The 57671-nt window shown below is 54.7% G+C and carries 46 protein-coding genes (2 of these 46 cut by a window edge); 28 read left to right on the top strand and 18 right to left on the bottom strand.

All coding sequences use genetic code 11. The features are described from left to right. From ABEA92_RS18490 to ABEA92_RS18505, 4 genes are all read left to right on the top strand, one after another. Positions 1-518, top strand: partial view of a Gfo/Idh/MocA family protein gene (locus ABEA92_RS18490; RefSeq protein ID WP_345685333.1) — the 3' end only. Its footprint begins 598 nt before the window's first position; only the last 518 of its 1116 coding nucleotides appear in the window; its start codon lies off the left edge, out of view; its stop codon occupies positions 516-518. Continuing rightward, entirely contained in the window at positions 515-1540 is a 1026-nt protein-coding gene (gene tdh, locus ABEA92_RS18495; RefSeq protein ID WP_345685334.1) for an L-threonine 3-dehydrogenase, read from the top strand. Before ABEA92_RS18490 ends, tdh begins: the two co-directional genes overlap by 4 nt. Before the next feature lie 231 nt (positions 1541-1771). Then, positions 1772-3148 carry a Gfo/Idh/MocA family protein gene (locus ABEA92_RS18500; RefSeq protein ID WP_345685335.1) on the top strand — a complete coding sequence of 459 codons (1377 nt, stop codon included), beginning with the start codon at positions 1772-1774 and terminating at the stop codon, positions 3146-3148. A gap of 54 nt (positions 3149-3202) precedes the next feature. Continuing rightward, on the top strand, positions 3203-4387 hold the full coding sequence (locus tag ABEA92_RS18505) for a glycine C-acetyltransferase (RefSeq protein WP_345685336.1): 1185 nt from the start codon (positions 3203-3205) through the stop codon (positions 4385-4387). Between the two features lie 244 nt (positions 4388-4631). On the opposite strand, the gene ABEA92_RS18510 is transcribed toward ABEA92_RS18505, so the two are convergent. Both ABEA92_RS18510 and ABEA92_RS18515 read right to left on the bottom strand, forming a co-directional pair. Then, the gene (locus tag ABEA92_RS18510) at positions 4632-6884 is read right to left on the bottom strand and encodes an ATP-binding protein (RefSeq protein WP_345685337.1); all 2253 of its coding nucleotides are present in this window, start codon (positions 6882-6884) and stop codon (positions 4632-4634) included. An 8-nt stretch (positions 6885-6892) separates the two neighbouring features. Next, positions 6893-8056, bottom strand: coding sequence for an FIST signal transduction protein (locus tag ABEA92_RS18515; RefSeq protein WP_345685338.1), 1164 nt, complete (start codon positions 8054-8056; stop codon positions 6893-6895). Between the two features lie 564 nt (positions 8057-8620). Here ABEA92_RS18515 and ABEA92_RS18520 point away from each other — a divergent pair. The 4 genes from ABEA92_RS18520 (at position 8621) to ABEA92_RS18535 (ending at position 17011) form a co-directional block, all read left to right on the top strand. Beyond that, the gene (locus tag ABEA92_RS18520) at positions 8621-11761 is read left to right on the top strand and encodes a DUF2309 domain-containing protein (protein ID WP_345685339.1); all 3141 of its coding nucleotides are present in this window, start codon (positions 8621-8623) and stop codon (positions 11759-11761) included. A 195-nt stretch (positions 11762-11956) separates the two neighbouring features. Then, a complete protein-coding gene (locus ABEA92_RS18525; RefSeq protein ID WP_345685340.1) occupies positions 11957-13357 on the top strand; it encodes a proton-conducting transporter transmembrane domain-containing protein in 1401 nt (466 codons plus the stop codon). Beyond that, a complete protein-coding gene (locus tag ABEA92_RS18530; RefSeq protein ID WP_345685341.1) occupies positions 13357-14889 on the top strand; it encodes a proton-conducting transporter transmembrane domain-containing protein in 1533 nt (510 codons plus the stop codon). The genes ABEA92_RS18525 and ABEA92_RS18530 overlap by 1 nt, the downstream gene beginning before the upstream one ends. A gap of 79 nt (positions 14890-14968) precedes the next feature. Next, complete coding sequence (locus tag ABEA92_RS18535; protein ID WP_345685342.1) at positions 14969-17011, top strand: SulP family inorganic anion transporter; 2043 nt, start codon at positions 14969-14971, stop codon at positions 17009-17011. A gap of 5 nt (positions 17012-17016) precedes the next feature. On the opposite strand, the gene ABEA92_RS18540 is transcribed toward ABEA92_RS18535, so the two are convergent. Beyond that, positions 17017-17166 (bottom strand): hypothetical protein, encoded by a 150-nt coding sequence (locus ABEA92_RS18540; RefSeq protein ID WP_345685343.1) that lies wholly within the window; start codon positions 17164-17166, stop codon positions 17017-17019. 487 nt (positions 17167-17653) lie between these two features. Between ABEA92_RS18540 and ABEA92_RS18545 the strand changes: the two genes are divergently transcribed. From ABEA92_RS18545 to ABEA92_RS18560, 4 genes are all read left to right on the top strand, one after another. Next, the gene (locus ABEA92_RS18545) at positions 17654-18574 is read left to right on the top strand and encodes a universal stress protein (protein WP_345685344.1); all 921 of its coding nucleotides are present in this window, start codon (positions 17654-17656) and stop codon (positions 18572-18574) included. A gap of 1 nt (position 18575) precedes the next feature. Next, positions 18576-18794, top strand: coding sequence for a hypothetical protein (locus ABEA92_RS18550; RefSeq protein WP_345685345.1), 219 nt, complete (start codon positions 18576-18578; stop codon positions 18792-18794). An 85-nt stretch (positions 18795-18879) separates the two neighbouring features. Continuing rightward, a complete protein-coding gene (locus ABEA92_RS18555) occupies positions 18880-19401 on the top strand; it encodes a DUF1269 domain-containing protein (RefSeq protein WP_345685346.1) in 522 nt (173 codons plus the stop codon). 207 nt (positions 19402-19608) lie between these two features. Next, entirely contained in the window at positions 19609-19842 is a 234-nt protein-coding gene (locus ABEA92_RS18560) for a hypothetical protein (RefSeq protein WP_345685347.1), read from the top strand. 73 nt (positions 19843-19915) lie between these two features. On the opposite strand, the gene ABEA92_RS18565 is transcribed toward ABEA92_RS18560, so the two are convergent. The 4 genes from ABEA92_RS18565 to kaiC all read right to left on the bottom strand — a co-directional run bounded on the left by ABEA92_RS18565 (position 19916) and on the right by kaiC (position 24963). Beyond that, a complete protein-coding gene (locus tag ABEA92_RS18565) occupies positions 19916-22369 on the bottom strand; it encodes a hybrid sensor histidine kinase/response regulator (protein ID WP_345685348.1) in 2454 nt (817 codons plus the stop codon). A gap of 6 nt (positions 22370-22375) precedes the next feature. Continuing rightward, positions 22376-22720, bottom strand: a complete 345-nt coding sequence (locus ABEA92_RS18570; protein ID WP_345685349.1) for a circadian clock KaiB family protein — start codon at positions 22718-22720, stop codon at positions 22376-22378. Between the two features lie 307 nt (positions 22721-23027). Then, the gene (locus tag ABEA92_RS18575; protein WP_345685350.1) at positions 23028-23375 is read right to left on the bottom strand and encodes a circadian clock KaiB family protein; all 348 of its coding nucleotides are present in this window, start codon (positions 23373-23375) and stop codon (positions 23028-23030) included. A 127-nt stretch (positions 23376-23502) separates the two neighbouring features. Further along, complete coding sequence (kaiC, locus tag ABEA92_RS18580) at positions 23503-24963, bottom strand: circadian clock protein KaiC (RefSeq protein WP_345685351.1); 1461 nt, start codon at positions 24961-24963, stop codon at positions 23503-23505. Positions 24964-25560: 597 nt separating this feature from the next. Between kaiC and ABEA92_RS18585 the strand changes: the two genes are divergently transcribed. The 4 genes from ABEA92_RS18585 (at position 25561) to ABEA92_RS18600 (ending at position 28983) form a co-directional block, all read left to right on the top strand. Beyond that, entirely contained in the window at positions 25561-26661 is a 1101-nt protein-coding gene (locus ABEA92_RS18585; RefSeq protein ID WP_345685352.1) for an endonuclease/exonuclease/phosphatase family protein, read from the top strand. A 181-nt stretch (positions 26662-26842) separates the two neighbouring features. Beyond that, the gene (locus ABEA92_RS18590) at positions 26843-27718 is read left to right on the top strand and encodes a DUF1206 domain-containing protein (protein ID WP_345685353.1); all 876 of its coding nucleotides are present in this window, start codon (positions 26843-26845) and stop codon (positions 27716-27718) included. A gap of 112 nt (positions 27719-27830) precedes the next feature. Continuing rightward, entirely contained in the window at positions 27831-28010 is a 180-nt protein-coding gene (locus tag ABEA92_RS18595; protein ID WP_345685354.1) for a YqaE/Pmp3 family membrane protein, read from the top strand. A 250-nt stretch (positions 28011-28260) separates the two neighbouring features. Next, complete coding sequence (locus ABEA92_RS18600) at positions 28261-28983, top strand: CDP-alcohol phosphatidyltransferase family protein (RefSeq protein ID WP_345685355.1); 723 nt, start codon at positions 28261-28263, stop codon at positions 28981-28983. Between the two features lie 80 nt (positions 28984-29063). Here the strand turns inward: ABEA92_RS18600 and ABEA92_RS18605 are convergent, their stop codons facing one another. The 3 genes from ABEA92_RS18605 to ABEA92_RS18615 all read right to left on the bottom strand — a co-directional run bounded on the left by ABEA92_RS18605 (position 29064) and on the right by ABEA92_RS18615 (position 32713). Next, positions 29064-31142, bottom strand: a complete 2079-nt coding sequence (locus ABEA92_RS18605; RefSeq protein WP_345685356.1) for a catalase — start codon at positions 31140-31142, stop codon at positions 29064-29066. A gap of 195 nt (positions 31143-31337) precedes the next feature. Further along, on the bottom strand, positions 31338-32360 hold the full coding sequence (locus ABEA92_RS18610; protein WP_345685357.1) for a YheT family hydrolase: 1023 nt from the start codon (positions 32358-32360) through the stop codon (positions 31338-31340). A gap of 5 nt (positions 32361-32365) precedes the next feature. Next, positions 32366-32713 (bottom strand): DUF4235 domain-containing protein, encoded by a 348-nt coding sequence (locus tag ABEA92_RS18615; RefSeq protein ID WP_345685358.1) that lies wholly within the window; start codon positions 32711-32713, stop codon positions 32366-32368. Positions 32714-33210: 497 nt separating this feature from the next. On the opposite strand from ABEA92_RS18615, the gene ABEA92_RS18620 reads away from it, so the two are divergent. Both ABEA92_RS18620 and ABEA92_RS18625 read left to right on the top strand, forming a co-directional pair. Continuing rightward, a complete protein-coding gene (locus tag ABEA92_RS18620) occupies positions 33211-35364 on the top strand; it encodes an ATP-binding protein (RefSeq protein ID WP_345685359.1) in 2154 nt (717 codons plus the stop codon). A 233-nt stretch (positions 35365-35597) separates the two neighbouring features. Beyond that, a complete protein-coding gene (locus tag ABEA92_RS18625) occupies positions 35598-36812 on the top strand; it encodes an App1 family protein phosphatidate phosphatase (protein WP_345685360.1) in 1215 nt (404 codons plus the stop codon). A gap of 230 nt (positions 36813-37042) precedes the next feature. On the opposite strand, the gene ABEA92_RS18630 is transcribed toward ABEA92_RS18625, so the two are convergent. Further along, a complete protein-coding gene (locus ABEA92_RS18630) occupies positions 37043-37969 on the bottom strand; it encodes a YihY/virulence factor BrkB family protein (RefSeq protein ID WP_345685361.1) in 927 nt (308 codons plus the stop codon). A gap of 220 nt (positions 37970-38189) precedes the next feature. Between ABEA92_RS18630 and ABEA92_RS18635 the strand changes: the two genes are divergently transcribed. Beyond that, entirely contained in the window at positions 38190-39467 is a 1278-nt protein-coding gene (locus tag ABEA92_RS18635; protein WP_345685362.1) for an AI-2E family transporter, read from the top strand. A 25-nt stretch (positions 39468-39492) separates the two neighbouring features. On the opposite strand, the gene ABEA92_RS18640 is transcribed toward ABEA92_RS18635, so the two are convergent. Both ABEA92_RS18640 and ABEA92_RS18645 read right to left on the bottom strand, forming a co-directional pair. Next, positions 39493-39966, bottom strand: a complete 474-nt coding sequence (locus ABEA92_RS18640; protein ID WP_345685363.1) for a nucleoside deaminase — start codon at positions 39964-39966, stop codon at positions 39493-39495. Positions 39967-40069: 103 nt separating this feature from the next. After that, on the bottom strand, positions 40070-41254 hold the full coding sequence (locus ABEA92_RS18645) for an AraC family transcriptional regulator (RefSeq protein ID WP_345685364.1): 1185 nt from the start codon (positions 41252-41254) through the stop codon (positions 40070-40072). 256 nt (positions 41255-41510) lie between these two features. Between ABEA92_RS18645 and ABEA92_RS18650 the strand changes: the two genes are divergently transcribed. After that, complete coding sequence (locus tag ABEA92_RS18650) at positions 41511-42722, top strand: DUF1559 family PulG-like putative transporter (RefSeq protein WP_345685365.1); 1212 nt, start codon at positions 41511-41513, stop codon at positions 42720-42722. A gap of 127 nt (positions 42723-42849) precedes the next feature. Next, on the top strand, positions 42850-43020 hold the full coding sequence (locus ABEA92_RS18655) for a hypothetical protein (RefSeq protein ID WP_345685366.1): 171 nt from the start codon (positions 42850-42852) through the stop codon (positions 43018-43020). Positions 43021-43156: 136 nt separating this feature from the next. On the opposite strand, the gene ABEA92_RS18660 is transcribed toward ABEA92_RS18655, so the two are convergent. After that, positions 43157-43345 (bottom strand): hypothetical protein, encoded by a 189-nt coding sequence (locus ABEA92_RS18660; protein WP_345685367.1) that lies wholly within the window; start codon positions 43343-43345, stop codon positions 43157-43159. Positions 43346-43518: 173 nt separating this feature from the next. Between ABEA92_RS18660 and ABEA92_RS18665 the strand changes: the two genes are divergently transcribed. Then, positions 43519-43965 (top strand): hypothetical protein, encoded by a 447-nt coding sequence (locus ABEA92_RS18665; RefSeq protein WP_345685368.1) that lies wholly within the window; start codon positions 43519-43521, stop codon positions 43963-43965. A 540-nt stretch (positions 43966-44505) separates the two neighbouring features. After that, complete coding sequence (locus ABEA92_RS18670; RefSeq protein ID WP_345685369.1) at positions 44506-44892, top strand: hypothetical protein; 387 nt, start codon at positions 44506-44508, stop codon at positions 44890-44892. Positions 44893-45527: 635 nt separating this feature from the next. On the opposite strand, the gene ABEA92_RS18675 is transcribed toward ABEA92_RS18670, so the two are convergent. Then, positions 45528-46256 (bottom strand): hypothetical protein, encoded by a 729-nt coding sequence (locus ABEA92_RS18675; RefSeq protein WP_345685370.1) that lies wholly within the window; start codon positions 46254-46256, stop codon positions 45528-45530. 250 nt (positions 46257-46506) lie between these two features. Here ABEA92_RS18675 and ABEA92_RS18680 point away from each other — a divergent pair, with 250 nt between their 5' ends. Continuing rightward, positions 46507-48021, top strand: coding sequence for a sulfatase family protein (locus tag ABEA92_RS18680; RefSeq protein ID WP_425572459.1), 1515 nt, complete (start codon positions 46507-46509; stop codon positions 48019-48021). Between the two features lie 474 nt (positions 48022-48495). Then, entirely contained in the window at positions 48496-49401 is a 906-nt protein-coding gene (gene asd / locus ABEA92_RS18685) for an archaetidylserine decarboxylase (RefSeq protein WP_345685371.1), read from the top strand. Positions 49402-49720: 319 nt separating this feature from the next. On the opposite strand, the gene ABEA92_RS18690 is transcribed toward asd, so the two are convergent. From ABEA92_RS18690 to ABEA92_RS18700, 3 genes are all read right to left on the bottom strand, one after another. Next, positions 49721-51229, bottom strand: coding sequence for a BNR-4 repeat-containing protein (locus ABEA92_RS18690; RefSeq protein WP_345685372.1), 1509 nt, complete (start codon positions 51227-51229; stop codon positions 49721-49723). Between the two features lie 369 nt (positions 51230-51598). Beyond that, on the bottom strand, positions 51599-53371 hold the full coding sequence (locus ABEA92_RS18695) for a LamG-like jellyroll fold domain-containing protein (protein ID WP_345685373.1): 1773 nt from the start codon (positions 53369-53371) through the stop codon (positions 51599-51601). Continuing rightward, positions 53368-53916, bottom strand: a complete 549-nt coding sequence (locus ABEA92_RS18700) for a sigma-70 family RNA polymerase sigma factor (protein WP_345685374.1) — start codon at positions 53914-53916, stop codon at positions 53368-53370. Before ABEA92_RS18700 ends, ABEA92_RS18695 begins: the two co-directional genes overlap by 4 nt. 208 nt (positions 53917-54124) lie before the next feature. On the opposite strand from ABEA92_RS18700, the gene ABEA92_RS18705 reads away from it, so the two are divergent. The 3 genes from ABEA92_RS18705 to ABEA92_RS18715 all read left to right on the top strand — a co-directional run. Beyond that, positions 54125-54295 carry a hypothetical protein gene (locus tag ABEA92_RS18705; RefSeq protein WP_345685375.1) on the top strand — a complete coding sequence of 57 codons (171 nt, stop codon included), beginning with the start codon at positions 54125-54127 and terminating at the stop codon, positions 54293-54295. A gap of 73 nt (positions 54296-54368) precedes the next feature. After that, positions 54369-55625 carry a DUF1559 family PulG-like putative transporter gene (locus ABEA92_RS18710; protein WP_345685376.1) on the top strand — a complete coding sequence of 419 codons (1257 nt, stop codon included), beginning with the start codon at positions 54369-54371 and terminating at the stop codon, positions 55623-55625. A gap of 580 nt (positions 55626-56205) precedes the next feature. After that, positions 56206-57671, top strand: partial view of a PSD1 and planctomycete cytochrome C domain-containing protein gene (locus ABEA92_RS18715; RefSeq protein ID WP_345685377.1) — the 5' portion only. 1372 nt of this gene lie beyond the right edge of the window; only the first 1466 of its 2838 coding nucleotides appear in the window; it begins with the start codon at positions 56206-56208; its stop codon lies off the right edge, out of view.

Below are 57671 nucleotides of genomic sequence, written 5' to 3' on the forward strand. Positions count from 1 at the left end.
TTGGGGCCAGATTGACCGACGAACTTCCTGAGGGCATGGTCAATTACGGGCAATTGCAGGTGACCTTCGCCGACGGTTCGGTGGGCTGGTACGAGGCCGGTTGGGGGCCGATGATGAGTGAGACCGCGTTTTTCGTCAAAGACGTGGTCGGTCCCAAAGGCTCGGTTTCGATCGTCGCGGACTCTGCAGCAGCGGCGGGCCAAAGTGCCAACGTCGATGCGCACACCCAGACCGAATCGCTGCGTTTGCACCACAGCCAATTGGACGCCGAAGGCAACTTTGCCAAACAAGACGAACTGCTTCGGCTAGAGGACGAACTTGATCACGATGCCTTGTGCCAACGTGAACAAGAATACTTTCTTGAAGCGATTCGCAGCGATATCGATTTGACCGATCATTTAAACGACGCACTCAATTCGATGCGAATCGTCGCGGCCGCGGATGAATCGTTCCGCACCGGTCGGACGATCGAACTGGTGCATGAAGACAGCTCGAACACGGTGGGAGCCGGATCATGAAGGCGTTGGTAAAACGAGAAAAGCAGCCGGGACTGTGGCTCGAGGAGGTTCCGATGCCAACGATCGGCATCAACGATGTGCTGATCAAAGTCGACCGCACCGGGATCTGTGGGACGGACGTGCACATCTACAAATGGGATGCGTGGGCCCAGAAAACGATCCCCGTTCCGATGGTCGTAGGGCACGAATTCGTCGGCGAGATCGTGGAAACCGGTTCGAACGTGACCGATTTCTATCCAGGCGAAATCGTCAGCGGCGAAGGACACGTCGTGTGCGGTCGGTGCCGGAATTGTTTAGCGGGACGACGGCACTTGTGCGCCGACACCAAAGGGATCGGCGTCAATCGCCCCGGTGCGTTTGCGGAATACATCTCGCTACCGATGACCAATGTGTGGCACCACGACGAATCGATCGACCGTGACGTGGCGGCGATCTTCGATCCGTTTGGGAATGCGGTGCATACGGCACTGTCCTTTCCGGTGCTTGGCGAGGATGTGTTGGTCACCGGCGCAGGGCCGATCGGTTGCATGGCCGCGGCGGTCGCAAAGCATGCCGGGGCTCGCCATGTCGTGGTGACCGATGTGAACCCGTATCGACTGCAGTTGGCTGAGAAAATGGGAGCGACTCGCACGGTCGATGTTCGCACTGAACAGCTCAGCGATGTACAAAAAGAAATCGGCATGAAAGAAGGCTTTGATGTCGGATTGGAAATGTCCGGCAACCCAGCCGCATTTCAAGAGATGATCGCTCAGATGAGCCATGGTGGAAAAATTGCGATGCTTGGCATCCCATCAGCCGACATGGCAATCGATTGGAACACGGTCGTCTTCAACATGTTGACGATCAAAGGAATCTATGGACGCGAAATGTACGAAACGTGGTACAAGATGAAGGTGATGGTCCAAAGCGGCTTGGATCTTTCGCCCGTCATCACCCATCGCTTTTCCTACGAAGAATTTGAGCAAGGATTTGACGTCATGATGTCAGGCCAATCCGGTAAAGTGATTCTGAATTGGAGCTGAACGACGCCTCGCATTTCGCTTTTGAAGTTGCGCTGTCGTCATTTTCCCCGGCAAATCCTAACCCGACGCGTGAGCGACGGAGCGAGAAAATATCGAGAATCCCTCGCTGACGCTTCGGGTTGCGAAAAAAATGCGACTTGAAAACTTTTCCCTTACCCTCCTTTTGCAACGAACAACGAACCCCGTTGATCCATTGCAAAGCCATTTTGTCCCTACCCTTCGGAGAAACTGATGACGAACCCTAAATCCAGCAATGACCGTGGCACGATTGCCGGCAGCGGCAAACCCAATGCAAGCGTGCCGAATCGCCGCGAAGCGATTCGCAGTGGCACCGCATTGTCGGCCGCATTGGGCACCGCCGCCCTGGGAAGTGGAGCGATCACGCCCGGCATGCTACACGCGGCGTCGTCATCGGACGATCCCAATCGAGTGATCCGCATCGGTATCGTCGGAGTGGGCGGACGAGGCACCGGAGCATTGAATGACTCGCTGTCGATCAACGACAATGTGCGTTTGGTTGCCATGGCGGATTTGCAACAAGAGAACTGCGAGCGAGCACGCACGATTCTGAGCAAGCGTCATGGAGAAAAGATTGACGTCAAAGATGATCGCATCCACATCGGGTTGGACGCCTACAAAAAAGTGCTCGAGGATCCCGAGGTCGACTTGGTCATCCTGGCGACGTCACCCGGTTTCCGTCCGTACCATATCGCCGAGGCCGTGGCCGCGGGCAAACACGTTTTTGCGGAAAAGCCGTCGTGCGTGGACCCTGCTGGTTATCGGATTTGCACCAAGGCGCATGACGAAGCGGTCAAACAGGGGACATCGATTGTCACCGGAACTCAGTATCGTCGCCAAGTCAACTACGTCGAAGCAATCAAGCGAATTCACGATGGTGAGATCGGCGACATCGTCAGCGCCACAACGCGTTATTGCTCGGGCGGCATTTGGTACAAGAATCGCAAAGAAGGCGTCAGCGATACTCAGTACCAATTGAACAATTGGATGCACTTTATCTGGTTGTCTGGGGACCAAATTACCGAACAAGCGGTGCACAACATCGACGCCATCAACTGGGTCATGGGGTCGGCGCCGGAAACCGCCTACGGGTCCGGCGGCCGGTTCACCCGCCCGGCCGACAGCGAGATGTGGGATAACGTTGCAATCGACTACACCTATCCCGGGAATCGAGTTTGCTCGTTCATGTGTCGCCAGATTCCAGGCACCAAAGGTGACAATGGAAACATCATTTACGGTACCAAAGGCATCGCCTATATCGATGCGATGAGTGGCGGTTCGCGGTTCACCGATCGCAACGGCAAAGAGACCTGGAGCATGAAGGGCAGCATCGCCGACGCGTACCGTCAAGAACACAAGGATCTGGTGGATTCGATTCGAAGCGGCAAGCCGATCGTCGAACTTCGCACCACCGCTGAAAGTTCGCTGACGGCGGTGATGGGACGAATGGCGGCCTACACCGGCCAACTGGTCGATTGGGATTTTGTTACCGAGAAGTCTTCGCTGGATCTGTTCCCCAAAGATTTGGATTGGAACGGTGATCGACCGGAACCCTCGTTTGCAATCCCCGGCGTCACGAAACTGACCTAAGTTCGATCGTCTATAGCGTAGACGACCCAGTTCACTCACACGAAAGCAAGCTTTATGTACGGCGCGTTCCAAACCCATCTGTCAACGCAACTCGGCGAGATCCGTGATCAAGGGCTTTATAAGTCCGAACGCGTGATCACGTCGCCGCAGGATGTTCGTATTCAAGTGGGAAGCGGTAAATCGGTGCTAAACCTGTGTGCCAACAACTATCTAGGGTTGGCCGACGACCCTGAGATCGTCAAGGCGGCACACGAGGGGCTTGATCGGTGGGGGTACGGGCTTTCGTCGGTTCGTTTCATCTGCGGTACTCAGGATGTTCACAAACAGCTCGAGCAATCGCTCAGCGAATTCCTGGGTACCGAGGACACGATTCTGTACACGTCGTGTTTTGACGCTAACGGCGGTTTGTTCGAAACGCTGCTTAGCAATGAGGATGCCATCATTTCGGACGAACTAAACCATGCATCGATCATCGATGGCGTTCGATTGTGTAAAGCACAGCGGTTCCGTTATCGCAACAATGACCTTGCTGATCTAGAAGCGAAATTGGCTGAAGCTTCAGCGGCTCGGTTTCGCATGATCGCCACCGACGGTGTGTTTTCGATGGACGGCTACATCGCCAATCTGCCGGGAATCTGCGATCTGGCCGACAAGTACAACGCGTTGGTGATGGTTGACGATTCGCACAGCGTCGGATTCATGGGCAAACATGGTCGCGGAACGCACGAGCATCATGATGTGATGGATCGAGTCGATATCATCACTGGAACGCTGGGCAAGGCGCTCGGTGGTGCCAGCGGCGGTTACACAAGCGGAAGACGCGAGATTATTGAATACTTGCGTCAACGCAGTCGACCTTATCTGTTTTCCAACTCGGTCGCCCCGCCGATCGTTGCTGCCTCGCTGCGTGCGATTGGATTGCTAAACGAGTCGACGGAGCTGCGGGATCGTTTGGAATCGAATACTCGTTTCTTTCGCGAAGGGATGCAGAAAGCTGGTTTTGACATCCTGCCAGGCGAGCATCCGATTGTCCCGATCATGTTCGGCGACGCGGTCGTGGCCTCGAAAATGGCCGATCTGATGCTTAGCAAAGGGGTCTACGTGATCGGATTCTCGTTCCCGGTGGTTCCTAAGGGGAAAGCACGAATTCGAACTCAGATCTCTGCTGCCCATAGCCAAGAAGATCTGCAGTTCGCGATCGATATGTTTTGCGAAGCCAAGGCCGAAATGCAGCTGTAGGGTGGTGGCATGCGGCGATCGCGATCTTGGCACCTGCGGAGCGGCTGGCGTGGAAAGGTCTACCAGTGCACGACCGTGTGCGGCCGCACCGCTAGAGCTTTACTGGAAATGAGCGTAGCTCGATCATAAGCATTGGCGGTAACGAACGAGGCAACGAGTCCAAGCGACCTAGTGGCACGACGGGACTCGTTGCCTCGTCCACTACCTAGGAAACACTTCACCGCCACGGGCATCGTTACTGGATCTATGTCGCGTCGTTGCCAAGCCAGTGAGAGAGCTTGGCCAGCAATTCACGCCGGTCGATCGGCTTGGTCAGAAAATCGCTGTAGCCGGCGTCAAGGCATCGCTGTTGGTCTCGGCTTAACGCGTTTGCGGTCAACGCGATGATGGGCCCCTGAAATCCCTGGTCTCGTAATTGTTTGGTCGCCGTGATTCCGTCCATGACCGGCATCTGCATGTCCATTAGGATCGCGTCGATGGGAATCCCTTTGTCACGATAGCTGCGCCATTTCTGGATGCCTTCGGATCCGTTGGTCGCGGACAAGATTTCGCCTCCCGCCGCACGTACGAACGCTTGAACAAGAAAGCGAATGTCGCGGCTGTCATCGACCGCTAAAATGCGTCCCGAAATCCCCGGCATCTCGTCGGCAGTTTGGTCGTCTTGCGAGACGTGATTGGGGTTGGCGTCTTCGCTGGTGGCCGAATTGATTGATGCCGCGGATGTTGCGGGTGTCGCTGTCGCAGGGGTTGGCGAGCTTTGATCGTGCGGAAGCGTTTCGGTGGGCACCGTAAACCGAAACGTGGACCCTTTGTTCACTTCGCTTTCTACGTCAATCGTTCCGCCTAACAAGTCAACCAAGCGGCGAGTGATCGCCAAACCTAATCCGGTACCGCCGTGTTGCCGGGTCGCGCTGTTATCGAGCTGTTCAAAAGGCGTGAAGACCGTTGCGAAGTCGTCAGGCGGGATTCCGATTCCGGTGTCCATCACGGCGATCTCGAGTCGCGTTGGTTGCGTGTGACAACGGACGACAATTCGGACTTCCCCTTGATCGGTGAACTTGATCGCGTTGCCGACCAGGTTGATCAAGATTTGCCGCAGCATTTTGACATCGGTCCAGATCAGATCGGGAATCGGCCCGTCGTATTGGACATGAAATTCCAGTCCTTTCTCGGCCGCACGGCCGCTCAACAGCGTGTGCACATGATTGATCAATGCGGCGACGCGATGAGGTTGGCGACGAACGTCGACCTTTCCCGCTTCGATTTTTGCCAAGTCAAGGATGTCGTTCAGGATTTCGCACAGATGGTCTCCGTTGGCTTTGATCGTTTCCAAGCAAGCTTTGTCCTCGCGACTTTGCAGTCGTGAATTCAATAGTTCCGTAAAACCGAGGATTGCCGTCATGGGAGTGCGAATCTCGTGACTCATATTGGCCAGGAACTGGCTTTTCGCTTCATTGGCTGCTTCGGCAGCGTGACGCGCCGTTTTGAGTTGTTCTTCGTACCGATGTCGCTCGGTAATATCCATCGCAACGCCAGCGATGTGTGACGGATGACGCGCCGGGGGATCGCCTGCAAAGACGGTGCTGCCACGCATCATCACCCATCGCACCGAGCCATCGGGGCGCACGATCCGGTGCTCATCCTGGAACTCGCCGTTCCCGCTGGGGTCCAGGCTTTGATCCATTTTTCGGGCGACGCGGTCACGATCGTCACGGTGGACCGCGCTCAGCAATCGCTTCAGACGAATGGTATCGTTGTGGTCGGCGGGCAACCCAAGCAATTGCATGAATTCGCGAGACAAACTCACTTGATTCGCCTGCACGTCGCCATAGTACGTCCCAAAGCCCGCGGCCCGAGCGGCCAATCGCAGTCGTGCTTCGTTTTCGGCCAACAATCGCGAGAACTGTTTCTCGGCCAACAGCAATCGTGACACTTCCGCTTCGGCAATGCGACGACGCTCAATCTCTTGATCGGCCGCGACGACCGCATCTTGCAGTTCACGTCGCGCCGAATCCAAACTCAATAGCAAGCGGCGGGATTGCTCGGCTGCATCGCGTGCATCCAACGCGTGCCGAGCCGCTTTCGCCGACGCGAGTTCGCCGGCCACACCATAGGCAAACAATTCCCAACCACGATGCGTCCGCTGGATTAAATCGCACGCCTTGGCTGCGGCCTGCGGATCGCCTAACAAAACGATCACAAGCGATCCAATCGAGATACCGCTGGCGTTCCAACTTTGGTCTCGCACGGGGTAGCAAAGGGTTGCGGTATGACGAGCCGATTTACGACATGCACGCAAGAATGTTTGCCATGTTTGGCCATCGGGCAATGTTTGAGGGAAACCCGCGATGGGCAGGAGTTGATCGACGTCGGTGTCTTCGGCGAAAACGATCAAATGATCGATCCCGAGCACGCGAGCGAATTGTTCCGCTTTTTCGTGTCGCGTCTCCAGGGTCGCTAACGAGGCGATCCACTCTAGCATCTCGGCAAGATTCATGACTTCGCTCAAACCGGAAAGACGCAGACAACCGCCGTGCAGTTATGGAATCCGCTGAACTGTCCTTCCGCTCGTGCAATTTGGCCATACGTGTTGCAACCAACAAACTCGGTCCCCAAAGTCTCCTGCAACGCCTGTAATTCCAATCCAAATGCCTTGCCTAGCCGCAGCCGAGTCGCGGCACAGTCAAAAAAGAGTGCCACCGAGGGCTCGTGTCCTTTGATTTGGTCAAGTGCCGAGCGACATGCCGCACTCGCCGCTGCACTGGCGTCGTCGGCAGTGGTGCACATGATGCGAGCGGTGCTGCCGCGTGGCACTTCGGCGGCAAAGGCGATCGAATCGTCGCTTTGAATCTGCAGTGGGACGCGAAGCTTGTATCCGTCGGTGGTTTGAATCCCTAGAACGTTGTGCAGAAAGTAGGGCAATGGGGCGTTGCGGTCGAACGGCTGGGCGGTTGCGTTAGCGTGTTCGGCAAACACCTCCGCCGCCGTCGTGGAATTGAAACTGACCACATCGGTTGCTCGCGTTTCGGTGACGCGCAACAGCGACCCGGTGTCACGCCAACCGTGAGAGACGCCAATGCCAATGGGTTTGTTCGAAAGAATTTCGAGCGCCACCACGGCGTCCGACGCTACTTCCGTACCACAAAAAACGTGTGTCTTTTCAAACCGAGCATCGTCACCCGCACCGCCACCGACAAACCGGTATCCGCCACCGGTGGCGATCGTCAATTGATCCAAAAACTCTTCGACATGTCCAGCCAACGCGTCGGTCAACACCAATGCGGTACGGTAGCGATAATGATGTCGACGTTCGCGCTGCCACGATCCCGCTAATTGACGAGCGACCGCTTCGGAATCCTCACGGAGCCCGATCGCCATGTTTGCAGCGAATTCGATTTCGTCCGAACAGATCGCGACCGCACAGGCCGAACCATCGCTGTTGCCTTGGGAGGTGAATTCGCCTGACGACGAGCAACCGACTACGACGTGCGGATTACAAGTGCGCTGAAGTGCCGAAAGCAGTTCGGTGTAATTGTACTGAGGCGACGCGAACAAAATGACGGCATCCGGCTCAAGCCCTCCCAGCGAATTGCGAAGTTTTTCGCCAAGATCGCCGCCGGCGGCGATCGCGTCGGTCAGTTGGGTTCGTGCTACAGCAGATTGAGTCATAAACGATAAGAACGAGATGTTTGCGAAAAGGGCACAGCCCCTTATCTTACCGCCAACGAAAATAGGGGGCTAGTAACAGCCCGTCCGCAAACCTGGTTTCCGTTAGAAATGCGGCAAATCGCTGTGACACCCGCCTTGGGGCCTTTGCTCAGTCCCATCCACTTTCGCCCCAACCGAGTGGTTTTTATAGCGGAGCGGCGCGGGGGCCCGCCCGGTCAAAATCGAACGTTTGTCCGAAAGCGGACCAAGTGGGGCAGGCGGCTCTACATACAGCGGTGCGTACCCTGGCTGCAATTTCCTGCATAACGTCTGCAGTAATTTGCAGACGCGATGCTGCTGCGGTCGAGGAATCTGCTTACGAAATTTGCATCGAGGCAAAATCCGGGACCTGCTGCCCCATTTTTTCAAAAATGTTTTGGCGGCAAATCATGCACATTCATGCGTGGTCGACGTACCGCTGGCACTTCGATCTCGCGGCACGGCACGCGGCGTGCTCGGCTTCGCCTTGTGTCGCTTGTTTTGCGACCCATTGTTCTTTCCAACAAGCCCTTGAGGGTTGGTTTCATGCAAGATGTGTCAGCGGACGTCGGCTCGGATCACGATGTGCATGCCACGCCACGTTCGGACCGAGCATCTGCAATCTTGTCGGCGATCCAACATGCGGTGCACTACTTGCCGTCGCAGGGCCCGATCTCGGTGTTCGTGCACCATAACACACTGCATTCATTCGAAGAGATGCCGTTCGAAGAAGCGGTGATTCGAGGTGGAAAACTGTACGGTTGCGAACCGTATCTTTCGGAAGAACGATATCGAGACGAGATCAATTGCGGACGCATCTCGGTCGACGATCTTCGTCACGTGTTGATGGACGAATTGGACGAGGATGCGGACAATTTGGTCGCCAGCTTCGGGACGCGATACACGTTGCGATTGGCGATGTTGCAAATGACGCTGCACACGGCCCCCGATGCTGAATTGCGTTGGTTGCTTGCCGAAAGCGATTTGCTTCGGCGATTCAGCCGCGAGGTATCGCCACCGCGACGTGAGCAGGTGATTCAGCGAACCCGAAATTGGGTACTACGTAATCGCGAACACCATGCCGCAAATCCACGGGGCGAATCGCCGGCCACCGCGCTGCCCCAAATCGTCGAGGAAGTGATTAGCGATTGCGGAGGAAATGACCTGCACGCGTGGTCGGACAGTCAATGGGAAGCGTTTGTGCTGCAATTGATGTGGGCGGTTTGCCACCGCGGTGTCGAAGCCGCGGATCTTGATTCCGGCGTCGAACACGAGCCGGCCCGGTTGCGAGATATGCTGGTCGAGATCAGCGGCGATGACATCGACGTGATCGTCAACGAAGTGTTGATTCGGTTTTGCGGCGCGTTCCTTGATCAAGGGTTGGCCGATTGGTCGCTACCGGATCGTGAACTGGGGTTCGCCAAGGCGTTTGCATCGCTGTACCAGAATGCATTGACAATCAAACCGGTTTGGATGGAAGGCTTGCAACAGGTATTGGCTGCAATCCTCGAGAAACCGTTCGACCCGATCGATTCCATTGCTCAATCCTTGGACGCATTAGGAGTTCATGCGGACCAGATTGATGAAAAAATCGAGATGACACTTTTGTCGCTGCGTGGTTGGGCGGGGATGATCTGGCAGATGGAAGCCAATGCACCGTGGCTACCGAAACCGGCGGCCACCGGAACACTAAACGAGTATTTGGCAATTCGTCTGCTGTTAGAGCGACATGCGATTGCAGCTGTGGGCAAGCTGCGGTTTGGCACGAGCGAGATCGAACAGATTCATCGCATCGCCAGCGAGAAGTGGCAGCGAAAAGCCGGACCGTCCACCGAGCAGCGATGTTACTCGGTGTTTCAGCTAGCGCAAGCCGGTGGCTGGATTCCCGAGCAACTGATTGACATGTCCCAGCCGCAGTGGAAATGTTTGATTCGCGAGGTCGAATCGTTTTCGTCGGTCGAGCGTCGCCGCATCTTGCACCTTGCCTATGAACGGCACTACCACCTCGCCACACTCCATGCGGTGGCGACGCATTCGCAACGTGCTAGCGAGACAAACCAGACAACGCCGCCGACACCGGCCTACCTTGCAATCTTTTGTATCGATGACCGCGAAGAGTCATTTCGTCGTCATTTAGAAGAGGTCGATCCCGATTGCCAAACCGCGTCCGCGGCTGGATTCTTTGCAGTTGCGATGTATTACCAAGGGGCTGACCATGCCCATTTTCGACCACTGTGTCCGAACATCATCACCCCGAAACACTACGTGCTCGAAGAGCCGACCTTTTCGACGATCACGTCCAGCGAGCGGCGAGCGCATCGTCGTCGCCAAATCGGGCGGATGACGCATCAGGTGCACGCCAGCAGTCGCACGATGGTCGGCGGCTGGGTGACCGGCGTATTCGGAGCCGTCGCCACGTTCCCCATGGTCGCACGGATCTTGGCGCCCCGTTTGACCTCGCAGATTCGCAAATCCTTTGGCACCTTTGTGCGTCCCCCCGCCACCGAATTGCATCTTGAACGGATCACCGAGGAACCAGGGCCTGATGCGGATTCACTCGGCTACAGTCTGCAGGAGATGGCCGGGATCGTGGTTCGCATTTTGCAAGACATCGGGATGGTCCGCGATTTCCCGCCGATCATGTTGTTCTTTGGTCACGGCAGCAGCAGTTTAAACAATCCGCATGAGTCGGCTTACAATTGTGGTGCTTGCAGCGGAGGTCGCGGCGGTCCCAATGCACGTGCCTTTGCGATGATGGCCAATGACCCTCGCGTGCGTAAGTTGACTGCGGCCCAAGGCGTCGAAATCCCGGACGAGGTTCGTTTTGTCGGAGCGTATCACAATACATGCAACGACCACGTCGAGTATTACGACCTCGATTTGCTGCCCCGGACGCACCGCCCTCTTTTTCGCCGAATCGAGCAAAGCGTGAATGAAACGCGGGCACGCGTCGCCCACGAACGAGCGCGAAAATTTGAATCCGCGCCGCTGGATTTGACTCCGCGTGAAGCACTCGAACATGTGGAACAACGTGCCGAGGATCTGTCGCAAGCCCGTCCCGAATACAATCACGCCACCAATGCGTTGACGTTTGTCGGGCGTCGCCAATGGAGCCGCGGGTTGTTTTTGGACCGCCGTGCGTTTGTGACCTCGTATGATCCACGGATTGACGATGAACAGGCATCGATCTTGACTCGAATCTTGTCGGCGGCGATCCCCGTCTGTGCAGGTATCAATTTGGAATACTATTTTTCCACCGTCGACACCGAGGGGTATGGTTGCGGGTCCAAGTTGCCGCACAACGTCGCATCGATGATCGGGGTCATGACGGGGGCCGCCAGCGATTTGCGGCCGGGATTGTCGCAGCAGATGGTTGAAATTCATGAACCCATGCGAATGTTGTTTGTGATCGAGACCACTCCGGAAAAGATGGATCGAATCATCCAATCCAATCCTGGGATTGCACGGCTTGTCAAAGGCAACTGGATCAAACTGGCGCTGATTGATCCCGAAACCATGGCGATCACTCGCTATGTCGACGGGCAATACGAACCCTATCTGCCCGAGTCATCGTCGCTGCCGGAGGTCGAATCGTCGATCGATTGGTACCGCGGAAAACGCGGGACGCTTGGATTTGCCTCGGTCATCGACCCGGCATCGCGTCGAACGGACATCGCGGTTCCTTAAACATCTCGTTCCCTAAATGTCGCGAAGCTTGCCAATTGACAATCGGGCGATGCGTCCCCCAAAGCGGCCAAGTTCCACTTCGTTCACTTACTCTCATTCCACTTCACTCACAACCAATTTGCAAAGCTTCGTCTTGCTCAGCTCATTCCATCGCCATGTCACCTCCCACCACTCTGCACGCCACCAAGGGATTCGATGAACGTTACTGAAACGGTCTTCCAAACGCTTGGGACTGCCGTGGTCGCCAGCCCAACGATTCTGTTGGCCACCTTAGGATTGGCAGCGCTCATTGACCGACCATTCAGCGAGACCTCGGTTTCACGGTTGACCCAAGCGGCGGTGTTGTTTTCGTTGCTTCCGGCGATCGGCATCTTAGTGCTGATGTTGGCCGTGGGGACACGTTATGTGCCCGTTGAAATTGGGGATTGGGTCGCGATCGAAGATGTCGATCTCGATTTCCACTTTCACCTGAAGTTTGTTTTTGACCGGCTTAGCATCCCGTTTCTGATCCTGTCGTGTGTGTTGTGTGGCGTCGTCGGAGCGTTCACGCGACGCTATTTGCATCGCGAACAGGGCTACGGACGCTTCTTTCTGTACTACGCCGTGTTCTATTGCGGAATGGTGATTTCATCGTTGGCAGGCACGATCGAAACGTTGTTTGTCGGCTGGGAAATGGTCGGGTTATCCTCGGCATTGTTAGTCGCCTACTTTCATGAACGCGAGAACCCGGTCCGCAACGGACAACGGGTATGGTCGATCTACCGATTGTCGGACGCTGCGTTTTTGATTGCCGCGATCACGATGCATCACATGACAGGACAGGGTGATTTTGGCGGTTTGATGAGCTCGGGAGTATGGCCCGAAGGAACTGCCGCAGTAAGTTCAGGACAAGCCTTGCTGGTCGGCACGTTGATGCTGATTGCGGCTGCTGGCAAATCCGCGTTGTTTCCGTTTTCGGGTTGGTTGCCGCGAGCGATGGAAGGCCCCACCCCATCAAGTGCGATTTTCTACGGTGCATTGTCTGTGCATCTGGGCGTCTATTTGTTGTTGCGGATGAGTCCCTTGCTGGAAGCGTCGCTGACCCTTCAGTTGATGGTGATCACGCTAGGTGCCGTTTCGGCGGTTTGTGGCGCGTTGATGTCACGCGTGCAAAGTGACATCAAAGTCTCGTTGGCGTACGCCTCGTTGACTCAGGTGGGGATCATCGTGATGGAAATCGGGCTTGGATTCCGCTATTTGGCGTTGATCCACATCATCGGACACGCCTCGCTTCGCACCATGCAATTGCTTCGTGCTCCCACGCTATTACGCGATTACAACGAGCTCGAAAATGCGATTGGCGCCCGGATCACCCAGCGGCAATCGGGATGGACGCGGATGTTGCCGCCGAGCGTACACCGCTGGGCTTATCGTTTCGGTTTTGATCGTGGGTTCATGGACATCGCACTCGACAAATTTGTCGTCCGTCCCTTTCTCGCCTTGTTTTTGTTTTTCGATTCGCTTGAACGCCAAGTCACCGACTGGCTTTCCAAAGAAGCGTCGCGTGAATCGGACGATGCCGCCTTGCACCCCGAAGAATCGCAGAGGGTCGCGTGATGCCAGAGTTACGTTTTCCATGGATCGAAGTTTCGATCCTCGTGCCACTGTTCGGAGCCGTTTGGGTTCATTTGCTAGGCAATTCAGAACGGTCGCTTCGTCACTGTGTGGTTATCTGCGCCGCGACGTTCGCGTTGACGGTCGGCGAGTTGATTGATTTTGTATCGCTGGGGGCATTTGAGGCGCATGACCATTGGCTGTTCTTGGATTGGTTGTTCAACCGGGACATTTTTGTGGTCGATGAGCTCAGTGCGTACCAGTTAGCATTGGTCGCGTTGATTTTCCTGGTCACCGTGTTATCGACACTGCGTACCAAGGCACCTCGATTTTCGCTCAAGCTGGCCCTGATTTCTGAATCATTGATGCTGGCCACGTTCAGTTGTCGCGAGTCTTGGACATTGATCTTGTTGTTGGTGGCCTCGACGATCCCGCCGTATTTGGAACTACGCAAACGCGAACGATGCACCCGAATCTATCGAATCCATATGGGCGCGTTTGTCGCCATGTTGGTCATCGGTTGGGCTTGGATGTCGATGATCGACGTGCACTCATCCGCGGTGTTCGTCCCCGGAGCGTTTTTGACGACGGCATGTCTGCTGCGAGCGGGGATTTTCCCGTTGCATCTTTGGATGACCGATCTTTTTGAAAAAGGCACCTTTGGCACTGCGATTTTGTTTACGACTCCGTTGGTCGGTGCGTATGCGGTGATGCGATTGATTCTGCCGATTGCCCCGTCATGGGCGATGCAAAGTATCGCGGTGCTGTCACTGTTTACGGCGGTCTATGCCGGGGGCATGGCATTGGTCCAACGCGAAGCACGCCGCATGTTTTGCTACTTGCTGCTAAGCCAATCGTCGTTGGTGTTGGTGGGCCTCGAATTGGTCACCCCGATCGGATTGACTGGTGCGCTGTGTTTGTGGGTTTCAGTCGGAATGTCATTGACCGGTTTTGGAATCACCCTGCGGTGCATCGAGGCACGCATTTCACGAATTTCACTAGCCGATTTCCATGGGCTCTATCAACAGATGCCCATTTTGTCTGGGTTCTTTTTGCTAACCGGGTTAGCTTCGATCGGGTTCCCCGCGACAGTGGGCTTTGTTGGCATGGAATTGTTGATCGAAGGGGCGGTCGACGTCTATCCGTTCGTTGGATCGATGGTGGTAATCGCCGCGGCACTCAATGGCATCGCCGTCCTGTTTGCCTACTTTCGGATCTTCACCGGACGTCACAATCGCACGCTGATCCCGATGCATGCTCGGCCCGCAGAAAAGTTTGCCGTCTTGGTGCTCAGCGTGCTGATCCTTGGCGGCGGTTTGTATCCACAACCGGGGGTGGCGTCACGGTATCACGCGGCAAAAGAGTTAACACGGCAACGGCAAAACAACCCGATGACTGTCGATCCCGAGTATGCCGCAGCACCGGAGATGACGGACGAAAACGCGGCTGAAAATCAGTCCGACGATTCGATTACCCGAGTGGACCGTCCACTGGATCCGCCTCCGGTTTCGCTGGCGAAACAGCCTCGTCACTAGCATCGCAGCGAAACGCTGTGATTCCTTGTCCCTCATTCACTTTCATTAATAACAAAACACTGCATCAGGAACGCTTTTCATGAGCAATGAAGCACCGATTCAACGAGAAGTCCCTCGAGGAAATCTTGACGGGTTCAAGAGATACTTTAAAGACGACATTGTCTCGGGGCTGCTTGTCTTTTTGATCGCACTACCGCTTTGTTTGGTGATCTCGATCGCGAGTGGGTTCCCTCCGATCGCCGGCATCTTTACCGCGATCGTGGGCTCGGTCATCGCCACGATGTTCAGCGATTCGGAATTGACGATCAAGGGGCCCGCGGCTGGCTTGATCGTGATTGTGCTGGGATGTGTGGAATCGTTCGGCGGAGATGGTTCATCCATCGGCGGTTGGGGAGCAAACGATGTCGCGGCCTATCGGGCGGCATTGGCGGTCGGGGTGGTTGCCGCGCTCCTACAGATCTTCTTCGGCATTTTTCGAGCGGGGATTCTCGGTGAATTCTTTCCAATCTCGGCGGTTCATGGCATGTTGGCCGCGATCGGCGTGATCATCATTGCCAAACAGATTCCGGTGGCACTGGGCGTCAGTGCGTCGGGGACTCCGATCGAGATGCTGGGGAAAATCCCCGAGTTCATCGCATCGGCGAACCCGGCTATCGCGGCGATCGGGCTGACCAGCGTGCTGATCATGTTTATCTGGCCAATGGTCCGCACCAAGACCGCGTGGACCAAGCTGTTGCCGTCGCCGTTGATTGTGTTGCTTGTCGCGATTCCGATGGGAATGGCGTTCGACTTGATGCACAAGCACTCTTACACGCTACAAAACCACGAATACCAGCTCGGCGAACAGTACCTTGTCGAGATGCCCAAGCATGTTTTCGGGATGTTCGATCAGCTGACGACTCCCGATTTCACGGCGCTTGCCCAACCGAAGGCTTGGAGTTGGGTGTTCATGTTTTTTGTGATCGGTAGCCTTGAATCGTTGTTGAGTGCCAAAGCAGTCGATTTGCTGGATCCATGGAAACGCAAAACGAACATGGATCGCGACGTGATCGCGGTTGGCATTGGCAATGTGTGTGCGTCGATGATTGGTGGATTGCCAATGATCTCCGAGATCGTTCGTAGTAAGGCCAATATCGATAACGGAGCCCGCACGCGATTCGCCAACTTTTGGCATGGCATGTTCCTGCTGGTCTGCGTTGCCTTTATCCCAATGGTGTTGCATCGCATTCCCGTAGCCGCACTGGCGGCGATGCTGATTTATACCGGTTTCCGCTTGGCGCATCCTCAAGAATTCATGAATGTGTGGCGAATCGGACGCGAGCAACTTGTGATTTTTTCAGTGACGTTGGTCGCGGTGCTTGCCACCGACTTGTTGATCGGCATTGCGATTGGGATCGCGACAAAGATTGTCATGCATCTATCCAACGGGGTGCCGTTGAACACGTTGATCAAACCTCAGATTGAACTGCTTGACGATGATGGTCAAACCGTTCGTTTGGTGGCCTACAAATCGGCGGTGTTTAGCAACTGGATTCCGATTCGACGTCAAATCGAACGTCTCGGATTGTTGGAACGCAAGAACGTCGAACTCGATCTGTCCGAAACACAACTGGTCGACCACAGCGTGATGGACAAGCTGCACGAGATGGAGGCCGATTTCGAACAGCAAGGCTTGGTGTTCAACGTCACCGGATTGGATGCTCATGAACCGGTCGCGGGCCATGCTCAATCGGCACGTCGCCGCCGGGTTTCGAAGATCCAGCGATTGACGGTGATCGCGGCACCCGAGTTACAAACGACGCTTGAGAACCAATTCATTCGTTTGGGTGCGTCTGGTTTCACGTCCATACCATGCGTCGGCGCCGGCCGCAGCGACGTTCAATCGGGTGAAGTGGTGCGAAAACCGCAAGTTCGCATCGAAGTCATTGCTCCGCCCGCGGCGTGTAACGAAATGATCGAGGTAATTCGTCGCGAATTTCAGCCGCAGCATAAGATGACGTTCTGTTTAGAAACGGTGCTGGTGGCACGGACCGATGCGTTTACAACAAATCGCGTATTGGAAAACGATGAGTCAGCGGACCGTGAAAACGCCATTGAACCGCAAGCACAACCTCAGTCGTAAGCGTGCTATTTACGAGAGTCACGTTCGTCACGTGAATTTTTATCGCGTGGATGCCGGTCGACGATCGACAACAGCAGCATGATGCCGACGGTGACTGCGATCACAAACATCGCAAATTGGCCGAACTTCAATACCTGGTCTAACGCATCTTGCATGGGGAGTGTCCAGTGGGAAGGGAAAGCGTCTGCGTTAGAGGGCCAAGATCCCTAACCGATGGGGCGATTCAATTCGGAAAAATAAACCATTCGCCATTCAAATCGCAAGCAAACGGTGGCAAAGCAGTGGTGGTTTATTCTAGCAACTCGCCGAACACGCACCAATAGATCCGTTGCCAGCCCAACCGTGTCGTCGCGGCCGGCAATCCGGACACCGTGTCGCCCCACCGATGTAACCTACGTTGGGTACCACACGCGGCGTCAGCAGCCCGGCTGCCGCGAATAATACGCTCGAAATTGGCCGGTTGGCTTGCGCCGTTCCGCTACAAAAACCACCTGATTGGCGTTTCGCTCGACGGCATCGGGGGCATCCCCCCTCGGGTGCGAAGGGCATGCCAGACAGTGCAATGCGGAGGATGCGGAAAACGGAAAATCTTTGCTAGTTTGATGTGATTGCGGTAGGATCAAGGATGTAAGGAGCAATCTAATGAAGAACATTGTTCTTGCGATTGACGGTTCCAAGAGCGCAGCAGTGGCAGCCCGCTTTCTGGCACACCTGCCTCACCGCGACAAGGTGGATCTGACCGTGGTAACGGTGATCGAGATTCCGTCGATCGATCGCGCCTATCCCATGTCCGAGTGGATGCTAAAGTCCATCGAGCGTGAGCGTGCATACGCACACGAGTGTTTCGCGATGGTGCAAGCCATGTTCGAAGGCGCGAACGTGAATTTGCGGCACGAAATTCGCGAAGGCGACCGCGGCGTTGCCATCGTGCATGTCGCCTCGGAAATCGCAGCCGACTTGGTGGTCGTTGGCGCGCGCGGACACTCGGTGGTGGGCCGCTTATTGCTCGGCAGCACAAGTGAGTTTGTCGCAACCCATGCGCACTGTAGCGTACTCGTCGTGCGGCCTCGCGGCGTCGATGATCCCGATCGCCCACTACGGATTGCGATCGGTTACGAAGAAACGGCGTCGGCGCAGGCGGCGCTGGAAGAGTTTGTCGAAACGGGTTGGGGACGGCTAACGGACGTGGATCTCGTCTCCGTGATCCCCTTTGCCAGCCGGATTGCATTTCAAATCGAACGCGACCCCAGTTCCGCCAAAGAATTGGCGTCGGCCGCAAACCGATCGGCACTGAAACAATTGCACGTGAAGGTCCCGCAAGCAAAACCGCACTTGATCGAAAGCGATCATGTTAGTGAGGGGCTGGTCACGTTCGTAGAAAACCACCAAAGCGACCTGTTGATTGTCGGCGAAACACCCCGCAATTTTTTAGGCCGTGCCTTGATGGGTAATGTCACTCGCTATGTCGTTCGGCACGCGCCGTGCAGCGTGTGGATCACTCGCAACCGCGTCATTCGTGGACTCGGTTTCGAATCGGCAGAGCCTTACCAAGAAAGGGCGTAAAATGAGCAGAGCTATTAACGAGGGGCAATCGATGTTAGGTGCTAAAAAACCGGTCAATGACGACGATGACAGTGGTGTCCCGCCGAGTGAACGCGGAAAGGAAGAGCAGATGACGATGGACCGACGTCGACCGAGCTTTGCCTTTGGAATCGTCGCGGCAACCTACTTTGTCATCTTGCTGCTGTTTCTATTGGTAGCAGCGCTGTTCCTGATGCGTTGATTTGAACCAATGAATCCGTTTGCGGCTCCGAAATTTTGACCCTTTGAACCCGCGATAGGCCGGGACCTTTACGAGGACGACAACCATGAATGCGGAATGTTTAGTCGCGGTGTATGATTCGCTTGAAAAAGCAGAGGTTGGTGTGGAAGTACTCGAGAAATTCGACTTCGCTCCCGATGCGGTCTCCCTGGTTTGGCGAGGCCACGAAGAGGCTCTCGAAAATCTGGATTGGGAACGGGGCGCCACGATCGCCCGTGACGTCGCCGCGTCGATGGGATTAGGGGCGGTGATCAGTAGCGCGGTGGCATTGCCGTTGTCGATCGCCACGTTGATGGTGCCGGTGGTTGTCACCGGACCATTGGTGGCATTGGTGGGCGGCGCTACCGTTGGCGGGCTGCTTGGCGAAACGCGGCACTGGGGTATCCATCACCACTCGGCAAAAAATCTTGAGAAAATGATTGCCGATGGGTCTGTGTTGGTGATCGTCACCAGCACTCCCGCTCGAATCGAAGAAGCGCTGCAAGGTTTGAAAACGACCCATCCTCAGCACCTTGAGCGTTTTGCGTTCCAACGCGCGATCAAATCCCCACCAACCACAACGACTTAGGCTACCGTGACGTCGTCGATGTTTCGGTCGCCAGACGTCAGCACTGCAAAAATCGCGGCTCGAATCTTCACGCAATTTTCGCCGAATTGCTGGTCGTATCGCGTGATCTCTTCCCCGAAATTGATGAGATCAACTCCGCTGGCTCACCAAGGCGGATCTACTCAATGAGCCGGCGAACTATTGCGAACGACTTTTCAGGAGAATCCCATGATCCAATCTCGTTTCTTTCAGCGTTGTCCGGTTTGCGGCCGAGGAATGCTGATCCCGATTGAGTATCTCGGAGGCGAGGTCGCATGTGCCCAGTGTTCGGCCCATTTTAGCGCCACTGACCAGGTCAACAGAGACTCAACGCCACCCGAACCGGTGCGATCGAGCAGGCCCTGCACGCGTTTCCAAACCGGAAACGACATGGTGACGTTTCCGGTGACGCACACTCACTAATGACGTTGCCGCGGCGGCAGGGGGTGTGGGTTGCCGCAGGTGGCACCGCGAGCGTTATTTGCAAGACATCGAATTAGCTATACGAGCGGAGCAATCGCTGCACCACCTTGATGTCCACCGGTTTGACGATGTGCTCGTCAAACCCCGACTCGATGGCGTTTTGTCGATCAGCGTCTTGTCCGAAACCGGTCAACGCGACCAGCCGAACGTTTCGCAATGCATCGGTCTGGCGAATCTTTTGCGCCAACTCGTGCCCGTTCATATTTGGCATCGAAATGTCCGAAAACACGATGTCGGGGGAATACTCGATTGCTTTGCGATAGCCATCTTCGCCGTCGGTGGCTTCGACCACCGCGTGCCCCATCTTTTTTAACATGCGAGAGAGCACGTAGCGGATACCGCGTGCGTCATCGACGACGAGGATGCGGTATTTCTGTGCGTCGCCGTTTTCACTCGCGGGTTCAGCCGGATCGGTTTCGTCGGCGGGGACATAGTCCACTAACAATGGCAGTTTGACGATGAACCGGCAGCCTTGGTTGACCCCCGGCGACTCGGCAACGATGGTGCCACGGTGCAAATCGACCAACGTTTTGGCCAGTGACAACCCGATGCCCAGACCGGATTGACCGCGTTCTTTCGAGACATCGACTTGTTCGAACATCTCAAAGATCTTGTGCAATGATGACGCTTCTAGCCCGATCCCGTTGTCACGCACGCTGATCCAAGCTTCGTCGCCGACTTTTTCAACACTCAACCAAATCTCGCCCGCTGCAGGCGTGTATTTCGCTGCGTTGTTAAGCAAATTGACGATCACTTGTGTCAAACGCGCCGAGTCGCCGTTGACAAACAACGCTTGCTCGAGCGTTTGAACATGCAATGTCTGTTTTGAATCATCGATAAAGGGTGCCGCCGATTCGAGTGCGACGGCGACGACGTCGCGTAAATCGACGATGGTCGTGCGAAGTTTGATCTTGCCACGGCTGATTCGCGATACGTCCAATAGATCGTCAATCAGCCGCACCATTTGATCGGCTTGTCGATCAACCAACGCACTGAGTTCACGCAGTTGTTCGGGGTCCTCGTCGACCGCCTGCATCATTTGCGCGGCGGCCTTGATCGGGGCGAGCGGGTTTCGCAACTCGTGAGCCAAGGTTGCCAAAAATTGGTCTTTGCGTCGATCCGCCTCTTCTAGACTCTCGGCAATCGAACGCAGATTACGCTCACTTTCCCGAAGCGATTCCTCGGCCAAACGTTGGGCGGTAACATCAATCACCACACCCGGCATGCGAACGGCGCGACCATTTTCATCTCGGTCCACTCGCCCACGTGCGACCACGTAGCGGACCGGACGCCCAAGGACACTGATGCGATAGCTCACCTCCAACCGGTCGCCGCTCTCCATCGTGGTGCGGATGGTTTCGCTGACGGTTCCGCGGTCATCGGGATGAATTTTTTCAATGTAAGTGGACAAAGGGCGATCAACCGCATCATCAGGATCAAGACCGAAGATACGCGCAAGGTTCGCGTCGGCTGAAACCGTTTGCGAGATCAAATCAAATTCCCATGTGCCAATCTCGGCGGCATGCAGAGTCGATTCTAATCGCGAACGAGCGTGCTTCAATTGAATTTCCGCAGCACGCTGTTTGGTGATGTCCGTAAACAGACTTGCGACTCGGTGGCTATCTGCATCGCCTAAGCGAAACGCATACACATTGAACCAACGTGATAGTTTTTCCGCAACGTTGACGAACCGTTTAGGGATACCGCTTCGTGCCACCTCACTATAGATCTGCATCCAATCGTCTTCGATATCGGGAACCATTTCTCGGATCGTGCGACCGAGTGCGTTACTAAGCCCCGATTGCTTTTCAAACGCGGGATTGACCTCAACAAAACGGTAATCGCAACATCGTCCTTGTTCGTCATAGATCATCTCGAGAACGCAAAAACCTTCGTCGATCGATTGAAATAGGGTGCGATAGCGTTCCTCGTTGATCCGCAGTTGTTCGGTCGTTTCTCGCAATCGCTCGTGCGAATGCTGGCTGGTCAAATCGGTGATCAAGACTCCGATTGCCACCCCGCTTTCGGGATCCAACGCATTGAACGTCAAGATGACTGGAATGCGAGTCCCGTCGGATGCGACCAATTCTGCTTCGGTTTGTGCCGACGATGTACGACCGCTGTCTAGTAACGTCGTAAAACTTTGCGAATCCTCGAGCACGACGAAATCGGCTAACGAGGTGCCGATCATGCGATGATGCGGAAAGTTCAATAGCTCTGAAAACCGGCGGTTGCAGTAAGCAATCTCGCCTCGATCGGTCAACGTGACCGCCCCCTGTTGCATCTGCTCGACCAGCAACCGGTACGGGCGATCCGCTCCCTCGAGTGTGTAGATCCGCTGGGTTCCACCTTCGGTGACGACAAACGCGTCCACCTCGCCTCCGCGAATCGCCTCGATCGTGTTTTCGGCTTCCAGCAGGCGTCGGCGGAGCTCGTCAATCTGTGCTTGCAATGGGACATTATCCATCTGAGCTTAGTCCGATCCTGCGATGCCCAGCGAGCTCAATACTCTTGTGCGATCCGATAGTTCCCCAATCAATCGGGTCACGGGGGGGGGACTTGTTTTAACCAGTGTTGGTGAAGCGATGATTTGGTCTTGGCTGGCCAAAGAGGGATGTTGATAGATATCGATGATCTCAAGATCGTGTCGATCTTGCAAGTATTCAGTACAAATCGATGTCATCTGAGCAATCGCGCGAAGCGATCGGGGCGTCATTCCCGTCACATACAATCGCAAGACGTAATGTGGCGCGCCGGCATCTGCACCTTCATCCCAGTCGGGCACAGGTGATCGCTGATCGTTCAATCTGTTGTCCATCCGCTCACTTTACAAATGACTCAAGTCAAATTGGCGTCATACCAATTTCCATCTACTGCGATCTCGCCGTTGCCCCCCGAATCAGAACACTTTTAACCGCATCAAACGACGAAACATGAAAAGCGGAATCTTGGGAACTTTGTCGCAAATTCCAAAGCCGAACGCCCCGGTTGTGATCGTTGGCTCGTTTTTCGACACGGTGGCGTGTGCCACCGCGAACCTACGGCCAGAACGAACCTTTCGCCAACAGGGAGGCACGTGGTGCACCTTTCCCCCTTGCTTTAGCTGCCAAAAACGAACGAAATCTTTAACCGTCACCCGCTAAGGGCAGCGGCCGCAGCTGCAATCCGACCAAGGCTTTTTCCGTATTTCGCAAATCGCCAACGAGCCGACATAGAGGCTCGGGCAATTTTCGTACCACTGTCGGGACAGCGACGATATGATCGCCAGCTGCGAGTTGAGGTTTCTCGACGAGGTCGATGACCTCGATGCTGTAGCGGCCTTTGAGATGTTCCTCGCAGATCCGCTTGAGATTGTGAAACGCAGTGACCGATTTTTGCGTTTTCCCTGCAACGTAGAGCCTTAGTTCCCACCGTTCGGCCGCCTCGCCGGTGGCTGGGTCGAGACATTGCAGTTGTGATTCAATCGATTCCATAGAGCGATCCCGTTAGGGCAAAGTTAAAGAAAAGTTGCGAGGTGTTTTGAAAAGAGATTCGTAGATGGGACTGCGGGGGGATCGTTCGACCACGCCACGCTTGTAAAGGAACACGACTCGGACCAAATCACTCGCTTTTCAGGGGACCGTCGGACAACGTAATCCCATCATCGGTAATTTCGAACGATCGCAGACGGCGTGAATGAGCCATCCCTCTCGATTTTAACACGTGCAACACTCGATGACGTTCACAATCTGCCTCGACGTCTCGCAACAGCAACCATGTGTCCACCAGCGACGAGATATCCAAACTCGTCTGCTCGAGCGCCGCATCACCACCGCTTAGGTTGGTCAAAAAGGCGGTGACTCGTTGCGTTTTCAAGAAATCGATCAATCGCGTCGCCATGGAATTGGCGTCAAAGAAGGTGCCGCCTCGCTCCATGCTGCTGATGGGATCGACGACCACCACGCTGGGTTTGAAGTGCCGCACCATTTTGTAAAAGTGAACCAAATGCTGTTCGATCCCGCTCGAGGTCGCTCGGATCGAATGCAGCTTCAGCAGGCGATTGTTGATAAAGGGAGCCAAGTCGATCCCAATTGAACGCATATTGCGCACGATTTGATCGGGCGACTCCTCCATCGCGATGTACAAAACTCGCTCGTCTCGCAGACAAGCCGCATGCGTTACATGGGCCGCGAGCGACGTTTTCCCACTGCCGGCCGTCCCCGAAACCAAAACGCTGCTTCCGCGATAAAAGCCTTTACCCCCAAGCATTTGATCGATGGCGTCGACGCCTGTGGAGACCCGTTCTGCTGAAACGGTGTGGTTTAGCGAAATCGACGACAACGGCATCACGACAAAGCCTTCGTCGTCAATCACGAACGGATACTCGTCGGTCCCGTGAGCCGTCCCGCGGTATTTGACCACTCGCATCCGTCGGGTCGAAATCTGGTCAATGATCCGGTGGTCAAGCATCACCACACAATCGGAGACGTATTCTTCGAGCCCGTGTCGTGTCAATTGACCGTCGCCCCGTTCCCCGGTGATGACCGCTGTCACTCCTTTTTCTTTGAGCCAGCGGAATAGACGCCGCAATTCCGAGCGGACAATCGCGAGATTTGAAAGTCCGCTAAAAAGTGTTTCAATTGTGTCCAAAACAACGCGTTTGGCACCGATCGAATCAATGGCATAACCCAACCGAATGAACAATCCTTCGAGATCGTATTCGCCGTTCTCTTCGATTTCATTTCGTTCGATGCGAACGTGGTCGACAACCAACATTTTATTTCGCATCAGCTTGGGCAGATTGAAGCCTAACGAACTGACATTGGCAATCAACTCGTCCTCGGACTCCTCAAACGAGACAAACACGCCTGGTTCGTCAAACTGGGTCGCACCACGAACGAGGAACTCCATCCCAAACAGAGACTTGCCACAACCGGCACTGCCACACACCAATGTGGGGCGTCCGGCTGGTAATCCGCCCGAAGTGATCTCATCGAACCCAAGGATTCCGGTCATTACTTTTTGTAGCGAGGTGGATTCGCTTGCCATCGTTGGGTTGGCACAATTCGCTTCGTCGCTCATGACGCGTCTTCACTCGGTAGTTCAATTTGAAATCGGCCGCTTCTTACTCAGCGAAGAAGCAACGATGTTCTTTCGATTCTAAGTTCGCCGCCCCCGTTCAACTAGGCGGCATTTGATGTGGAAATCAGTCATCGCGTCCAGCGTCGCAATCGCCTCACCGACGCCCTTCAGTGTAGCGCCAACTCGGCCAATGCCAGGCTTTCTCGGTTTGGCAACGACAGTGCAAAACGCAGCTTGCCACGGTGCGCCGTGGCAAGCTGACTTGGTAGTCAAGAAACGTCGAATTCGCGAGGATTTCCTGACTTTCGCCAATCGAAAGCAATTGATGTGCCAAAAGCAAGCGGATTGCTTGGCCGGCGAAGGCACAGCAAGGTTCGAATTTGCGAGTCATCGCTGCTGTCTTGTAACGATTCCTCGCAAAAGCAAGCGTCTCGCGATGAAATCGTCAAATAAGTCGTCCGTCGCAGCAGTGAGAGCCAGAGCCCGATCAATGATGTCCGGCTAAATGGCGTGTGTTTTCAATCTCGTGGCAACACGCCCGGATGTCGGTACAGGATTCGCTCGATAAGGAAACCGCGATTCTCAAAGGCCCTTTTTATGATCACCACCACTATCACCATCGTTTGCATCACCGTAATGGCTGCGTTAGTAGCCGGATCGCTGCTGAATGTCAGCTCGCATCCACATTGGTTTATTCGCGGCTGGGATTTTCCTCGCAGCCAAATCGTAGTACTGAGCTTGGTCATCACGGCGATCTACTTTGGAAACCGAGCGGCAACCGGCGTGATTGGGACGCCCATGGACATCGCGGTCGCAACCGCCTGCGTGTTTTTGTCGGTGTGGCATGGAATCCGTATTTTCCCCTACACCGCCATCGCCCCCCGTCAATCGTTGCCGACGGAGCATCACAACGACGACCGCTCGATTCGGTTGGTCGTTTCGAATTTGTTACAAGACAACCAGAAACATGATCTGTGGCTGACCACGATCCGTGATGCCAACCCGGATATTGTCGTAGCCTTGGAAGTCAATCAACGATGGGCCGACGCAATCGAAACGCTGTCCGATTTGTATCCGCATCGGATTACATGTCCACAAGAAAATTGTTACGGCATGGTTCTGGCGTCGCGGTATGAGATCTCCTCGCACCACATCCGGCATCTCGTGCAATCGGATATTCCATCGATTGACGCGATCATCAAAATAGCGTCGGGCGAACAGATTCGAGTGGTCGGAGTGCATCCACGTCCTCCCGAGCCGGTTCGCGACCAAGACTCAGTGCCTCGTGATGCCGAACTGTTACTGCATGCCGAAGAGCTGCGTGAAGAGACAATGCCGGTCATTGTCGGAGGCGATTTGAACGACGTCGCATGGTCGAGAACGACACGACTGTTCTTGCAAATCAGTAACCTTCTAGACCCTCGACGCGGGCGTGGCTTTTTCAATACGTTCCACGCCCAACATGTTTGGTTCCGATTTCCGCTGGACCATGTTTTTCATTCACGACACTTCACCGTACGTGAAATTCGTCGGTTACCCGAAGTCGGATCGGACCATTTTCCAATCCTAATTGAGTTGCAGTTGGAGCCCGAGAAGAAGTCCGAGCAACCTGCAATGACCGACACGCAGGAAGACCACGAAGAGGCAGAGGAATTGATCGATCGAGCCCGGCACGACGAATCGTCGACGGCGATGTGAGCGTTTGATTACCAACCCTGGGACCATCACGAAGTAAAGATTTTAACCCCGCTTTGTGTCCCACGGTATGGCAATTGCCGGGAAAGGGGCCAGCAAACCACTGTCGCCTGGCGGGCTTCGTGAATCCCACCGTGTGTGACTTCAATTCTCGCACCCCTCTCTTCTCTTTAGGTAAAACAATATGGCCACCACAGCTAGCCGGGTCGCTCCTGCATCCAATTCCATCACATGGCGAGGGTACAGAACCGCGTCGCTTCCGAGTGTGCCTCATTGGGTCGAGTTGCTCGGCCGGGCGGGGTACATTGCCAAAGGCGTTGTCTATTTCGTTGTCGGTTTTCTCGCGTTCAAGTTGGCAATCGGAGCTGGCGGTCAAATCTCGGGTGCGCGGGGCGCGATTCGCGAAATCGGCCAACAACCGTTTGGACGGGTTTTGCTTGGTTTGATTGCGATCGGTTTGATCGGATACACCGCGTGGCGACTGGTTCAAGCAGGTAAAGACACCGAGGGCGACGGTACCGATGCAAAGGGGATCGTGAAACGGGGCGGCTACGTGATCAGCGGCCTCAGCTATGTCTTGCTCGCCTTTTTCGCTGCATCCTTGGCGTTGGGAATTGCGACGGGATCAGGCCAATCGGATTCAGGCCAAAGTTTCCTGCTGGGATCGCTGTTTGGGCGGATCGTCTTAGGAATCATCGGCGGCGGTGTGATCGGTGCAGGGATCGCATTTGGCTACAAAGCCTACAAGGCAAAGTTCATGGAAAAGTACGACCTTGCCGCGATGACCGAGAAACTGCGATCGGTCGCGTTGTATGCGGGGCGAGTCGGACTGACCACCCGCGGAGTCGCGTTCATCATCATTGGCGGCTTTCTGCTCAATTCGGCCGTTCAGGGTACAAGTGGCGAAGACGTGACGGGGCTGGCCGACGCGTTGGCCGTGATTGCCGCACAGTCCTACGGCAAAGTTCTGCTCGCAGTCACCGGGTTGGGGCTGATGTGTTACGCGGTCCATTCCATCATGCGAGGATGGTTTCGCGTATTTAATGTTTCCAAACTCTAGTCATGGCACACCATTCGCGTCCCCTTTTTACCGACCGCATTTTCTGTTGAGTAATGTCACGAATTCGCCGGTCAAGGCTTTTCAAACAACGACTCAAACCTGGAGAACAACGATGGCCACCACCACCGTTAACGAGAACAAAGTACTGAAAATCATTCTTGCCTTTTTGTTGCCGCCGCTAGCCGTGTTCATGCATTCGGGATTGGGAACTCAGTTCTGGCTCAACTTGGTGCTCACGATCGTCGGATTCTGGATCATCGGCATCATCCACGCTTTGATCGTCGTGCTATAAAAACGAGGGTCCTGTCGACCTAAATTTCGACCAACCGCGATCCATGGACGAACGAGAGTGGTGGGGGCAGCGGACGGGCTTTTGTGATCGCGGCGTTGAACAACATCAACTCTCAGCACCGCAGTTTCACTTGGGTCAGTTCGCTGCTCTTTTTTTATGTCGACCGTCCTTAGTAATGTCGAATCTCCCTTCCATGTCGAATCTCCCACTCGTTTGAAACGCGATTTCACGCCGCAGTCCTAGTTTGTTCATGCATTCGAAGCCAAATTTCCGACGACGTGCGGCTGCCTATGGAGTCCACTTCTTTACCGCCTCGGGGATCATCCCTGCTGCTTTGGCGGTACGTGAAATCGCTTCGCCTGAGTGCGACCCACGTCTCGTTTTCCTGTGGCTGTTGTTGGCGACGTTGATCGATGCACTCGACGGACCCTTGGCGCGGATTTGCCACGTCAAACGGTTCGCCCCGAACATTGACGGGCGGACGATCGATGATTTGATCGACTATCTAACATTCGCCTTCATCCCGCTGTTGCTGATCTGGCGAATGGAGTGGTTACCGCTGGGCACCGGATGGACTGTGATGTTGGCGATGGCCGCCAGCCTGCTGGGATTCGCGCATGTGCATGCGAAAGATGAAGAGCGTGGCTATTTTCGTGGTTTCCCTTCCTACTGGAACGCATTTGCGCTGTACGCCGGTGTTTTCAGTACGCTGTACCATCCCTGGATCACCGCGATTGCAATGTGGTGCCTAACCGTGTTGACGGTGTTGCCGGTGTGGGTGATCTATCCCAACTTGGCACCCCAGCGGTGGCGGGTACCGATCTTAGGCGGTGCCTTGCTCTGGACGCTCACCATGCTCGCGATCCTGTGGCAATACCCACGTCCCTCGACAACGCTGTTGCTGGTTTCGTTGGCATACCCTGCGTTCTATACCTACGCATCGTGGAAGTGCCGTCGCAGTGAGACGGTGTGAGTCGAAAGTCTTGACGACTTTCGCTACGCAAAAAGAGGCGATCGCGAATCGTGGGCATCCTTGCCCCGGCTCGCTACCGATCACATCGAACGCACGTTGGGCTCGCGATCCCAGATTCGATACTCTTTCGCTTGTTGGACAAATTTGTCCAACTTTCCGTCGCTGACGTCGACAATCCCGTCGTCGGCATCGAGTGCAACCGATGCTTTCTCAAACAAGCGAGTTGCCGTCTCGGTATAGCCGATCACTTTCAGATGAGCAAACGCGTTGCGGATCCAGTCCACTGCGTCGGCTTCCTTTTCAAGCTCGTCCGCTTTTGTGGGGGCCACGATGATACAGTCGAACAGCACCGAGGGAGCTCCGGCCAAGAAATGCTCTGGCATCACTTTCTTTCCTCCGCTCGTTTCAATCTCGCCCGCACGCGGAGCAACGATCGACAACATTGCTCCTTCGGCATTCGCGGCTTCGCGAATCGCCGTCAACAATTTGTCATCGACGCCTGCCGTGATCAGCAGTCCGATCTTTTTGCCCGACAACGTTTTCGGTGCTGCAGCGTATTGTGACAAAGGTTTGGAGGGATCGGGATCACCAACGCTGACACGAGGTTTGATCGAATCGCCCTGCCCCTTCATCCCAAGCGCAGTTGCCACCTGCTCGGCCAAATTCTTGTCAACGTTCTTTAAGTGCCCGAGCATGCGGGTACGAATCTTGACGACGTCACATTTGCCTAATTCAAACGCGAATCCGCCGACAATGTGTCGCTGTTCGGGTTCGGTCATCGATTTCCAGAACAACCGGGCCTGCGTGTAGTAGTCCGCAAAGCTCTCGGGGCGGATCCGCAGTTTCTTTCCCGACTCTTCCGCTGCAAACGTCGTGAAACCCGCCTTGGGATCTTCTCGCGGTTGCCCGTCGTCCAACGAGTTTGGTTCGTTAGCGACGCGTCCCGTCGGCACCTCGGTCTGCATATGACCATCTCGCTGGAAATTGGCAAACGGGCACTTGGGTTTGTTGACGGGAATTTGATGGAAATTGGGACTGCCCAATCGCGATAGCTGCGTGTCCAAGTACGAGAACAGCCTTCCTTGCAGTAGCGGATCGTTGCTGAAATCGATCCCAGGAACCACGTGCGAAGGGCAGAACGCAACCTGTTCGGTCTCGGCAAAGAAGTTGTCGACATTTCGGTTGAGCACCATTTTCCCCAGTGGCGTTAGCGGCACCAATTCCTCGGGAATCAGCTTGGTGGGGTCGAGCGCGTCAAAATCAAATTCCGCCGCTTGCGATTCACTAAACGCTTGGACCGACAATTCCCATTCTGGGAAATCTTTGGCTTCAATCGCATTCCACAAATCACGACGATGGAAGTCGGGATCCGCTCCGCCGATCTTCACCGCCTCGTCCCAGATCAACGAGAACGTGCCTAGTTTGGGACGCCAATGAAATTTGACAAATTTTGATTCGCCCTTCTTGTTGATCATCCGGAACGTATGGACGCCAAACCCTTCCATCATACGAAACGATCTTGGGATGGCGCGGTCGGACATGATCCACATCAACATGTGCATCGCTTCGGAATTGAGCGAAACAAAATCCCAGAATGTGTTGTGTGCAGATTGAGCCTGCGGGAAGTCGCGATCGGGTTCGGGTTTAACGCTGTGAACCAAATCGGGGAATTTGATCGCATCTTGAATAAAGAACACCGGTATGTTGTTCCCCACCAAGTCGTAATTGCCTTCGTTGGTGTAGAACTTGACCGAGAAACCGCGTACGTCTCGTGCGGTGTCAAACGAACCGGCGCGACCAGCAACCGTCGAAAATCGGCAAAACACCGGAGTTTGTACCGACGGATCCTGCAGGAACCCGGCCTTGGTCAAACCCGCATGTGATTTGTAAGCCTGGAAATACCCATGGGCGGCGTATCCTCGGGCATGAACCACACGTTCGGGGATGCGTTCATGGTCAAAGTGCGTGATCTTTTCACGCATGATGTGGTCTTCGAGCAATTGGGGACCGCGTTCACCGACGGTCAACGTATTTTGATCATCGGCGATGACAAGCCCTTGATTGGTCGTCAAGCGGACACCGTCGCTCGCAACCGTTTGGTGCGGTTCGCCTCCGTGGCCAACCAGAGTTTTGCCGGTGGATTGGTTTTGCTTTGCCATGGACAGGGGTCTTTCTAAGTGAGCGGCAGGAAGTAGTATTGGTACGGTTTGTTCGAAACGTTTCACCGCGATCCGTTGCCACCTGAAAATGCAAGCGGCTTTGGCTAATACGCAAAAGCACGAATCGGAGGAAGCGTTTTGGCGGCGCGGATCGCCGCACTTGAACCGCTCGAATTAAGCAAACGGTGTTCCGCACTAAAGCATTGCGTCAAAGAAGCGAACGGTCGCCCGTTCGTGCCAGCGTTTTCCCTGGCGATCCAGAAATCCGGTGTGGCCTCCCGATGCCGCCAGCGCCGGATACAGAGGCCCGCTGGTGGTCCACTGCCGATCAGTAAAGACCGCTTCATCGACCACCGGATCATCCGAGGCGTGAAAAAGCAGCGTCGGCGTTTTGATTTTATCGAGCACGTAGATTGCCGAGTTCTGTCGATAAAAGTCCTTGGCACCGTCATAGCCCAAGTGTTTTGCGGTGAATTGGTCGTCCAACTCCCAGACCGAGGATGCCTCCTGAATGGCCCTACGCTCATCGTCGGTCAATTCGGCGCTCTCTCGCAGCAATTCCTCACGCTGCTTCTTTAGCAGGTAGCGATCAAAGATCCGGTTCAATCCGTTCCTAAGGTTCATCGAGGTCGTTTCCATGTCCAGCGGCGCCGACACCACGCTGGCCGCACGAAACGCAGCGTCACCCTCGGTTTCGGCTAGGTATCGCAGCAGAACATTGGCTCCCAAAGAAAATGCCACTGCCGCCAACCCGTTCTGCGTCCACTCGGGCCGCTGTTCACGCAGGTACTTTACCAGCAGCGCGATATCGTCGGTGTAGCCAGGATGGTGGAAACGCATGCAATTCCGCGCCGAACTGCCCGCGCCACGATTATTCCACAGCACGACTGGATAATCCGCCGCTAACAATCGCTCGGCCATCGACCGCATGTACCCGCTTTGGGCATGGCCACCCATCCCGTGAAATAGAATCACGGTCGGCTTGCTGGTTTCGGCCGGGGCAGGAAAGTAGAACCCGCTCAACACGTCGGGAGGCGTTTGGTCGCCGGGGACATCAAATGCGACACACCCGTCGTGGCGGTCGACGTCCAGTTCCGGACGTAGTGTCTTGATGGACAGCGTTTGCAACCAACCTCCGGGCCACCAGCGGTGTGGCTCGAACGGATCGAGCCACTGAAAGTTCGAGATTGCGAATTTGTCCGGAGGTCGTTGCGACACCGGCGTTACGCCCTCCAACTACGGTAAGCACCGCTGCTGGCACGCCGCGAGGCGATTCGAGCCAGGCCAACGACCGCGCCCGACGCAGCACCCCACAACAGTGCATCTCGCCACGCCACCTCGCGCGACGTCGGATTCTTTGGCGGGTCTCGGTCGAGCGTGGCTTGCCAAACCGCTTCGAGCAGATGACGGGCAACGAAGGTTGCTCCGATCGCGGCAGCGTAGGTGACCAAGGATTCACTGCGGCCGATTCCGGGATTGCGACCATCCGGTTCGTCGCGACCGGTGTACTCACCTACTTTATTGCGAAGGTCATCATAATGTTCTTGAATCGATTCCATCGTACTGGACATAACGTCTCTTTCGTCGAGAGGATTGCGTGTAAAATAAGCCAATCACCGTGACATCCGATGGACCGCACCGTTTGCGACGCGCGACCATGCACGGCGGCGTATCGTTGACTCGTTGTGAACTGTACCTAACAAAGGTCGCAATCAACGTGCCACGATCGGTCCTTCGCGGATTCGAGTTCCCACGTCGCCGCGAAAACTTTACAATGATGGCGTTTTCAAAACGCTGCCGACATCCGCGCGGTCGATCGCCGTCCACGCTGGTCAATTTGCATTCATTGTGTGCGTGCTGCAGGATCAGAGTGTCGGTGACGTGATCATCCTCGGGGCATGATGATCGCCGGTCCAAGGGTTCATTCTCAGTTCAAATAGGTAACTGTTTTGGGTAGTGACGCGACAAGGTTGTCGTGGTCGCTTCCGATTGGTTAAGGTAAACATCGATCTACAAGCTGCGATGCGGACAGAAATAGCCGGCATCCCGCGAACACAATAGGCGTGAAATGCAACAAGCGAAACTGAGCGATGAGCGGTTACGATTGGCGTTATCATTAGCTGACGTTGGGGTGGTCGATATCGATTACCGATCCGATACCGCGGTGGCGGATCCCAAAGCAGCGGAGCTGTTCGATGTCCCCTTGGGACAAACGCTCTCACGCAGCGTGCTGTGGAATCGCATTCATCCAGAGGATCGTGCGAAGCTGGAAGTAGCCTGGGAGGAACCCTCACTTCGTGATTCCGAATTTTCGGCCGAATTTCGGGTCGTGCATGACAACGGCGAGGTTCGTCGTCTATGCGTTCGAGAAAAGGCTTTCGCAAGCACGACTCCTGGTGCCGATCGAAACGACTTCGGCGTGCTGGTGGTTCGTGACCAGCCCTCGGCGGCGGGACTCGTCGAAACCGGGGCCATTCAGCTGCCCCAGCACCGCGTGGCCGATGGCAGCCATAGGGTGAATCGCAGCGTGTCCTCCGATCCGCCAGATTCGCAGAGCGACGAAAAGCCAAGCGTCCCTGCGGAATCCGAATTCTTTCAACGAGCTCACCAGATCGAAGACACAAACCGAAAACTGCGTGAAACGCTGCAAAAGTTGCGAGAGAGTGAAAGTCGACTCTTGATGGCGGCCGAAACGACTGGCTTTGGCACGTATGAATACAACATTGAAACGCAACAAAGTGTGTGGTCGAGCCAACTGTATCGGATCTTTGGCATCGACGAAGGAACGCCGTTAATCGGAAGCAAATTATTAAACCACATTCATGAAAAGGATCGTGATCGCTTTTTGCGTCTCTATCACAAGGCGATTCAGCCGGGGGCATCAGAGCGACATTCGATTCAATTTCGCATCGTCCGTCCTGATGGCGAGGTGCGCTGGGTGGTCGATTCAGGTCGCGTCTTGTGCGACAACGCAGACGACCCGCAAAAATCGCGTCGTTTGATCGGGACGTTGCAGGACATCACCGAACAGAAAGATTTTGAACAATCCTTAAAACGTGCACGCCGAGTCGCCGAAGCGGCCAACCGTTCGCGAGGCGAATTTTTGGCCAACATGAGCCACGAAATTCGTACGCCCATGACTGCGATTCTTGGCCACGCCGACATCTTGAAAGATCACCTTCGAGACCCCGACAATGTTCAAGCCGTCGAGACGATTCGTCGTAACGGTGCCTACCTGTTAGAGATCATCAACGATATCCTCGATTTGTCCAAGATTGACGCGGGCAAACTCGAGATTGAACAGGAACGGATTCAATTGGATTCGCTGGTCGCCGACATTCGGTCGTTGATGGACGTGCGAGCCAAGGAGAAGGGGCTGCCGCTGTTGGTCGAGTTTGCTGGGTTGATTCCCGAAATCATTGAAACCGACGCGGTTCGTCTGCGACAAATTCTGCTCAACCTGCTTGGCAATGCGATCAAATTCACTGATCGCGGAAAGGTACGCTTGGTCGTTCGTTATCTCGGCGACAAGAATCAGGTCCAATTTGATGTGATCGATACCGGCATCGGGATCTCGCCTGACATCCTGCAGACGCTGTTTCAGCCGTTTCAACAAGCCGACAATTCGTCAACGCGTAGTTTTGGCGGGACCGGACTCGGGCTCGCGATCAGCCGGCGTTTGGCGCAAGCGCTTGGCGGCGACGTGACGGTGCAAAGCAAGTTTGGTCACGGCAGCACGTTCAGTTTGACCATCCACGTGGGCGGCAGTGTCAAATTGGTCGAACCGCGTTTGGATATCTCCAATGATCCTGAAACCTCGATGCAGCATATCGAGTTGGATGGTACGGTGTTGGTGGTTGATGACCGCCGCGACATTCGCTTCTTGGCTCAACACTTTATTGAAAAAGCCGGTGGCACGGTCGTCACCGCAACCAATGGACAAGAGGCGATCGAGCTGCTGCAGTCGACGGATCCACCGCCAGTCCAAGTGATCGTGATGGACATGCAGATGCCCGTCATGGATGGTTACGACGCGGCACGACATCTTCGCGAGCATGGTTGCCAATTGCCAATCATCGCATTGACGGCCAATGCAATGAAAAGCGACCGTCAAGAGTGTCTCGACGCAGGCTGTACCGATTACAGCACCAAGCCGCTGGACGGAGTCAAGTTGGTTGCCATGATTGACCGTTGGATGGGCACGCTGCATTCGACGACTTAATCGTCAAATCCGCCGAGCAAGTTCACGATGACCGTGTTCTATGAAGTTTTGAAGTTGCGAGTTTTTCAAAACCAAGAAGCGACCCCATCAAGGCAAGTTCGAGAAACACAAAGGAACACGATTCGCTAGTGGAGCCTGTTTTCAAACGGCGATAATCACCGCGACTAAGCTCTCGATACCGCGAGAACGCGTCGTGATTTTTTGACTCGCTTCTGACAATGGCTGCTATCCCCATGACGGATCACGTAGAAACGCAACAAGATGAGACGCCGGAGTTCGACGCATGGCGTGACGTTTTCAAGGCGTGGTTAACGCAGACCGCATCGTCCGCGGATGACGTCATGGACTCGGGCGTGCGGCGACTTCGGAAACGACTTGGTCACAGTGGCGTGCCCGCAATTCAGCCATACATTGGTTATGCGGATCGAGATTCGATCCATCTACACGGCCGTGTGCTCACCAATCCACCGATCGATCCCGATTTTCAAACGGACCGGTGGTGGCACAATTTGTCCAATGCGATTCGGCGTTTCGCCAGCGACGAAGTACCCAATGTGATGCTCCGAGCGACCGCAGGCGGAACGGTGGTGACCACTCATAGTGACCGGGAAGGCTACTTTCGTCTTGAACTTCCGCGCGAACCGGGAAACGGTGCCCCACTATTCTGGTCACCCGCGATCATGCAGATTGTGGAATCGGGGCTGCCACGCCAATCCAGCAGCACCACGTGCGACGTGATGTACGTGCCTGATCACGCAAAGTTTGGCATCATCAGTGATATCGACGATACGATTCTGCATACTGGCGCCATCGATATCGCCACCATGGCAAAGCTGACGTTTCTAGGCAACGCGCGGACGCGTGCTCCGCTGTGTGGTGTGGCAAAGTTATACGAGATGTTGCAACACGACGGCGACCTCAACCGTGATCCGCTCAATCCAATCTTCTATGTGTCAAGCTCACCGTGGAATCTACATGATTTGATCGAAGACTTCCTCGAACTCAACGCGATTCCCAAAGGGCCAATCCTGCTGCGTGATCTTGGGTTCGATAAAGACAAATTCTTTAAGGAGGGGCATGAACACAAATTGGTAAAAACGCGTCGTTTGCTGCAGCAGTTTGATTCGCTTCGCTTTGTGTTGTTTGGCGATTCCGGTCAAGAGGATGCGCGTTTGTATGCTGCCGCAGCGAAGGAGTTTGGTTCTCGCATCCGTGCGATCTTCATTCGCGATATCGATCCGGACCAATCCAGCGAACATGATGCACGCGTTGATGTGCATGTTCGAGCGTCGCGTGATGCGGGGGTGCCGATGTACTTGGTCAAAGACAGCATCGAAGTGGCTCGGATCGCGATCGAGCACCAATTGTTTCCGCCAACAGTGCTGGACGAAGTGGTTGCGGCGACGCAGCGAGATCGCCAACGAAAAGAGAACTTCTTGCAGCCCTAAACTCGGCGCTGCTCGCTGCCGGGCAGCCGCCAACGCACAACCGCCTATCGGCCACGATGCGATCGACATGTCGTAGCGCCGATCGTCAATGGCTTGTTGTTTTAGTGAGCCGCGACGCGTGAGCGGCCGGGTCCCAAACGCTCCCCGGTGCCTTACTGCCCACGGTTCACCGATGCGATTTGCGTTTGAATTAAACCAACAAGCCTTTGACAACCTTCCGCTACGCATTCTTATGAATTTGTGGCGGTGCCGGGGCGCTCGATTTTCTCGACGACGCGAACCGCCTTGGGTTCGGGTCGGATACCGTCGCCATACTCGACGGCATAGACCTGGGTTGCTTCGGCACCGAGTAGCACGATCATCGCACTGTAGTAAACCCAAACCAACAGAACCGCAAGTGAAGCCGCGGCGGCGCCCAACTGAGCTCCAGGTTCGCTATACGAGAAATAGATCTGCATGACAAATCGCCCGAGCAAAAACAACACGGTTGTAATTGCCGCGCCCACCAAAACGTCACGCCATTTTACTTCCGCATCGGGCATGAATTTAAAGATCGCGGCGAAGATCACCAGAACCACCACGGCCTGAACTGCGAAATTGACCAACGATGCCACAATCCCCGACATGCCGATCATTCCACCGATCTGGTCACCAATTCCCGCAAGCACCGAGGAAACGACTAGCGACACGAGCAAGATGAACCCGAGTCCCAATATCATTCCAAACGAGAGGATACGCTTCATCACCATGTCCATGATCCCCGTATTTTTGGGATCCGGTTTCACTTCCCACACCTGATTCAGTGCGGCTTGCAGCGCCGCGACGACACCAGTGGCACCGACCACGATCCCTGCAAAGCTGAGCAGCGTCTTCCACCACTTACCGCCAGATTGTTCGTGATTCTCGATGATTGTCGAGATTTGTTCACTTGCTGCTTGGTTCCCCATCATCTGTGCGGCCTGAGATGTCAGCAAGCCTTGAGCCTTCTGTTCTGCTTTCTCACTGTCGTACATCACCGACATCCCAAACGTCAGTACGGTCATCAGCAGGTACAACAGCGGTGGCAGCGCGAATGCGGTGTAATAGGCCAACGCCGCCGCGAGCGTGGTGCAGTTGTCTCCCGAGAATTCGGAAAATGTTCGTTTCAGGAAGTTCATGATACGTAAGTCCCGTAGGCATCTAGTTCTGGTTAACGAACTTACATCCGTCGCAAATCGCGCGCCATAGCGGTATGTCGTTTGCATCGGTCTGAATTGCCGTCCCGTGATGCACCGGTTGAACAAACGTGCGTGTTGCGAGATCGATGGGCAGCCAATTTTTCGCGTTTCGGCGGTGCTCGCAACGTGGTCAAACCAAACTATCCAGGATTTAGCGACAATGCCTGACATGCCAAGCAGCGACACCAATCATGCTTCTGTTGCAGCGGATCGCCACCGAATCGATCGCCCCGCCAATCACGTTACATCGAACGATTCCGGAGCCACCAAACAAGTCGTAGCGGCACCACGATCGGCCACTTGGTTGCTCGAAGGAACCGAGACCGATCAGAAATTGTTGCTCGCGTTGGTCGCATTGATCGCGGTCACCTTGGTTTGTGGCACCTTGTTTGTCGCCAGCAGTTTGTTTGTTCCCATCGTCATCGCCACGCTTGCCTACCTGTCATTGCGACCGATCGCCGCTCGCATGTGCCACTGGGGATTATCGCAGACCATCGCCAGCGGATTGCTAATTCTGGGGATCTTCGTGACCTTGGGCGTTGTCGCCGGGATGTTGTATTCGCCGGCGCAAACCTGGATCGCATCGACGCCAGAAAGCATCAGTAAGATCAAGGCGAATTTTGCCGCGATCGAAGAACCGTTGACGGTGCTCGATCGGGCCGAAGAAGAACTCGACAAAGCTGCCCCCACCGCAGACAAGGAGCCTACCGTAGAGGTTTCGGTAAAGAAACCACGCATCCTTGACCGTAGCGTGTTGATTAATAAAACGGGGCGATTTCTTGCCTTCATCGCAGCGGTTGCCGTGCTGACGTTCTTCATGCTGTCGTCTGGTGACGATCTGCTCAACCGGGTGCTCAATGTGATGCCCGATGAACATAGCCGTCACGAGCTGCTGGAAAAAATTGGGGACATCCAAGAGTCCGTCGGCAAGTACCTTGCTCAGATCACTTTCATCAACGTTGGACTTGGGGTCGTGGTGTCGCTTGTCATGTGGGCCATTGGCATGCCGACTCCGGTGCTATGGGGAGTTTTGGCCACGCTCTTCAATTTCATTCCGTACGTAGGTGCGTTGGCCGCAACCGCGTTCGTATTTATGGCTGCGGCGAGCACGTTTGATTCGCTGCTTCGCCCCGTGTTGACCGCGGCTGCGTTCTGGTCGATCACTGCGATCGAAGGCCAATTCATCACCCCATCCATCTTGGGGAAAACTTTGCGGGTTGGCCCCGTGATCGTCTTGATTGCGGTGGCGTTTTGGGGGTTCCTGTGGGGCATCCCAGGCATCTTTGTCGCTGTCCCGCTGTTGATTGTGCAGCGAAAAATCTTCGCAAGCTTTCCACTCACCTTTCCGCTTGCGGCGGTCTTGGGCGAAGATGCGTGCCGGGTGGGGCAAGAGTGTGATCCCATCCAAGAAGACAAGCCCATCGCCGAAACCGCTTGATCGATTACAAAACCAATCCGACGAATCATCGCTTGGGATTTTGCAGCAGTAGTTGCGAACATTCGTCGGCCAAGATACCACCCTGGATCAACGCACTTGAGTTGGCGGAATCGAAAAAGGAGTGGCACCCCAGCCCCAACGTGCCGTAATCGGCCTGTTCAATCACGCGGGCAGGGGCGCCGTAGACGATCCGCGGAATTTCGGTCATCCCCGCAATTGCAGCACACATTGGACACGGCTCGGCTGAACTGATCAGCAGGCAGTCCTGCAGCGTCGTTCGTTTCAGTTGTTCGCAAGCGCGATCAATCGCACAGACCTCGGCATGGCGTGATGGATGCCCCGTCCGATTGACCTGGTTATATTCACATGTAACGGGATCGCCGTTAAGCGTATAGATCGCGGCGGCAAATGGGTTCTGGCCTGCTCGAACTCCTTCCCATCCCTTTTCCAGCACGGCACTCATCCACTCGATTAGATTCGCTTCGGTCGGATCGTTCATAAAAAAGGACTCGTCTCGTTGGCTTCGCGTAAATAGCGAAGCGGGAATGGGAACGCGGACAAACAACCGTCGTGTGCAGGAATCATGCCGATCGATGTCCGTATTAGCGTAGTCGTGTTTCCATTCGGTATCGCAACGGCGTCATCGCTGTTTCTCGCTTGAACATCGTTGCCATGTAGGCAGCAGTACCGAACCCCGTCGCCTGTGCGATATTTGCAATCGGCAGATCGGTTGACGCCAGCAGTTCCTTGACTCTCGCGATGCGAAGACGGTGAATTTCGGCAAGCGGAGGGCGTCCGAACACGTCGCGGAATTTGACTTGCAGACTACGCACACTCATCGGTACCGATTCGGCAACCTTCGCCACGGTCAACTCCGAGAATACATTTTCATGAATGAACCGGACCGCCTTGCACAACTCGGGGTCTTTGATCGCCAGCACTTCGGTCGAGCGACGAGTCACGATTTCAATCGGAGCGATTCGTTCCTCGTCGCCACGATCGGAACCGCCGTTCATTAGGTTCGCAAGCCGCTCGGCAGCGCGATATCCCATCTGCTTGGATGGGTTCAAAACTGCGGACATTGGCGGCACGGTCGTTTGTGCGATCAATGCGTCCTCGGCACCGGCCAACACGGCAACATCGTCGGGAACTTGAATATCCATGCTCCAACACGCATCCAACAATTGACACGATGCAGAGGTTCCCCAAGCAAACACGGCAATCGGCTTCTCTAGCTCTTGCAGCCAACTTTCGATTCGTTGACGCTGCTTTCGCCAATTTTCGCTGCCCATCGATTCGTGGCTGTAGTGAAACCGTTCCAGCGTTGCGACGTTCGCGCCGATCTGATGTTGAAAGGCATCCGCGTGTTTCTTGATGTACGTGTAGTGCAAAGGGCCGACGTAGGCAAAACGCTGAAAACCGCGAACCTTGAAATGCTCGGACGCAAGTTTTGCGGTGGCGTCGTAGTCAATCGCCACTCGCGGGAACGAGAATCCTTCGAGTTCGATTCCCGAGATGTTCACGACGGGGACCTGACGAGATTCTAAGTCGGCGGCAACCTTTTTGTTTGATACGCGGGCAATGATTCCGTCTCCGCTCCATTGACTTGGCAGTTGCGACGAATCTTCACGGCCGCGCGGTTCCACTTGCAACTGCCATGGGCCATGCCGCTGAGCGTAGCTGGTGACACCACGAATCAAATCTCGTCCCCACTCGGTCGAAGTGTCCACCAGCACCGCGACTCGCGGCATCTTGTTTTCCTTCACCGCGAGCTTTTTTTTCGCCAACTCGATGTCTCCCGTTTCCTAAACGCTATTTCGAAATGCCTTGGGACGGACACCACAACGTTGTGGCGATCGCATGCGCATATGCGAAGAATAAACTCGCATATGGTTATATCCTGGTGCCGACAGAATGTTAACATGGCTTTACCGCCAACGGGGGTACGGTCGCCCCGCACGCTCTAAGTTTGAGCTTCCAACGCACTCAGGCCACTTTTCTGGCGTTTCTTGTCTCTTGTCTTTTTTATTGAGAGGATTGGTTATGAATTCGAAACGGACACCTCATTCGGGGTTCACGTTAGTCGAGCTTCTTGTCGTGATCGCGATCATCGGAGTGTTGGTTGGATTGCTGCTTCCCGCGGTCCAAGCGGCACGTGAAGCGGCCCGGCGGATGAGCTGCAGTAACAACTTCAAACAGCTTGGGCTTGGCATCCACAACTATCACAGTGCGTACAAACAACTGCCCCAGCATGGTTCGGGAACGATTGACGAGAACATCACTCCGAATGTTCGCTCATGGCGTGCGACTAACAACGGAAACATGCTGCAGTTATCCATGTTGGTAGGGATTACGCCTTTCATTGAACAACAAGCGATTTGGGAAGTGATCTCCAATCCAAACGATTACGACAAAGACGGGACGATCGATTATCCGGCAATGGGACCTTCGCATGGCAAAATCAACTACGTCCCGTGGGTTACCGAATTGCCAACGTTACGCTGTCCAAGTGATCCAGGAACGGGTTTGCCAGCGCTTGGTCGAACCAATTATGCCGCGAGCCTAGGGGATTCCGGACGCCAGCTGCATAACGGGCCTCGCAATAACGCATTGCTTGTAAGAACGAACCCCTCGAAACACTCGCGTGCCGCCAATCGTGGTGCGTTTGTGAAATACAAGAAGACGGCGTTCCGCGACGTGTTGGACGGTCTTTCAAACACCATCATGATGGCAGAAATTGCGACGGATCTTGGTGACAAAGATACCCGCACGATCTCGAACGATGTGGGTGCCAAGGGGAACAGTGGTCAGGTGTCAGCGGCGTTGGTACACGACAACCCGTCGTATTGTTCGCAAAACGGGATGATTGATCCCGAGCGTCCGCAGTTCTGGTTGCCGACGCAAGAAACCGATGGCGCTACCACGGGGCGTGGTTATCGTTGGGCCAGTGCACAGCAGATTTACACGGCAATCACAACCATTTTGCCACCCAACAAAAATCTATGTGCCTTCAACCGCGGATCAAATATCGCGATGCTACCACCGTCCAGTCGCCACCAAGGTGGCGTGCACGTATTGATGGGCGACGGAGCGGTGAAGTTCGTCACGGATTCGATCGAAGCGGGCAATTCAACCGCTCCAGCCGTCTGGCTAAACGGTACCGGTGGTGCATCGCCGGGATCGAAAAGTCCGTATGGATTGTGGGGAGCGTTGGGCACACGTGCTGCTCGTGAAACGATTGACACCGAATTCTAAATCGTCGATTCGTTGACGATCCAAACCAGGTCCTGAAGCGAGTTTGCTTCGGGACCTTCTTTTTTACCATGCATCTCTATTTCACCGTAATCATCTACACCCCCGTTGTTTGATCTTGGAGTCTCGAATGATTCGCAAATTTTATCTGATCCTTAACTTGTTCTTGTTCGGTTGCGTAACGGGTTGCGGCGATTCAAGCCCCACCAACGTCATCGAAAATGCGAACGAACAAGCCATTGCCGACTACGAAGCCGAACTCGAACGAGAGCAGGCCATGTTGGAAGCGGACGAAGAGTAGAGACGCTGAGTGAGCCCGCTGGATGTTGGCTTGGAAAGCCGTGCGATTGTCGTCCAGCTTTCCAAGCTGGTAACGGTTCGTGGGCGGTTGTGTTCGAGGCAAGGTGCAAGTTGGCGAGTTGCCGGTCGTTGCTGTGTCACGCAAACGGCTTGGAAAGCCGAGCGACAATGTTGACGATTGTCGTCCAGCTTTCCAAGCTGGTGACGGTTCGCGGGCGGTTGTCTTCGAGGCGACGTGCAAAGTTGGCTCGTTGTCGTTGGTTGCTGTATCCCGCCAACGGCTTGGAAAGCCGAGCGACAATGGCGATTGTCGTCCAGCTTTCCAAGCTGGTAACGTTCGCGGGCCGTTGTGTTCGAAGTGACGTGCAAGTTAGCGAGTTGCCGTTCGTTGCTGTGTCACGCCAACGGCTTGGAAAGCCGAGCGACAATGTTGATTGTCGTCCAGCTTTCCAAGCTGGCAACGCTTCGCGGGCGGTTGCGTTCGAGGTGACGTGCAACTTTGGCGAGTTGTCGTTCGTTGCTGTATCTCGCAAACGGCTTGGAAAGTCGTGCGACAATGGCGATTGTCGTCCAGCTTTCCAAGCTGGAAACGTTCGCGGTCGGTTGCGTTGGAGGTTACGTGCAAGTTGGCGAGTTGCTGTTCGTTGCTGTGCCTCGCAAACGGCTTGGAAAGCCGTGCGACAATGTCGATTGTCGTCCAGCTTTCCAAGCTGGCAACGCTTCGCGGGCGGTTATGTTCGAGGTGACGTGCAAGTTGGCAAGTTACCGTTCGCTGCTGTATCTCGCTAACGGCTTGGAAAGCCGTGCGACAATGGCGATTGTCGTCCAGCTTTCCAAGCTGGTGACGGTTCGTGGGCGGTTGCGTTCGAGGCAAGGTGCAAGTTCGCGAGTTGTCGTTTGCTGCTGTGTCACGCTAACGGCTTGGAAAGCCAAGCGACAATGTTGACGATTGTCGTCCAGCTTTCCAAGCTGGCAACGGTTCGTGGGCGGTTGTGTTCGAAGTGACGTACAAGTTTGGCGAGTTTTCGTTCGCTGCTGTATCTCGCTAACGGCTTGGAAAGCCGTGCGACAATACAGATTACAATCGCTTCTAGACATTTACTCTCGAGCCCTTGGAGGCTCAAAACGCAAAATCATAATTTGATCTCAGGATAATCAAAGACTAGACTTTCATGTCGAACACGTCGCGTTAGCGGGGAAGAGCGGGATGGTCGAGCAGTTTGGGGAACTCTTTGATCCTACTGCGGAGTTTTGCCAGTGGGAACGCCAACGACCTCATCGGGTTCAACCGGCAGCCATCGTTTTTCTGACGATGCGTTTAAAAGATTCCATTCCCGCCGACGTACTACGACGCTGGCATCGAGAACGAATCGAATTTCTAACCCGCTGCGGGATTGACTGTGATGGAGACTGGAAGCTCGGGCGATCTCTACTGTCACGAAAACAGAGGAATGCATTCGACAAGCGGTTTCAAAGAGTCAGAGAGATGACATTGGATCAATGTTTTGGGCATTGTGAGTTGCGACAGCCTGAGGCTGCGAAAATTGTCAGTGAATCGCTGCAGAAGTTCCACCGCATTCGTTACTTCCTCGGTGATCTCGTGGTGATGCCGAATCACGTTCACTGCTTGGTCGCATTCGCCGATGAAACGACAGCAAGACGGCAACCGGGAGCTTGGATGCGTTTCACAGCACGAAAGATCAACCAAAAATTTTCAAGGTCCGGCGTGCTCTGGTTTCCAGAACCGTTTGATCATCTGGTGCGGAATGAAGACCAACTTTGTTATCTGCGAGAATACATTCGCGACAATCCGACGAAAGCGAAGTTGGCTGAAAACGAGTTTTTGTATCGAAAATCGAAGGGGCACTTCTAATTGTCGTCCAATGTTCCAAGCGGGCAACGCTTGACGGCGAGTTGCGTTCGAGGCGACGTGCAACTTTGACGAGTTCCCGTTCGTTGCTGTGTCACGCAAACGGCTTGGAAAGCCGTGCGACAATGTCGATTGTCGTCCAGCTTTCCAAGCTGGTAACGGTCCGCGGGCCGTTGTGTTCGAGGTGATGTGCAAGTTGGCGAGTTGTCGTTCGTTGCTGTGTCACGCCAACGGCTTGGAAAGCCGTGCGACAATGTCAATTGTCGTCCAGCTTTCCAAGCTGGTAACGTTCGTGGGCGGTTGCGTTGGAGGTTACGTGCAAGTTGACGAGTTGTCGTTCGTTGCTGTATCTCGCAAACGGCTTGGAAAGCCGTGCGACAATGTTGATTGTCGTCCAGCTTTCCAAGCTGGCAACGCTTCACGGGCCGTTGTGTTCGAGGTGATGTGTATGTTGGCGAGTTGTCGTTCGTTGCTGTGTCTCGCTAACGGCTTGGAAAGCCGAGCGACAATGACGATTGTCGTCCAGCTTTCCAAGCTGGCAACGCTTCGCGGGCCGTTGTGTTCGAAGTGACGTGCAAGTTAGCGAGTTGTCGTTCGCTGCTGTATCTCGCTAACGGCTTGGAAAGCTTGGCGACTATTTAGCTCGCGTTATAGATCTTCACGTCGTCGACGACGACGTTTCGGGGGATCGAGAGTCGCAGCATCCGTTTGGTCGGATGCGCGATCCCGGGCGATGCAAACGAGCCTACTTCCTTGCCATCGATCGACACGGTCAGCGTATCATCGTGGATTTTGGCTAGCACGGTGTACCATTTCCCGGTCTCCAGTTTGTGAGGAAATCGTTTCGTTTTTGTCTTTAGCGTCGCCTGCTGCTCGGCAGTGAGCGTTTTGTTTTGTCGTGCCTCGCGAATTTTCAGGTCCATTACGCCGGTCTTCAAATCGGTGATCTCGGTTTGCTTGACGCCGACCGTCACTTTAAACAAATGCCCCGCCCATACCTTCTTGTACTGCAGGTCAGCAAAATTTAGTCCCAGCGTGTCCTTTTCATTTTCGAGCATGAATTTCATCTGTACCGCACCGTTGCGGAATTCTGCAGGATGCGTCACCGAGACAGCATGATCGGCATCCTGGTGAATGTAGATGTACATCGCGCCGTCGCGAAGATCGACCTGCTTGTTTCCACCGGCGCGTGTCTTGCTGTTGGTTCCCCAGCCATTACCGACCTCGTCAATCTTTTCTTGCGATTCATTCCGCTCAAAGTCATCGGAAAAGATCAACTTGCCCAACTCGTCAGCGCTGGTGGGTAGCGAAAGTAGGGATGTCCAAAGTGAAATCGAAAGCGTGATGCAAAAGAATGTTTTGATCATGGGTGGGGTAATGCAGGTTTGCGTTTGAGGGGAGGCAAGGGAGCGGCAGGTGATTACGATCCTGCAGCAGCGAACGTCGCGGCGACATTCATCATCACGCCATTGTCCCACGCTGCGGTTCCATGATCAATGCTTGACGCGTTGCGAAATACAAACGGTCGCCGATTTCGACTACACTGTCCGGTCCGACGATTGATCGAAACACGCTCACCATCGCCCCCAATACTATCGATTTTTGAAAAGGGAATTTATGAGATACGCCGCTCTTTTGTTTGTGACCCTCTGCGGCTTGCAGGGTGTCGCGATGGCAGAGAAACCGAACGTGCTAATCTTGTACGCCGATGATCTTGGATACGGAGACCTTCGCTGCAACAACCCCGATTCGAAAATCCCCACGCCAAATCTATCGCAATTGGCAAACGCGGGCATGCGTTTCACCGACGGGCATTCTTCGTCGGGGATCTGCACCCCGAGCCGTTACGCCCTGCTGACAGGCCGACACCACTGGCGTGACTTCCATGGAATCGTCAACGCTTTCGGTGACTCGGTTTTCGCCCCCGAACGATTGACGCTCGCCGAGATGCTACAGCAAGTCGGCTATGACACCGCAGCGATCGGGAAATGGCATTTGGGCTGGGATTGGGAAGCGATCCGTAAACCCGATGCAGTCAGCGAGAAAAAGGGACGCAACAAGGTCTGGGGGCCCGAAGACTTTGATTGGAGCAAGGCGATTCCCGATGGACCTTTGGCTCACGGTTTTGATTCCTATTTCGGCGACACCGTCATCAATTTTCCTCCCTATTGCTGGATCGAGGACGATCACGTCGTCAAGGCTCCCGATACGATGATGGACACGTCCAAGTGGAAGCCGATCAAGGAGGGCAACTGGGAATGCCGTCCCGGACCGATGGCATCGGATTGGGACCCCTACCAAAATATTCCAACGATCACCCAGCGTGGCGTCGATTTCTTGAAATCACGTCAACCGAGCGACAAACCTTTCTTTCTGTATTTTGCATTTCCATCACCGCATGCCCCAATCATTCCCAACGATCAATTTGACGGGAAATCGGGCGCTGGACCGTACGGCGATTTCGTTTACGAGACCGACGACGCGATTGGTCGCTTGTTGGCCGCACTGGAGGAATCGGGCCAAGCGGACAACACGATTGTCATCTTCACCGCCGACAACGGTCCTGAAAAATACGCATACGCCCGCGATCAGAAATACGATCATTGGTCGAGCAAACCGTTTCGGGGACTCAAGCGAGACCTGTACGAAGGCGGTCACCATGTTCCGATGTTGATCCGATGGCCTGGAACAGTTCAGCCCGGTTCTACCAACACATCGCTGGTTTCGCAAATCGACATCATGGCGACCATTGCGGAGGTGGTCGATTATGAGTTGCCAGATGATGCGGCCGAGGATTCATACAGCTTGATACCGCTATTGAAGGGGGCATCAACGCCGGTCCGTACGACACACGTCCACAACACTCACGCCAACGGCTATGCGATTCGTCACAACGATTGGCTGCTGGTGGACACAAAGACCGGATACGTGAGCGGACGCAATCCGCAATGGGAGAAAAAACATGGCTATCCGGCCGATGACAAAAGTCCCGTTGAGTTGTATGACTTGAGCAAGGATATCGGTCAACGCAACAATGTGGCACAACAGCATCCCGAGGTGGTGTCCGAGTTGCAATCGAAGTTAAAACGGATACGCGAACAAGGCTTTTCAGCGCCACGAATCTCAAAGTAATCGCTTGGCTGAAAGGTAAACGCCAGCGTCGACGACGGAGTGTGACGGTCCGCCGGCGGTGGCACAGTCGTGGCCGCGAGTAGATAGGTAGATTCGAACAAGTAGATTCGAACAATGCTTCCGGAACCTATGGCGGATCGACGTCCGATAAATTTCGGACGTTCCCAGGATGCTTGTCACTCCGCTGTTTTTGTTCGTGATCCAGATGGTTGTGATCCATCGTCTGCGCCCAACACCGCGTGACCAACGCGAGTGTGCTGAGGGTGCCGGAAATGGCCGGCAACCAATCAATTATCAGGCGTGTTAGGGCGACGGATCGCACTGATCGTTGTCCCACATCATTCCGCTTGGCACGCATGACGGCGATTCATCGGTACGCTATCATGCCCGCATCGAAAAGCCCCCCTGATTATCACATGGAACGGTTGGGAACTGCAGCAGATTACTTTTTTGGAAAAGTGCTTGTCAATTAAAATGGATGCCCCCCCCACAAGTGACGCGATTACCTTTTTTAATCGCTATACCGCCAAGATCGAACAAGAACAGATCTATGGCGAACCCTTTCTCCGCTGGACCTACGAAACGATCCCGGGCCAGATCGCGTTGGCGGTCGCTGCGAAACGCGTTTGGTTCTCGAAATGGTACGGTTGGCGGATGGACCGAGCTGCGAGTCAATCGAAAGTGATGCCGTTTATCGAGACCTACAAACTTGATCCAAACGAATTTCAGGACCCGCCGGAATCGTTTCGAACATTCAACGAATTTTTTTATCGGAAATTGACGCCAGCAGCGCGACCGATTGATAGCGATCCCGATTCCATCGTTTTCCCAGCCGATGGCCGGCATTTGGCGATTGCCGACGTCTCGCAGACCGACGGGTTTTGGATCAAGGGACAACAAATGGACTTGGCACGGCTACTCGGTAGCCGCTCGTTGGCCGATCGCTACGCCACCGGCAGCATGCTGATCTCACGTCTCTGTCCGGTCGATTATCACCGTTTCCATTTTCCGGTCTCGGGTACCGCGAGCGAATCGCGTTTGATTCCCGGTTCACTTTCGTCGGTCAATCCGATTGCACTACGAAAACGGTTGTCCATTCTGTGGGAAAACAAACGGATGATCACCGAGATCCAAACGCCGTCGCATGGTACGGTGTTGATGATCGAAGTGGGCGCAGCCTGTGTCGGCGGCATCCACCAAACGTTCACTCCCGGTGCCATAGAAAAGGGAGACGATAAAGGCTACTTCACGTTTGGCGGTTCGATGACGATCGTGTTGATGGAACCGGGACGCGTTCAATTTGCGGACGATCTGCTAAAACACTCGACGCAACAGCGCGAAGTCTATGCACGAATGGGCGATGTCGCTGGGTTTCGTTAAGGCAACGTACGTTAAAGCATTGGACGGAAATAGCTTCGTCATTCGAGTCTTGTAACGAAACACGGGTGCGAAGTGCTGCACACCACCTTCAAAGCTGACGGTCGAGCTACGCCCATTCCAGTGCAGCTCGAGCGGACCGGCCTAAAAGCTACCAGAGAGTTTCTCTCCTTCGGGAAACCTATTGAAACGATAAATTGAGTTCCGAACGTTTGCTAAACCAGAATTTGGTTCGAATGGAACGGGATAAACCCTCTACAGATTCAGTCCCCGACGGCATCGAGGTTGCTAACACCGCCACCCACGTCAGCCGTGGCCCGCTTTAATCGTTTTGCTTCGCTGCATTCGCCGAGTTTGGCGAAGCGAGCAATTGCGGTTCCGCAAAAGCTTCCGTCATTTCATAAGGAAGACGCCAAACGTGTTCTCCTGAGCGGTCGGAGAAATAGAGTTGGCTGGTGCTCAGCCGCGTCGGGTCGCCATCGGCCCAGAACACAAAGAACGGATCTCGTGCGTTGAGCGGTTGACGGATGTAGTTATGGTTCTTCTCGCTGTTATCGGTAACCTGTCGCTTCAGACGCCAGGAATCGCCCTGGTCGCGACTTGCCCAAAGCACCACTTCGCCGCCGCCGTGCCAAGGTTGTGCCCCCGGCGCCGACGGAATTCGCACCGTCCATTCCGCATCGGCGTTCTCGCCAAGATCCAGACTGCCCATGTCGTAGTTGTGGTCGGTGGGAGCAATCATGGTGGTTTGCCAGTTCGCACCGTCCCAGCGTGTGATGCGAAAATGTCGAGGATCATTGGGCGGTCCAGGCTCGGCACCAGGACTGGTCACGTAAAGCAGCACTGGATGCCCGTCGTGATCAAACTTCATGTCTTTCAAATAGACGTTTAATCCCTGCGATGCATAATCGATCACCCGCGCAGGGCTGTCCACGTCTTCAAGCGGAGTTTCGAGTGTCTGGCCATCAATCGTCGTCCATGTCGCGCCTAGATCACGAGTCTGGACGTAATAGAGATCGGTACGTTGATCCACGTTGCCATTGGGATGGCGGTTAAAGAAAGTTCCCACCTTGTCGCCAAGTACCGCACTGCTTTGGTAATGACCGCCCCTGGAATCGCCTGGCTCGCGGATGCCAGCCAGTTTTTCGTCAGCGGTCCAATCGACACCGTTTTCACTGCGTTCCCAGTACAATTCGCGTACACCGGTGTATTTGGTAAATAGATGTAGAAAACCCTTCTTGCCAACCACATGCGGCTGAGGGTAGGTCATTTCTTCTTCGCTGATTCGCTCAAAACCATCGATGCTGTATGGCTGCGTGCTACGGTATTTGAATCCAGGCCGACTGCGACCACGACCGCTAACGAAAACCCACAGGTACCCCTTAATATCGATCGCAAGCGAAGGGTTGTCATGCGGGTCGTCGACACCCTGTTTGTCGTAGACCACCACCGGCCGAGGTACTTGGTTCGTCTTGTGATCGTAATACGAAATCATGCACAACAGATGACGCTGCTCGGGGCCCGTTGTGCCTCCGTAGACGAAGAATGTTTTTTCGACCTCGGGACTATAGATTGCCAGCGGAGTGTGCTTGGCGGTGTAAGTTCCTAGTCCGCCCGAATATTTATCACCATAGGGAAAGACCGGTTCACGCGACACCTTCGCATACGCTTGGTCCCCGCTGCCCTTGCCGTAGAATTGCCCCAGCGTGAACCAGATTCCCTTGTAGCCCGCAATGCGTCGCGTTTCGGGTTCTGCATCAGGCTGGACGCCAAATGTCGTTGTCGTGATGCTCGCAAAGATCGCCGCGGCGACCATAAATCGCAATGTCATGGCACTTACTATGATTCGCATGGGGGATTCACCTGTTGTTCACACATAGCCGTTCAGACGGATGTCACGTTCCGCGTGACCTTCCGCTTGACGCCGAAATGCTAATGTTTTTGCGGGCCGAGCGTTCGATTTATACATACTATGCGTAGAACTGCAAGCACGAAAGTCTATACAGCTTGTCGCAAACGAGGTCGGAACCACTCTATCAATCGCCGTATCATGCGATGCAGCACCACCGAACGACTGTTAACCGATTTCTAGAATTGCAGCCACCGGTTTGGGGCGAATGACCGCTGGGATACCGGCGGCGTGCAATGTGAATCAGCGTAACTGATATGCTCTCGAGAGAAAGCGTGAACGACCTGCGAACTAGGGGAAGACCGCGGAAAAATGCCGCTCGATTTCCTCCGGGCGAAGTGCCCGCGAATAAACTGCGATCTCGTCGAGTGCACCGGAGAATTGCCGCCAATCCGCCACCGCCGTCAATTGCCCGAAGATCAGGTGGAAATCTCCAGGTCCATCGATCTTTCCTTCCGCCAGAGGGACGCGGCGGGCTAGCCGTCCGTTCAGATAGATCTCCATCGCGTTGGTGTTCTTGACGGCAACGACGTGGTGCCATTGACCGGGCACACACACACCAGGTGTGAATGCATTGGTCCCTGTTTCGTACGATGCGGTCGGAGGAGTCCGATGCAGAAATCGCAATGCGCCAGGCTCATGGATCATGAACGTGTCGGTGACAATCTCGAATACGTTTAAAAAGATCCGACTGTCGGTTCGCGTTTCCGGGAATACCCCAAGCACGGTCGCATGCTGCAGGTCGTCGGGCTTCATCCAGAACTCGATCGAGTAGGGGCCTTGGTTCAGCCCGGTGATTGCATTTTCACTAGCCAAGTAACGCGCCGAACTACTCCGTTGGAAACGAAGGTACCCGTTGGTGATTTGGATGTCCTTTCTTCCGTTTCGCCCGTGACGAAGTATCGCCGAGTGATTCGGTCCCATCTCGTTACGAACTTGATTGTTCGTGTTCGGGGAATCCTCGCCATCTTCAAAACGCCAATAGAGAAGTGGCGAATCTCGGCGAATCCGCGCCGCATATTCATCCGTTCTAGGTACTGCCTCATCATTGAAAACAACAATCTTTGGCAGTTCATTCGGATTCGCCGTGATCGTTTGCAACAAATCCTTTTCTTGGTTCACACTGATTCGCGTTGCCTCGTGTACACGTTGGCTGATCAAGGTATTGCCGTCATCGCCGAGCAACGAGAGTTCAACTTCGCCGCTGAGCACCTCGACTTCCGAAGTCCCCTGGGGAGTCACGCTGACACCAAACTCGGTCCCCAAATCGACGATGGCGGCCTTAGGTGAATTGAGTACGAAGCCACGAGCACGTGGAGGGACGTTTGCGCTGACGCGGCCGGATAACAACGTTGCAGCGTTTTTCGAATGAATTTGCAATTCCGCAGGTCCCTCGATTGCCACCACGGCACCGCTCATGAATTCCATTTGCACCAGTCCCCGTTCGAGCTTTAGCGTCCCTGCGGTCAGACGTTTTCCGACAGAAAGCTGCGACGCAAAATCGCCTTCACTGCGGACGACAACGGCAGCAACCGGTTCAGCCATCGCGACAACGAATCCTTCTGTGAACGCGTCATTGGATGGCCCGTTTGGATCTTCGACGGATGCGACGTTCAGTGGTGACGCACCATCGTCCTTATCGGTCACCGGTGTTACGCCTTGCTGCACTGGCCCGCTGAGGTAGCCGCTCAGTGACATCACCAGGAGCAACGAGAGTCCGCCGATGACGAGTACCAAAAACGCGACCAGACCTTGCAATTTCGCGTTTGTCCCCGTCCAAGCAAACGGGATACTCGGAATCGTGGACGCAGCAGGCCTCTCGTCGGGCGTCGTGAAGTGCTCACTCAGAAGAGCTGGATTGACGCTGTCCACCACGCCCCAAGCAGCAGAAAGCTCGGAATGGATTTGTAAGTAATTCAGGTAGTGGGCCTGAGCTTCGGGTGATGATTGTAGGATCGCAACCAGTTCCTTGGCTTCTTCATCACTCAATTGATCGTCAACCAACCGAGGCAACAGTGCGTTGAGGCGTCGCAATGAGTCGGAGTTAGGGGAGGAAGGGTTCATTTTGGTGGCTCCATCGATAGTTTTGACTCGACGCAAGCGATTAGTTTCTCTCGCACTCGGTGCAGCATCATACTGACGGCATTCGCGGTCTTGTCCATGTCTCCGGCAATCGCTTTCACGGAGATCGATTCGGCATATCGCTGGATGATCAATTTTCGCTGTTCCGGCATCAGTTTGACAAGGCAATCCTGTAGTGCTGCCTCACGACGTTTGCGAATGTCATCAGCAAACATCTCGGCATCCAAGGCATCGAGCGACGCCGCTAAATCGCTGGGGAAGACTAGACGATCGCGGGATTGCCGTTTACGGAACGCCATCACTTGGAAACGAGCGATCGTAAATGCCCAAGCCATGAAATCAGTTCCCTCTTGAAATTTGGCAGCGTCGCGGCAAAGCACCAGATTGACATCCTGCAGTACCTCGTGGGCTTGGTCGCTGTTGCCCAAACGCTTCAGCAAAAATCCAAACAGCCGAGGTTGAGCCTCGGTTAGCTGCAACACCCACTCGGTCGTGAGCTCGATTTTGTCGGGAACGTCGTCTTGCATGTCACTGATGGAATAGCCGGATACGGCCAAATCTTTCGCCTTCTCCAGGGGGCACACCAAAAAAGAAAAAAATTAGCGTGCCATCCGAAAGATCTTACCTCGACCCGCTATTCCCTACTATCGCGTTAACGAGGGTTCCAAGCCCGTTGCGTATGACGCATGTCTCTTTTTCGGATTGTTTCGTCCCTTCTTTTTCAGAGTTTATTTCATGCGAAATCGTACTTCATCGCTCGCGCTCACCTGTTTTGCGTTGATCGCCTGCTTCTCAATCGGTGGCTGTCGTGACGCCCAAAACGAAGTGATTGACCAATCGACGGTCAATCAGCAAAGCATGGAAGCCTACGAGGCCGAGATGAATCAACCCGCCGGCGGTATTTAGCCGTGATGAACGGATTTAAAGGCGGGAACGCGAGTGAATTTTCTTTTGTCTGTTTCTTTGGGAGTTTTCGTAGATGAGAAATGCTAAAAGTCGCGGGTTCACATTGGTGGAACTGCTGGTTGTGATCGCCATCATCGGCGTGTTGGTTGGATTGCTGTTGCCGGCGGTTCAGGCGGCACGCGAAGCGGCTCGAAGGATGAGTTGCAGTAATAATTTTAAACAACTTGGTTTAGCGATCCATAATTATCACAGTGCTTATAACCAGCTGCCTAATAACCACACCGGAACGGATCGAGCGTACGTCGGGGATGTTTCCAACAACAGCAATCGCCGATTTTTAAGTTGGTTGGTGACCGTGTTGCCGTTTATCGAACAACAGGCGATGTGGGAAAGTATCACCAACCCAAGCAAAGAAGTGAGTCCCGGATCTAGTATGCCGGGAACCGTGACCAACGGAACTTGGCCAGCAATGGGTCCCGTGCCTTGGCAAGCCGCCTATCCCGCTTGGGCGACCGATATCGCTGGGTTTCGTTGTCCAAGTGACCCATCGCGTTTGCCGGGCGTGGCGACGGGACGCAGCAACTATGCCGCTTGCTTGGGTGACACGATCGATTCGTGCTACTTTGGCGGTAAGAACGAACGAGGTGCATACAACCAGCCTTCGGATTACTCGCTCAACAATGATGGCGACATGACGCTGCGGGCGCGTGCTGCTAACCGCGGCTTTTTCTGGAGCCGTCACAAGGTAGGTTTCCGAGATGTGCTTGATGGGTTGTCAAATACCATCGCTGCAGGCGAAATCTGTACGTCCGCAGGCAGTCGCGAAACCCGTGCCGATTGGGTTCGCAACATCTCGTTCAAAGGCGACGGTACCTGGGATGGTGCTGGCGAGCCCATTCGTTGCAAACAAGGAACACACATCGATCCTGCTCGGCCGACGTTCTACAGCAGCGGTGCCAGCGTCGAAACAAACCCTCTGAACTCGCGTGGCGGGCGTTGGGGCGATGGTCGATTGACGTACACCGCGTTCCAGACAATTCTGCCTCCGAATAATGCCAACTGCTCAACAAACACCTCGGACGGTAACTGGTATTTCATCTCCAGTGCGGGTAGTCGTCACCAAGGCGGAGCTCATGTTTTGATGGGCGATGGGGCGGTGAAGTTTGTCACCGACAGCATCGAATCGGGCGATCTGACGGACAATGCCGTTGTCGCTTCGTTTACAGGACACACCAGCAACCCGAACCTGTCTGGATCGCAAAGTCCGTATGGGCTTTGGGGTTCGCTCGGAACGCGTGCTGCAAAAGAAGTGATCAACGACGAGTTTTAGCCCAGAATGGCGTTGATATGAACGGGAAAGCCAGCGTTCCATCTCGTTGGCGATCCCGTTCGAGTTCGCCGGGTTTGTAAATCGACGATGCTAACCACAATGTCATCTACTTTGGTAGCGGAGCGGTGTGCGGCCCGCCCGATTGCAGCGAGTAAAACGTTCGAAACTGACCGGGCGGCCCGCGCCGCTCCGTTATAAAAGCCACACGTTTGGTACCAAAGTCGATTACATTGGACGCAAATACGTTCGGTCCGCAAAATGGGACGGACAGATGGCTTATCATCTGAGTCCGGTCTGCGGAACCGCGGGTGAGCCACCGAGAAAGTGAGAAGATTCGGATTCAACTGTAAACGTCAAGCATTGATGAAGCCGAGTGACAGCTCGCTCACGAGGAATGGAGCAGTCCTTTGATCCGATAAAAAACCCCGTTATGAATATAGAGAGACAACGCATCGACATGTCAACGCTTCGCCCATTTCCTGCCACGAATGTGGGCTTGTTCCGCGCAGTAGCGTGCATCGTACCCGCATTGCTCGCGGTTGCTGGCCTTGGCACCGTTAAGGCGTCCGATCCATTGGCGATGCCAGACGAAATTGATTTCAACGAGCACGTTCGTCCGATTTTCAATTCGCACTGCACGGCGTGTCACGGCGGCGTCAAACAAGCTGGTGACGTCTCGTTTGTCTACCGGGAACAAGTGCTGCCGCCGGATGGATGGATTGTCGAACCAGGTGATCCGGAAAACTCGGTCCTGATTGAGCGGGTGATCACGACCGATCCCGATTTTCGTATGCCTCCGCCGGATCACGGACCGCCATTGTCCAGCGACGAGGTTGCCGTGTTGACCAAATGGATCGAGCAAGGTGCCGTTTGGAGGGCTAGCTATTGGTCTTACGCCGCGCCCGAGCCACAACCGCTTCCGGAGGTTTCGAATCCGGCATGGGAACGCCAGCCGCTCGATCGTTTTGTGCTAGCCAAGTTGGATGAGAAAGGGCTCAAGCCGTCGCCGGATGCCGCGCCCGAGCGATGGTTACGACGCGTGACGTTGGATCTGACTGGATTGCCACCGACGCTCGAGCAGCGAGACGCTTTCTTAGCGGCGTTTTCACGAAATAACGATGCCGCGCGTCGCGAATATGTAGACCAACTGCTTGCGTCCACCGCGTTTGGTGAACGATGGGCCAGCGTGTGGTTGGACCAAATTCGCTATGCCGATTCCAAGGGTCTCGGGTTGGATGGTCGACGCTCGGTTTGGAAGTACCGCGACTGGGTAATCGACTCGCTAAATCGTGACTTGCCCTACGATCAATTCACCATCAAACAAATCGCGGGCGACTTGCTTCCCGAACCAACGATCGAAGATCTGATCGCGACTGCGGCGCATCGGCTAACTCAAAACAACGAGGAAGGCGGCACCGACGATGAAGAGTTCCGCGTCGCCGCGGTACTCGATCGGGTTAGTACGACGTGGCAGGCGTGGCTTGGCGTGACGTTTGGTTGTGTCCAGTGCCACAGCCATCCCTACGATCCGTTTCGCCACGAAGAGTTTTATGAGTTTGCGGCTTTTTTCAACAACACGGCTGATAGCGACTTGGACGAGGATTGGCCTGTTATCCAGGCTCCGATCGATCCTCGCGACAACCCCAGAGCCGACCAACTCGACCGACAGATCCGCAGCCTTTGTGATCAGCTATTTCAGAGAGAGTTTTCCCAACTGAAGGCGGAAGGCATGTGGACGCCGCTGGTCGAAATGAAAGCGTCGACCAACAACGCGACGCAGATCGAAGTCGAAAAGGTGGATGACCATGACGAATTTCATACCGTCGATACGGTCAGCCGTAACACGGACATCACACTGGAAACACCGCTTCCACCAGAGATGAAACAGTTGACCGCGATTCGAGTGACCGTCCGGCCGCTGGATCCCAAGTCTGGGCTTGATGATTCGGAGTGGGGATTTGTGTTGTCTGAACTGAAGGCGGCATTCATCGTCGAAGGCCAAGAATCCCCCACCGAGATCTCTTTTGCTCGAGTGATCAGCGACGA

Origin of the sequence: Novipirellula caenicola (assembly GCF_039545035.1) — a bacterium.
In the GTDB taxonomy this organism is placed as follows: Bacteria; Planctomycetota; Planctomycetia; order Pirellulales; family Pirellulaceae; genus Novipirellula; species Novipirellula caenicola.

What these genes read in the sequence shown, in the direction of transcription:
- tdh (WP_345685334.1), top strand. Translation starts at nt 515, where the DNA reads ATGAAGGCGTTGGTAAAACGAGAAAAGCAGCCGGGACTGTGGCTCGAG.
- ABEA92_RS18500 (WP_345685335.1), top strand. Translation starts at nt 1,772, where the DNA reads ATGACGAACCCTAAATCCAGCAATGACCGTGGCACGATTGCCGGCAGC.
- ABEA92_RS18505 (WP_345685336.1), top strand. Translation starts at nt 3,203, where the DNA reads ATGTACGGCGCGTTCCAAACCCATCTGTCAACGCAACTCGGCGAGATC.
- ABEA92_RS18510 (WP_345685337.1), bottom strand. Translation starts at nt 6,884, where the DNA reads ATGAATCTTGCCGAGATGCTAGAGTGGATCGCCTCGTTAGCGACCCTG.
- ABEA92_RS18515 (WP_345685338.1), bottom strand. Translation starts at nt 8,056, where the DNA reads ATGACTCAATCTGCTGTAGCACGAACCCAACTGACCGACGCGATCGCC.
- ABEA92_RS18520 (WP_345685339.1), top strand. Translation starts at nt 8,621, where the DNA reads ATGCAAGATGTGTCAGCGGACGTCGGCTCGGATCACGATGTGCATGCC.
- ABEA92_RS18525 (WP_345685340.1), top strand. Translation starts at nt 11,957, where the DNA reads ATGAACGTTACTGAAACGGTCTTCCAAACGCTTGGGACTGCCGTGGTC.
- ABEA92_RS18530 (WP_345685341.1), top strand. Translation starts at nt 13,357, where the DNA reads ATGCCAGAGTTACGTTTTCCATGGATCGAAGTTTCGATCCTCGTGCCA.
- ABEA92_RS18535 (WP_345685342.1), top strand. Translation starts at nt 14,969, where the DNA reads ATGAGCAATGAAGCACCGATTCAACGAGAAGTCCCTCGAGGAAATCTT.
- ABEA92_RS18540 (WP_345685343.1), bottom strand. Translation starts at nt 17,166, where the DNA reads ATGCAAGATGCGTTAGACCAGGTATTGAAGTTCGGCCAATTTGCGATG.
- ABEA92_RS18545 (WP_345685344.1), top strand. Translation starts at nt 17,654, where the DNA reads ATGAAGAACATTGTTCTTGCGATTGACGGTTCCAAGAGCGCAGCAGTG.
- ABEA92_RS18550 (WP_345685345.1), top strand. Translation starts at nt 18,576, where the DNA reads ATGAGCAGAGCTATTAACGAGGGGCAATCGATGTTAGGTGCTAAAAAA.
- ABEA92_RS18555 (WP_345685346.1), top strand. Translation starts at nt 18,880, where the DNA reads ATGAATGCGGAATGTTTAGTCGCGGTGTATGATTCGCTTGAAAAAGCA.
- ABEA92_RS18560 (WP_345685347.1), top strand. Translation starts at nt 19,609, where the DNA reads ATGATCCAATCTCGTTTCTTTCAGCGTTGTCCGGTTTGCGGCCGAGGA.
- ABEA92_RS18565 (WP_345685348.1), bottom strand. Translation starts at nt 22,369, where the DNA reads ATGGATAATGTCCCATTGCAAGCACAGATTGACGAGCTCCGCCGACGC.
- ABEA92_RS18570 (WP_345685349.1), bottom strand. Translation starts at nt 22,720, where the DNA reads ATGGACAACAGATTGAACGATCAGCGATCACCTGTGCCCGACTGGGAT.
- ABEA92_RS18575 (WP_345685350.1), bottom strand. Translation starts at nt 23,375, where the DNA reads ATGGAATCGATTGAATCACAACTGCAATGTCTCGACCCAGCCACCGGC.
- kaiC (WP_345685351.1), bottom strand. Translation starts at nt 24,963, where the DNA reads ATGAGCGACGAAGCGAATTGTGCCAACCCAACGATGGCAAGCGAATCC.
- ABEA92_RS18585 (WP_345685352.1), top strand. Translation starts at nt 25,561, where the DNA reads ATGATCACCACCACTATCACCATCGTTTGCATCACCGTAATGGCTGCG.
- ABEA92_RS18590 (WP_345685353.1), top strand. Translation starts at nt 26,843, where the DNA reads ATGGCCACCACAGCTAGCCGGGTCGCTCCTGCATCCAATTCCATCACA.
- ABEA92_RS18595 (WP_345685354.1), top strand. Translation starts at nt 27,831, where the DNA reads ATGGCCACCACCACCGTTAACGAGAACAAAGTACTGAAAATCATTCTT.
- ABEA92_RS18600 (WP_345685355.1), top strand. Translation starts at nt 28,261, where the DNA reads ATGCATTCGAAGCCAAATTTCCGACGACGTGCGGCTGCCTATGGAGTC.
- ABEA92_RS18605 (WP_345685356.1), bottom strand. Translation starts at nt 31,142, where the DNA reads ATGGCAAAGCAAAACCAATCCACCGGCAAAACTCTGGTTGGCCACGGA.
- ABEA92_RS18615 (WP_345685358.1), bottom strand. Translation starts at nt 32,713, where the DNA reads ATGTCCAGTACGATGGAATCGATTCAAGAACATTATGATGACCTTCGC.
- ABEA92_RS18620 (WP_345685359.1), top strand. Translation starts at nt 33,211, where the DNA reads ATGCAACAAGCGAAACTGAGCGATGAGCGGTTACGATTGGCGTTATCA.
- ABEA92_RS18625 (WP_345685360.1), top strand. Translation starts at nt 35,598, where the DNA reads ATGACGGATCACGTAGAAACGCAACAAGATGAGACGCCGGAGTTCGAC.
- ABEA92_RS18630 (WP_345685361.1), bottom strand. Translation starts at nt 37,969, where the DNA reads ATGAACTTCCTGAAACGAACATTTTCCGAATTCTCGGGAGACAACTGC.
- ABEA92_RS18635 (WP_345685362.1), top strand. Translation starts at nt 38,190, where the DNA reads ATGCCTGACATGCCAAGCAGCGACACCAATCATGCTTCTGTTGCAGCG.
- ABEA92_RS18640 (WP_345685363.1), bottom strand. Translation starts at nt 39,966, where the DNA reads ATGAACGATCCGACCGAAGCGAATCTAATCGAGTGGATGAGTGCCGTG.
- ABEA92_RS18650 (WP_345685365.1), top strand. Translation starts at nt 41,511, where the DNA reads ATGAATTCGAAACGGACACCTCATTCGGGGTTCACGTTAGTCGAGCTT.
- ABEA92_RS18655 (WP_345685366.1), top strand. Translation starts at nt 42,850, where the DNA reads ATGATTCGCAAATTTTATCTGATCCTTAACTTGTTCTTGTTCGGTTGC.
- ABEA92_RS18670 (WP_345685369.1), top strand. Translation starts at nt 44,506, where the DNA reads ATGACATTGGATCAATGTTTTGGGCATTGTGAGTTGCGACAGCCTGAG.
- ABEA92_RS18675 (WP_345685370.1), bottom strand. Translation starts at nt 46,256, where the DNA reads ATGATCAAAACATTCTTTTGCATCACGCTTTCGATTTCACTTTGGACA.
- ABEA92_RS18680 (WP_425572459.1), top strand. Translation starts at nt 46,507, where the DNA reads ATGAGATACGCCGCTCTTTTGTTTGTGACCCTCTGCGGCTTGCAGGGT.
- asd (WP_345685371.1), top strand. Translation starts at nt 48,496, where the DNA reads ATGGATGCCCCCCCCACAAGTGACGCGATTACCTTTTTTAATCGCTAT.
- ABEA92_RS18690 (WP_345685372.1), bottom strand. Translation starts at nt 51,229, where the DNA reads ATGACATTGCGATTTATGGTCGCCGCGGCGATCTTTGCGAGCATCACG.
- ABEA92_RS18695 (WP_345685373.1), bottom strand. Translation starts at nt 53,371, where the DNA reads ATGAACCCTTCCTCCCCTAACTCCGACTCATTGCGACGCCTCAACGCA.
- ABEA92_RS18700 (WP_345685374.1), bottom strand. Translation starts at nt 53,916, where the DNA reads ATGCAAGACGACGTTCCCGACAAAATCGAGCTCACGACCGAGTGGGTG.
- ABEA92_RS18705 (WP_345685375.1), top strand. Translation starts at nt 54,125, where the DNA reads ATGCGAAATCGTACTTCATCGCTCGCGCTCACCTGTTTTGCGTTGATC.
- ABEA92_RS18710 (WP_345685376.1), top strand. Translation starts at nt 54,369, where the DNA reads ATGAGAAATGCTAAAAGTCGCGGGTTCACATTGGTGGAACTGCTGGTT.